Source organism: Pseudoxanthomonas putridarboris, assembly GCF_038321125.1.
GTDB classification, from domain to species: domain Bacteria; phylum Pseudomonadota; class Gammaproteobacteria; order Xanthomonadales; family Xanthomonadaceae; genus Pseudoxanthomonas_A; species Pseudoxanthomonas_A putridarboris.
In genome coordinates this window covers 54,567-111,434 of record NZ_JBBWWT010000006.1, presented here as the reverse complement: position 1 = coordinate 111,434, position 56,868 = coordinate 54,567, and the positions used below count along the sequence as shown (strand labels likewise).

Genomic DNA, 56,868 nt, shown 5'->3' with positions numbered 1-56,868 from the left:
CTCCGGTCTTGTCTTGGGAAGGCGCGGCTTACGGCTCCAGCACGCGGAAGGTCAGGGTGTAGCTGTTGCTGTATTCGTCCACCGGGGCGCCCGCTGGCGCCGGGGTGCGGTGGCGCGACAACGCCACCCAGGTGCCGGCGTGCCGCAGCTTGAACACGGCGCGGCCCTGCGCATCGGTCGACAGCGTCTCGACCTGCGGCTTGCGGTCGGACGTCCACACCGCTTCGGTGATCTCGACCTTCTGGTCGGCCAGCGGCTTGCCGTCGTACTGCACGGTGAACTCGAACGTCTCGCCCACGTACAGGTCGTTGGGATGGGTGGCCGGCACCAGTTCCAGCCCCTTGCCGCGGGCCCGCAGCGCGCCGCGGTCCGGCGCGCCGACGCTGACGTAGGTCTCGGCCAGGGTCAGCGACTGGAAGTTGGCCAGCATCTTCGCGCCGGCCGGGATTCTCGCGTCGGGGTCGCGCGAACTTTCCTGCTTGCCGTTCGCTTCCCAGGTGCGGAACAGCGCGCCCAGGCGCGGGCCGGTGCTGAAACGGTAGGTGCCCGGGGCCTCGGGCAGCGTGTGTTCGACCACCGCGCGGGTCTTGAGCAGTTGCACGGCATCCGGCGCCGCAACCGTGCCATCCGGACCGGTCACGCTGAACCGGCTGTCGTCGAAGACGGCCTCGGGCACGAAGAAGGTTTCGGCGAACGCCGCGTCCAGCGCCAGGGTCTCGCCGCCGCGCGGGGCGAAGTTGCTGGGAGCCAGGTAGGGCGTATGGGCCGAGGCGGCGGCCGCGGCGGCGCCGAGGACCGCGCAGGCCAGGAGAGTCAGCGGTTTCATGGGCGATTCCTGTCAGTTCAGTGACGAATCGCTGGCGGGACCGGTTTGTCCGAGGGCTGGCGGCTGGGGCGCATTCTAGCGCAAACGAGAATCGCTACCATCCAGTGAAGGCCGCGCCGCGATTGCCGCGCCGGCGGCCGGCGGCGGACAATGCGCGCATGGATATCTTCAAGGTCTTCACCCTGGAAGCCGCACACCGGCTGCCCAACGTGCCCGAGGGGCACAAGTGCGCGCGCCTGCACGGCCATTCCTTCCGCGTCGAGCTGCACCTGTCCGGCGAACTGGACCCGCACACCGGCTGGCTGATGGACTTTGCCGACGTGAAGTCGGCCTTCAAGCCGGTCTACGACCAGTTGGACCACCACTACCTCAACGACATCCCCGGCCTGGAGAACCCCACCAGCGAACGGCTGGCGATCTGGATCTGGGAACAGGTCAAGCCCCGCCTGCCGTTGCTCAGCGAAGTGGTGGTGCACGAGACCTGCACCGCCGGCAGCCGCTACCGGGGCTGAGCCGATTCCTGGGCAAGCCCCCTGTGGAAGCGGCCTCCGGCCGCGAACTCTCCATCTCCAGCGGAGTGAGGCTTGCCGCTGCGGGGCCTGCAGAGGAGCTCGCGCCGGGACGGCGCTCCCACACTGAGCCCTCATACAAGCGTTTGATTTTTAACGGGACCTGACCGTTCGTCGGGAATCCGTACGGCTTATATTGCACTGCAACATAAATCCTCCTATGCTGCACCGCAACAAACCGGTAATCCCCTATTTGGAGTACGCCATGACCACGCAACTCAACGAAAGCTTCAGCCAGTTCACGCACCAGTTCGCCGCGGCCGCCTCGCGCGCCAACCGCCTGGCCCTGGAAAGCGCCGAAACCGTGTTCGGCGTGCAGCTGAAGACCTTCGAGAAGAACATCGACGCCACCACCGCCTTCTTCGGCGAACTGGCCGAAGCCCAGGACCTGGAAGGCTACAAGAACCTGTGGCCGAAGGGCCTGCAGGTGGCCAAGGACAACGCCGAGCGCGTCGTCGCCGCCAGCCAGGAAGTGTTCGGCCTGAGCCTGAAGACCGGCGAAGCCCTCGGCCAGTTGGTGAAGACCCAGTTCGAGACCGCGACCGACAACGTCCAGGCCACCGTGGCCAAGGCGACCAAGGCCGCGAAGGGCAAGTAATCCGCCCTGCTCCAACGCTTATTGCGCGGCTCCCCCTCCCTCCGCGCAGACCGACCCGGCAGCATCCTCACGCTGCCGGGTTTTTTATTGGCATAGAGCGGCAAGGGGGGAAGAGTGAAGTCGGCGGCTTCGCCGCCTGTAAGTCGGAAGCAACAGCGCTTTTCCTTAGCCTTTCACAGGCGGCGCAGCCGCCGGCTTGCCAGTGCGCGCAGCGCACGACTTCCCGCCTCCTATCGCTTCAGCCCGGTGGCGATACGTGCGTGGCCAGTTCACGCACCGCCACCTGCGGCGAATACGGCAACCGCCCCCAGCACGGCACCGGCAGCCGCGCGCCAAGCAGTGCGAAGTTCTCGTCGCGGCGCTCCATCCGCGGGTCCACTTCATTGGCGATCCAGCCCACCAGCCGTGCGCCGTCGGCCTCGATGGCCCGGGCGGTCAGCCGGGCATGGTTGACGCAGCCCAGCCGCATGCCCACCACCAGCACGACCGGCAGGTGCAGCACCTCCACCAGGTGGCGCTGATCCAGCGTGGCGCTGAGCGGCGCGGCCCAGCCGCCCACGCCCTCCACCAGCACCACGTCGGCGCTGGTGCGCAGGCGCTCGAAGGCGGCGCTCATCGCGCCCAGGTGCAGGTCGACGCCCGCCTCGCGCGCCGCGATTTCCGGCGCCAGCGGCGCGGGCAACGCGAAAGGGTTGAGGTCCGCGTACGGCGGCATCGGGTCGCTGGCGGCCTGCAGCGCCAGCGCGTCGTCGTTGCGCCAGCCGTCCTCGGTCAGCACGCAGCCACTGGCCACCGGCTTCATGCCGACCGCCCGCAATCCGCGCGAGCGCCACGCATGCAGCAAGGCGCAACTGGCCACGGTCTTGCCCGCGCCGGTGTCGGTGCCGGTGATGAACACCTTATCCATGCGCCGGTTCCGCAAGGGCCCACGCGGCGACCCTGAGGGCGAAGACCGCATCCATGCCGCCATCCCGCCGCGCGTTCCCGCGCCCGCGCTGGCGACCCATGCGCTCGTTCGCCTTCGTCGTGTCGGCCATCGCCGTGCCTGCTGTTCTTGGATACGCCGCATCATATCGGCCCGGGTCGTTCCGGCCACGTTCCCGGCGAACCCACCGGCGCGGGAGTAGAATCAGGCGATGTCATTCACCGCACAGACCCTGTCCGGCGACAAGCCGGAACAATATGCGCAGCTGGCGGCCCAGGCCCGCGCCCTGCTCAGCGGCGAAACCGACCGCATCGCCAACGCCGCCAACCTCGCCGCGCTGCTCTACCACTCGCTGCCGGACTTCAACTGGGCGGGCTTCTACTTCTTCGATGGCCGGGAATTGGTGGTGGGCCCGTTTCAAGGGTTGCCTGCCTGCGTGCGCATTCCGCTGGACAAGGGGGTGTGCGGCGCCGCGGCGCGCACCCGCCAGACCCAGCGCGTGGAGGATGTGGAAGCCTTTCCCGGCCATATCGCCTGCGATGCCGCGTCGCGCTCCGAACTGGTGATCCCGCTGGTGAAGGGCGACGCGCTGGTCGGCGTGCTGGACCTGGACAGCCCGCGCGTGGCGCGTTTCGACGCGGACGACCAGCAGGGCATGGAAAACATCGCGCGCATCTTCGTGGAGTCGCTGGAATGAGTGCAGCCAAACTGCGCAACATCGGTCCCAAGTCCGCCGCCTGGCTGCGCCAGGTGGGCCTGCGCACGCAGGAGGACCTGGAGTCCGTCGGCGCGGTGGAGGCCTTCATCCGGGTCAAACGCGCCGGCTTCCGCCCCAGCCTGAACCTGCTGTACGCACTGGAAGGCGCGCTGCTGGACTGCCACTGGCAGCAACTGCCGGAAGACCGCCGCGGCGACCTGCTGACGGCCTACGAGGCCGCCGCCGCGCTGTTGCCGCCGCCGCGCGGCCGCCCCGCCGCCGGTCCGGTCACCACCACCCACACCGCGCGCGACGAGGACACCGGCCCCTCGCTCAACCTGTTCGACTCCACCGGCGGCGACGATTGACCCGTAGGAGCGCCCCATGGGCGCGATGCTTCTCGTTGGCGGAACGAAGAGCATCGCGCCCATGGGGCGCTCCTACGGCCGCATCCCGTATAATCGCCGCGCTTCAAGGTGACCTGCGGCCACGCGCCGCGGGTTGAAACGGGAAGCCGGTGACGTGCCCGCACAGCGGCACCATTCCGGCGCTGCCCCCGCAACGGTAAGCGAAGACAACCGCGGCATCGGCCACTGTGCGATCGCATGGGAAGGCGCCACGGCGGAGTGCATGGCACTCGCTCGCGAGCCCGGAGACCGGCCTGGAAGTCCACTGGTTGCGATGCGGAGGGCGTCGCGGCGTGCCGCGCCGTTCGCCTGCGCTGTCCGCAACGTTCCCCTTCTTGCCGCAACTCCACCCTGACGATGCGCGCGGGGCGCGCGATGGAGTTGTTCCCATGCACAAGCGTTTTCCTTCCTCCCACCGGCTGGCGCTCGCCGTCGCGCTGGGCCTGCCGTTCGCCGCACTGGCGCAGGACGCCACCACCGAACTGGACGAGATCGTGGTGTCCGGCACGCGCACCGAGGTGTCGGTGCGGGACAGCCTGGTGCCGGCGCAGGTGATCGGCCGCGAGGAGATCGAACGCAGCCAGGCGCGCAACCTGTTCGAGCTCCTGAAGGGCCGCGCGGGCCTGGGCTTCTCCAACCAGGGCGGTGCGGGCAAGCTGACGACCTTCAACATCCGCGGCACCGAGTCGGACCACGTGCTGGTGCTGGTGGACGGCATCCGCATCGGCTCGGCGACGGCGGGCCTGGCCTCCTTCCAGGACCTGCCGGTGGACCAGATCGAGCGCATCGAGATCGTCCGCGGTCCCCGCTCCAGCCTGTACGGCTCGGAGGCCATCGGCGGCGTCATCCAGATCTTCACCCGCCGTGGCGGCCAGGGCCTGTCGCGCCACCTGCGGATCGGCGGCGGCAGCCACAATCTGCGCGAAGCCAGCGGCGGCTTCGGCTACGGCGGCGAGCGCGGCTGGATCGGCGCCGATGCCGCCTACCAGAAGACCGACGGCATCGACGCCTGCCGTGGTTCCGGCACCCTGTTCCAGGGCTGCTTCACCGACGAGCCGGACCTGGACGGCTACCGCAACGTCTCGCTCAACGTGCGCGGCGGCGTGAAGCTGACCGACACGCTGACGCTGGAAGGCCATGCGCTGAACGCCGATGCCGAGAACGAGTTCGACGGCAGCATCTTCGGCGGCAACGAAGCCGACAACGCGCAGCAGGTGCTGGGCGGCAAGCTGACGTGGACGCCGTCGGGCCGCATCAATGTCACGACACAGGTGGGCCGCGCTTCCGACAAGTCGGACAACTACTTCGCCGATGCCGCGGCGGGCACCCGTGTGTTCGTCAGCACCTTCGATACGCGCCGCGACACCGCGTCGCTGCAGGGCGACTTCGGGATCGGCGAGCATCATCTGCTCAGCGCCGGCGCCGACTGGCAGCGCGACGAGATCACCAGCAGCACCAACTACGTCAACGACGTCACCGGCACCCCCGTCGACAGCCGCGACAACACCGGCGTGTTCGTCGAGTACCAGGGCCGCTACGGCGCGCAGCAGGTGCAGGCCAGCGTCCGCAACGACGACAACGACCAGTTCGGCAACCACGCCACCGGCAACCTCGGCTGGGGCATCGGCTTCGGCAGCGGGTTCAAGCTCACCGCCAACGCGGGCACCGGCTTCAAGGCGCCCACCTTCAACGACCTGTACTTCCCGTTCTCCGGCAACCCGGACCTCAAGCCGGAGAAGTCGGAAAGCCTCAACATCGGGCTGGCGCAGTATGCGGACACGTGGAACTGGACGTTCAACGTCTTCGAGACCCGCATCGACGACCTGATCGCGCTGGACGCCGACTGGCTGCCGGACAACATCGAGAAAGCGCGCATCCGCGGCGCGGAACTGACCGGCGCCGTGGCGCTGGCGGGCTTCGACATCGCCGCACAGGTCAGCCACGTCGATCCGCGCAACCGCACCGCCGGCGACAACCTCGACAACCTGCTGGCGCGCCGCTCGCGCAACACCGCGCGCATCGACGTGGACCGTGCGTTCGGCGCCTTCCGCGCCGGCGTCACCGCCAACGGCGCCAGCCACCGCTACGACAACGCGGCCAACAGCGTGCGGCTGGCCGGCTACGGCACACTGGACCTGCGGCTGGAATACGCGATCAACGCGGAATGGTCGGTGCAGGCCCGCGCCACCAACGTGTTCGACCGCGAGTACGAGACCATCGCCTGGTACAACCAGCCCGGCCGCGAATACGGCGTCAGCCTGCGCTACCAGGCGCGCGATTGAGCGCCCGGTACAGGAAGGAAAAAGCCCGGCGATGCCGGGCTTTTTTTCATGCGCCCTCGGCGGATGGGGCCACCATGCCCTGCTTGAGCGTTTTCATGAAATCGCGGAAGTGCGGCGCGAATCCGGCGAACAGCGGATGGCCGCGCTGCTCCAGCATGACTTCGCTGAACAGCTTGAGCCCCACCGCCAGCGCGGTGGCGGACTCGGGCGTGAGATCCGGGCGCTGGCGCATGCGTTCGACGATGGCGAACACGTCGTCGTGGTTGCCCACCTCGAAGCGCAGCGGCGCGTCGTAGGCGGACGGACCGCCTTTCGGGTCGGCCAGATGTTCGAGGGTGACGCGGTAGCGATGCTGCTTCATGGCGCGGCCTCCCCGGCGGCACGGGCGCTGCCGCCCGCCTCGCGCCCGATCTCCACCGCGGCGCGGTCGATGATCGCGGCGAGGCGCTGCAACGCCTCGGCATCCGGTGCTCCGCCGGTGAAGCGCAGGCGCAGCGCGGTCTTCAGGTTCTCCATCGCGCGTTCGATCTCCGGCGCGCGGCGCGCGAGCGCATGGCGCCGCCCTTCGCGCAGGCGCATGAGCAGCGCATCGAGGTGTTCCCGGCGCGACTGCAGCTGCACGCGTCCCTCCGGGGTGATGTGGTACTGGCGGCGACCGCCTTCCTCCGCCCCGGACTGGGCCAGGCCCATGTCTTCCAGCCAGGTCAGGGTCGGGTAGACCGTGCCGGGGCTGGGGCTGTAGTCGCCGCCGGCCAGTTCGGCGATCGCGCGGATCACCTCGTAACCGTGGCTGGGTTGTGCATCGAGCACGTGCAGGACCAGCAGCTTCAGCTGTCCTTGGTCGAACATGCGGCCGCGCCGTCCGCGGGCGGCCATATCGGCCTCGGGCCCGCCGTGGCGACCGCGGCCGCCATGCCGGCCGCCACGGCCGTGGGAATGGGAAAAGGGGGACATGGGTATTTCCTTGGTTGATCTAAGATAGCATCAAGATATATCTTGACTCTGTCTTTTCCAACCCCCGTCCACCTGCCTGTTCAACGAACAGCCAGCTCCGTCCCGTCGAACAGCCCCGGCTGCGCCGCCATCTCCTCGCGGTCGCGGAACCCCGACAAACCCACGCCGACGAGGCGGTAGCGCGTGCTGTCCGGCAGGTCCACGCGGTCGCGCAGGGCCAGCGCGATGTCGATGAACTCCGGCGCGGAGGCCGGCGGCGACTCCGGCGTGAAGCTGCGGGTAAGGATGCGGAACTGCGCGGTCTTCAGCTTCAGCACCACCGTGCGCCCCACGCGGTCGGTCCTGCGGGCCGCCTCCCACGCCTTCTCCGCGATGCGGCGGATGTGCGGTTCCAGCTCGGACAGCGGCAGGTCGGTGGCGAAGGTGTCTTCCGACGAGATCGACTGCACCGGCTGGTCCGGTTCCACCGGCCGTTCGTCGATGCCGCGCGCGCGGCGGTACAGGCTGCCGCCGAAGCTGCCGAAGCGGTGCTCCAGTTCCGGTTGCGCAAACGTGCGCAGGTCGCCCACGGTGTGGATGCCGGCGGCGTTGAGCTTGCCCCGCATCACCTTGCCCACGCCGGGGATGCGTTCCACCGGCAGCGGGGTCAGGAAGGCTTCCACCTGGTGCGGGCGCAGCACGAACAGGCCGTCGGGCTTGCGCCAGTCCGAGGCGATCTTGGCGAGGAACTTGTTCGGCGCCACGCCGGCCGAGGCGGTCAGCGCGGTTTCCTCGCGGATCTGCGCGCGGATCGTCTCGGCCACCGCGGTGGCCGTGGGCAGGCCGGTCTTCGGCGCGGTGACGTCCAGGTAGGCTTCGTCCAGCGACAGCGGTTCCACCAGGTCGGTGTGGCGCAGGAAGATCTCGCGTACCTGCCGCGACACCGCCTTGTAGCGCACGAAATCCGGCGGCACGAACACCGCCTGCGGGCACAGCCGCTCCGCGCGCACGGCGGGCATCGCCGAGCGCACGCCGAAGGTGCGCGCCTCGTACGACGCCGCGCACACCACCGAACGCTCGCCGCGCCACGCCACCACCACCGGCCGGCCGCGCAGCGACGGATCGTCGCGCTGCTCCACCGAGGCGTAGAACGCGTCCATGTCGATGTGGATGATCTTGCGCATGCCCTGCTTCCGCCGCGCCGGCGTCGCCGCGCATGCTACCGCTTGTGGAAACTCCATGTAGGAGCGGCTTCAGCCGCGACCGTATCGCACAAGCGCCCTTGGCCATGGATCGACGCGGATGAACGCGGATATGGACGGAACAGCAAGGAAATCATTCGTCCGCGCATACCCCTGTCAACGGCTTTCGGGCGATGCGGTCGCGGCTGAAGCCGCTCCTACAGGGTCATAGGGCGGCCAGGCGCCCCAGCATGGCGATGGCCTGTTCGACGCGGGCGTCCATGGGATGGCCGTAGTTGAGCCGGAGGCAGTGGGCGAAGCCGCGGTTGGCGGAAAAGATCGGGCCCGGCGCGATGCTGATGCCGTGCGCCAGCGCGCGCCGATGCAGGGCCAGCGCGTCGCTGCCGGCGGGCAGTTCCAGCCACAGGAAATAGCCGCCCGAAGGCCGGGTGACCCGCGTGCCGGCCGGGAAATGCCGGGCCACCGCTTCCATGTACTGCTGTTGCTGCACGGCCAGGGTGTTCCGCAACCGCCGCAGGTGGCGGTCGTAGCCGCCCGCTTCCAGATACGCGGCCAGCGCCATCTGCGCCGGCGCGGACGTGGCCAGCGAACCGGTGAGCTTGTGCCGCGCCACCGCCTGCGCGAAGCGGCCGGGGGCGGCCCAGCCGATGCGGTAGCCCGGCGCCAGGCATTTGGAGAACGACGCGCAGTGCAACACCAGCCCCTGCGTGTCGTAGGCCTTGGCCGGCATGGGCCGGCGTTCGCCGAAATACAGCTCGCCGTAGACATCGTCTTCGATCAGCGGCACCCGGTGCCGCGCCAGCAATGCCACCAGCGCCTGTTTCTTCGCGTCCGGCATGGCGCTGCCCAGCGGGTTCTGGAAGTTGGTCATCAACCAGCAGGCGCGCGGCCGCTGCCGTTGCAGGGCGGTTTCCAGCGCCTCCAGGTCGATGCCGTCGCGCGGATGGGTGGGGACCTCGATGGCGCGCAGGTGTTGCCGCTCCAGCGCCTGCAGCGCGGCATAGAAACAGGGCGATTCGACCACCACCGCATCGCCGGGCCGGGTCACCGCCTGCAGGCACAGATTCAACGCCTCCAGGGCGCCATTGGTGATGACGATGTCCTCCGGCGACACCGGCAGTCCGTCGATGCGATAGCGCAGCGCGATCTGCCGCCGCAGCGCCAGCTTGCCGGGCGTCAGGTCGTCCACCGTGCTCCAGGGGTCCAGGTGCTGCGCGGCGCTGGCCAGGTGGCGGCCCAGCCGGGCCAGCGGGAACAGCAGCGGGCTGGGGAAGGCCGAACCCAGCGGCACCAGTTGGCGGGCCATCGCCGATTCCAGTACTTCGAACACCAGTTCGCTGACGTCCACGGGGCGCGATTCGCCGTCGGGCCGCGAAGGCGCTTCCGGCTCCGGCGGCAGGCGCGGCGCATCGGCTGCCACGTAATACCCCGAGCGCGGCCGCGAACGGATCAACCCGCGCGCCTCCAGCAGGTAGTAGGCCTGGAACACGGTGGCCATGCTGAGCTTGCGGCGGGCGGCGGTCTGCCGCACCGAGGGCAGTTTTTCGCCCGGCCGCAGCAGCCCCTCGCGGATCGATCGCGCCACGTCCTCGGCCAGGGCCTGGTAACGCTTCACCGGCCTGCCTTGCCCGAAGGAACAGGAAGGCCGGGGTCGATGGCAGCGAGCTGAACGGGCATCTGATCTGGTTTTTTCCCGGGATTCTGATTATTGGACAACTGCACCGGCAGGACTAGCCTGACCGTCATGAACCCCACCGTCGAACTCAACCTTGCCCTGATCCTGTTCCTGCCCTGGTTTTCGATCCTGGCCGTGTTGTTCTGGCTCTATCCGCGCCAGCCACGCACGCCGGTGCGGCGCGCCTTCGACGGCATCAGCCTGGTGCTGGCGACATTGCTGTCGGGCTGGGGCATGCACTGGGGCTTCCTGCACGCCGACCCGCACGCCGGCGCGATCTGGAAACAGGTGCTGGCCACGTCGGTGGCGTATGGCCTGTTCCTGATGGCGATGCTGGCCGCGATCGCGCTGCGCGTCTGGTGGCTGTCGCGCCCGGCGCGCTGAATCCTTTCCCCCACACGCCTGCGAGGCGTTCCATGAAGACCCTGCTGATCGTCGCCTTCCTCGGCGTCATCCTCTACAACCTGGGCGCCGGCCTGTACTACATGCTGGTCGACAACGGCTCCAGCACCCGCACGGTATGGGCACTGACCCGCCGCATCGGTTTTTCGGTGGGACTCATCGTGCTGGTGATGGTCGGCATCGCCACCGGCTGGATCGAGCCGCACGGGGTCGGCTGAGCCGCCGCGCCTTCGACAGGCGCTAGCGCGATTCGTCCCCGTCCACCGCGCGCCGGCCGACGGCGGGATCGTCGGTGAAGAACCCGCCGATGCCGAGCGCCAGGTAGGCGCGGATCTCCGCGATCGAACCCGCCTCGTTGCGCTGGCGCGGATCGTCGCCTTCCCGCAACGCGCGCGGCAGGAAATGGTTCTCCGGCCGGAACGTGTAGGGCCACACCTGCAGGCCGGCGGCCAGCGCGTCGCGCATCAACGGCGCGGGTTCGCCCAGCGCGCCTTCCGCGGTTTCCGGCATCAGCGTGCGCGTCCACGGGCCGATGATCTCGGCGTACTCGGCGATCGCGCGCAGGCCCTCCGGCGCCATCAGGCCGGCGTAGCGGGTGGCGGCTCCGGCGGCCAGCGCATCGCCGGGCCGGGCCTCCGGCCCGTCCAGCAGCTGCAGCAGCCGGATGTTGGGATGGCGCGGCCCCAGGCGTTCGCGCAGTTGCCGCAGGTTGGCCTGCTCGAAGGACTGGATCACCACCGGCGCCGTGCGCGTGTACGCATGCGCCTGCAAGGCGTCGAGCAGCTTCTGCTCCATCGGCAACCCGATCGCCTGGAAATGCGTGCCGTGCTTGATCTCCGGGATCAGCCCGACGACGCGCCCACCGCGCTCCGCCTGTTGCGCCACCCACTCGATCACCTCGTCCAGCGTGGGCACTTCGTGCACGCCGTCGTGCGCGGTGCCGCGCAGCTGCGGCAGGCGTTCGCGCGCGCGCAGCGTCTTCAGTTCGGCGAGGGTGAAGTCCTCGGTGAACCAGCCTTCCACCGCCTGTCCGTCGATGTGTTGCGTGCGCCTGCGGTCCGCGAACTCCGCGCGCGAGGCGACATCGGTGGTGCCGCCGATCTCGTTCTCGTGCCGCGCCACCAGCACCCCGTCGCGCGTGGACACCAGGTCGGGCTCGATGAAGTCCGCGCCATCGGCGATGGCCCGCGCGTAGGCCGCCAGCGTGTGCTCCGGCAGCAGCGCGCTGGCGCCACGGTGGCCGATGACCATGACCGGCGGCGACGGCGACGGCGCATCCTGCGCGCGCAGCGGAGCGGTCATGGCGATCATGCCGATGGCGGCCACCAGGCCGGCCAGGACAACGCGGTGCGACAACATGCGGCGACCTCCGTGGACTTGGTCATGGGAAACGGTTCCGCATGCGGAACCCAGACAGCACAAAGCCCGGTAGACAACCGGGCTTTGGGTACAACGTGGGAGGAGAGAGGACCGCGTTGCCGCCATTATTCTCCACCCGGATCATGACAGCCGGACGACAGCGGTCACTCCACCGTCACCGACTTGGCCAGGTTGCGCGGCTTGTCGACGTCGGTGCCGCGGGCCAGGGCGGTGTGGTAGGCCAGCAACTGCACCGGGATGGTGTGCACGATGGGACTGAGCACGCCGACGTGGCGCGGCGTGCGGATCACGTGCACGCCTTCGGATTCGCTGAAGTGGCTGTCCTGGTCGGCGAATACGAACAGCTCGCCGCCGCGCGCGCGCACTTCCTGCATGTTCGACTTCACCTTCTCCAGCAACTTGTCGTTGGGGGCGATGACCACCACCGGCATGTCGGCGTCCACCAGCGCCAGCGGGCCGTGCTTGAGCTCGCCGGCGGGATAGGCTTCGGCGTGGATGTAGGAGATTTCCTTCAGCTTCAACGCGCCTTCCAGCGCGATGGGATAGTGCAGGCCGCGCCCAAGGAACAGCGCGTCGGACTTGGGCGCGAAGCGCTCGGCCCATAGCGCGATCTGCGGCTCCAGGTTCAGCGCGTGCTGCACGCTGCCGGGCAGGAAGCGCAGCTCTTCCAGATAGCCGGCTTCTTCTTCCGCACCGACCTTGCCGTGCAGCTTGCCCAGCACCACGGTCAGCTGGAACAGCGCGGCGAGCTGGGTGGTGAAGGCCTTCGTGGACGCCACGCCGATCTCGGCGCCGGCGCGGGTGTAGCAGACCAGTTCGCTGGCGCGCGGGATGGCGCTTTCTGGCACGTTGCAGATCGACAACGTGTGCCGGTGGCCCAGCGACTTGGCGTACTTCAGCGCCTCCATCGTGTCCAGGGTTTCGCCGGACTGCGAAATGGTCACCACCAGGTGCTTCGGGTTCGCGTAGGCGGCGCGGTAGCGGTACTCGCTGGCGATCTCCACGCTGCACGGCAGGCCGGCGATGGCTTCGATCCAGTAGCGCGCGGTCAGGCCGGCGTAGTAGCTGGTGCCGCAGGCGAGGATCTGCACGCCCTCGATGTCTTTCAGCACCGTCTCGGCGTTGTCGCCGAACAACTGCGGAGTGAAGCCGTTCTCGATGGCCGCCTCGATGGTGTCGGCCAGCGCGCGCGGCTGCTCGTGGATTTCCTTCTGCATGAAGTGGCGATACGGGCCCAGTTCCAGCGAGGCCAGCGACACGTCGGAGACGTGCACCTCGCGCTCGATCGGCTGGTCGTTACCGTCGAACACGCGCACGGCTTCGCGCGTCACCTCGGCGGTGTCGCCCTCTTCCAGGAAGATCACCCGGCGCGTGGCCTGGATGATCGCCGACACGTCCGAGGCGACGAAGTTCTCGCCTTCGCCCAGGCCCACCAGCAACGGGCAGCCCATGCGCGCGCAGACCAGGCGGCCAGGTTCCTTGCGGCTGACCACGGCCAGCGCGTAGGCGCCGGTGAGTTCCTTGACCGTGCGCTGCAACGCGGCCAGCAGGTCGTCGCCGCCCTTCAGGTGGTGGTGCATCAGGTGGGCGATGACCTCGGTATCGGTCTGCGACTCGAACGCGTAGCCCAGCGCGCGGAGTTTCTCGCGCTGTTCCTCGTGGTTCTCGATGATGCCGTTGTGCACCAGCGCCACGCCGTGGCTGATGTGCGGATGGGCGTTGGATTCGGTGACGCCGCCGTGCGTGGCCCAGCGGGTGTGGCCGATGCCCAGGGTGGCGTGGAAGCCCTCGGCGGCGGCGGCGTTCTCCATTTCCGCCACGCGGCCGGTGCGGCGCACGCGGCGCACGTCCTGCCGGTCGACCACGGCGATGCCGGCGGAATCGTAGCCGCGGTATTCCAGTCGCTTCAGTCCTTCGATCAATACCGGCACCACGTCGCGATCGGCGATCGCCCCCACAATTCCGCACATAAGCCTGCGTCATCCCTTGGATAGAAAACGAACCCGCATTGTACGTGTCCGCGACTGGACAACCGCTGTCCGCGCGGTGTCCGCGGACACCCGGACAGCCATCATTCCCCGGAAAACCCTTTTTTATTCAATCGCTTGCGTTTGGCACGCATCCTGCTTTGTGGTGCAGGTCATTCCACAGAACGCATGCCATCGATGATTCGGGACACCTCCGCGCAAGATCGCCCGCTGAACGCCTCGCAGACCCGCCCGCAGTGGCGCCGCTGGCTATGGCCCGCCGTGGGCGGCGCAGTGCTGCTGGCCGGCATCGTGTTCGCCGCGCGCGGCTGGCTGGGCGGCACTTCCTCGATCGACGGCGGGCGCCTGCGCATCGCCGAGGTCAAGCGCGGCGACCTGGTGCGCGATATCGCCGCCGACGGCCGCGTCATCGCCGCCAACAGCCCCACGCTCTACGCCGTCGCCGGCGGCGTGGTCACGCTGAAGGTGGTGGCGGGCGACCAGGTGAAGCAGGGACAGCCGCTGGCCGAGATCGACAGCCCCGAACTGCGCAGCAAGCTGGCGCAGGAGCAGACCACGCTGGCCGGCCTGGAAGCCGAGGCCAGCCGCGCCACGCTGGATGCCAGCGTGACCCGCGCCAACGCGCAGAAGGCGCTGGACCAGGCCGAGATAGATCGCCAAGCCGCCGAGCGCAACCTGCAGCGCTACCAGCGCGGCTTCGAGGGCGGCGCAGTACCGCAGGTGGACGTGCTGGAAGCGCAGGACAACCTGCGGAAGACCGAGATCGCGGTGACTCATGCGCGCAAGGACCTGGGCCTGCAGGGCCAGGGCGCCAGCCTGGACGCCCGCAACAAGCACCTGCTGGCCGACCGCCAGCGCGCCGTGGTGATCGAGGTGAAGCGCCAGGTGGACGCGCTGACGCTGCGCGCGCCGTTCGACGGCCAGGTGGGCCAGATCCAGGCGGTGCAACGCTCCAACGTGGCGATCAACGCGCCCGTGCTGAGCGTGGTGGACCTGTCGGTGTTCGAGGTGGAGATCAAGGTGCCGGAAAGCTTCGCCCGCGACCTGGCCATCGGCATGCCGGCCACGCTGACCAGCAACGGCGCGCCGTTCCCCGGCGAGATCTCCGCGGTCTCGCCGGAAGTGGTGAACGGCGAAGTGGTCACCCGCCTGCGCTTCTCCGACAAGCAGCCACCCGGCCTGCGGCAGAACCAGCGGCTGTCCGCGCGCATCACGATGGACACGCGCCGCAACGTGCTGATGGTCGAACGCGGGCCGTTCGTCGAACAGGGCGGCGGTCGCTACGCCTATGTCATGGACGGCAGCTCGGCCATACGCCGTCCGGTGCAGTTGGGCGTCAGCAGCCTGAGCAACGTCGAAGTACTGGGCGGGCTGCAGCCCGGCGACAAGGTCGTCGTCTCCGGCAGCGACCTGTTCGGCGAGGCTGAACGCGTCTCGGTCAATTGAAAGCCGGGATTCTGGATTGGAGATTGGGGATTCGCAAAAGCAAGCGATCACCCTCCGGTCTTCGAGTCCCACCACGAATCCCGAATCCCCAATCTCCAATCCCCGCCACAAAGGAATCCGACATGCTAGAAATGCGCCAGGTGTCCAAGGTCTACCGCACCGAACAGGTGGAAACGCACGCGCTGCGTTCGCTGGACCTGCATGTCCGCGAAGGCGAGTTCGTCGCCGTCACCGGTCCCTCGGGTTCGGGCAAGACCACCTTCCTCAACATCGCCGGCCTGCTGGAAACCTTCACCGGCGGACAGTTCCTGCTCGACGGGCAGGACGTCAGCGGCCTGAACGACGATGCGCGCTCGCGCCTGCGCAACCAGAAGATCGGTTTCATCTTCCAGGGCTTCAACCTGATCCCGGACCTGAACCTGTTCGACAACGTCGACGTGCCGCTGCGCTACCGCGGCATGCCCGCGGCCGAGCGCAAGCAGCGCATCGAGGAAGCGCTGGCGCGCGTGGGCCTGGGCTCGCGCATGAAGCACTTCCCGGCCGAACTCTCCGGCGGCCAGCAGCAGCGCACCGCGATCGCCCGCGCGCTGGCCGGCAGCCCGCGCCTGCTGCTGGCGGACGAACCCACCGGCAACCTGGACTCGCAGATGGCGCGCGGGGTGATGGAACTGATGGAGGAGATCAACCGCCAGGGCACCACCATCATCATGGTCACCCACGACCCGGAACTGGCCGCACGCGCGCAGCGCAACGTGCACATCGTGGACGGCGCGGCCACCGACCTGTCGGTGGAGCCGGCGCTTATCCGCGCGGCGCAGGCCTCCGCAGCCGATCCCGCTTCCACCAACGCGTAAGGGGAACGCCATGTTCGGCTATTACTTCAACCTCGCCCTGCGCAGCTTCGGGCGCAACAAGGCGCTGACCACGCTGATGGTGCTGGCGATCGCGCTGGGCATCGGCGCCAGCATGACCACGCTGACCGTGTTCTACGTGCTGTCCGGCGATCCGATCCCGCAGAAGAGCGGCAAGCTGTTCTACCCGCGCATCGATCCTCGTCCGATGAACGGCTTCACGCCCGGCGAGGATCCGGAAGCGCAGATGACCCGCTTCGATGCCGAGGCCCTGCTGCGCGACGGGAAGGGCGACCGGCAGGCGCTGATGAGCGGCGGTTCGGTGGCGGTGGAGGCCGAGGACGGCAAGGTCGAGCCTTTCGCCGTGGACGCGCGCTACACCTCGGCGGACTTCTTCCCGATGTTCGAGACACCATTCCGCTACGGCGGCGGCTGGAGCGCAACGGACGACGAATCGCGCGCCCGTGTCGTGGTGATCTCCAAGGCGCTCAACGACAAGCTGTTCGACGGCGCCAACAGCGTCGGCCGCAACCTGCAATCCTCCGGCCATACCTTCCGCATCGTCGGCGTGCTGGACGAGTGGCGGCCCACGCCCAAGTTCTACGACATGACCAACGACCGCTTCAGCGAGGTCGAGCAGGTGTTCCTGCCGTTCCTGACCTCGCGCGCGCTGGACCTGGGCAGGCAGGGCAACATGAACTGCTGGGGCGATTCGAGCAAGGAAGAGGAAGGCTCCGCCGGCCCCAACGCACCCTGCGCCTGGCTGCAATACTGGGTGGAACTGGGCACATCGGAAAAGGTCCAGGCCTACAAGCAATACCTGATGAACTATTCCGACCAGCAGCGCGCCGCCGGCCGCTTCGAACGCCCCACCAACGTGCGGCTGGACGACGTGATGGGCTGGCTGGACGAGAACAACGCCGTGCCTGGCGACGTGCGCCTGCAATTGTGGCTGGCGCTCGGCTTCCTGGCGGTGTGCCTGCTCAATACCGTGGGCCTGCTGCTGGCCAAGTTCCTGGGCCGCTCCTCGCAGATCGGCGTGCGTCGCGCGCTGGGCGCCACGCGCCGCGCCATCTTCACCCAGTGCCTGGTGGAAGCCGGCACCGTGGGCCTGGTCGGAGGCGTGCTGGGACTGGTGCTGGCGTGGCTGGGCCTGTGGGCCGTGCGCCAGCAACCGGCCGGCTACGCCGAACTGGCCCACATGGACGTACAGATGCTGCTGACCACATTCGCACTGGCGATCTTCGCCAGCCTGCTGGCAGGGCTGCTGCCGGCGTGGCGGGCGATGCAGGTGACGCCGGCCATCCAGCTCAAATCCCAATGACCTACCTACCCCTTCCCCCGCAAACGGGGAAGGGGGCCGAAACCAGAGGCTCACCATGGACATCCGCCCCATCCTTTCCACCCTGGCCCGCCACAAGACCGCCGCCGCGCTGATCGTGCTGGAAGTGGCGCTGTCGTGCGCGATCATCTGCAACGCGGTGTTCCTGATCAACAACCGGCTGGAACGCATGAATCGCCCCACCGGCCTGGCCGACAACGAGGTCGTGCGCGTCAACATCGGCGGCATCGGCAAGGCCGATGACGCCGACGCACTGGTCAAGCAGGACGTCGCCAGCCTGCGCGCCATCCCCGGCGTGGTGGCGGCCAACAGCATCAACAACGTGCCGTTCGACAGTTCCTCCTGGAACAGCTCGGTCAGCCTGCAGCCCAACCAGCCGATGCCCAACATGAACGTCAACGTCTTCCTGGGCGAAGGCATCATCGACACGTTCGGACTGAGGCTGGTGGAAGGCCGCGATTTCACGCCGGACGAGTATCAGAACTGGACAGAGCTGAACGAACCCAGCGCCCAAAGAACCATCCCCTCCGCGATCCTGAGCCGCGATGCGGCCAACAAGCTGTTCCCGGGCGAGAGCGCCATCGGCAAGAACATCTATGCCTGGAACAGCGACGACGTGCCGCACCGCGTCGTCGGCGTGGTGGAACGGTTGATCCGCTCCAACGACTACGGCGGGCAGGCCCAGCATGGCTACACGATGATCCTGCCGATCCGCGACATGACCGTGGGTCGCTTCGCGCTGCGCACCTCGCCGGAGCGGCGCGACGAAGTGCTGAAGGCGGCCGTGGCGCAGTTGCAGAAGAACAGCGCGCGCCGGCTGATCCTGCGCGAAGGCACCTTCACCGACGTCCTCCGGGACTACTACCGCGAGGACCGCGCGATGGCGTGGCTGCTGGTGGCGGTGATCGTGGCGTTGCTGGTGGTGACGGCGCTGGGCATCGTGGGCCTGGCCAGCTTCTGGGTACAGCAGCGTACCAAGCAGATCGGCATCCGCCGCGCGCTGGGCGCGACCAAGGGCCAGATCCTGCGCTACTTCCAGACCGAGAACTTCCTGCTGGCCAGCATCGGCATCGTCATCGGCATGGTGCTGGCCTACGGCATCAACCAGATGCTGATGGGCAAGTACGAACTGCCGCGCCTGCCGCTGCTGTACCTGCCGATCGGCGCCGTGCTGCTGTGGCTGCTGGGCCAGGTGGCCGTGTACGGCCCGGCGCGCAAGGCGGCCTCGGTACCGCCGGCGGTGGCGACGCGTTCGGCGTGAACCTGGCATGGCGCACTTCCTCGCGGGGGAGTGCGCCATCGAGCGCGAGGAGATGAGCATGCATCCGCGCCTGCTTATGCTGGGCCGCCACCCTGGATTGATGGCGCTACTGGTCGTCCAGTCGGCCATCGGCTTCGTGCTGGCCTGCAGTGCCTGGTCCGGACTGCGCTCGCTGCAGATTGCGCAGGACGCTCCCAGTGGCATCGCGCATGACGAACTGCTGCTGGTGAGGCCGTTGCGCCTTGCGGATGGCCGCGCTCCTTCTTCGTCCGCGGTCCTCGACGTGCTTCGCCGCATCCGGGGAGTCGAGCGGGCGAGCGCCAGCAATCAGTCGCCGTTCGGATACACGTCTTCCTGGAACTTCGATGTATCGGCGGAACACCGACATCGAAGAATGGTGGCGTCAGCCTACCTGGGCGATGCCGACCTGCTGGAGACGCTGGGTGCCACGATGCGTACCGGTCGCGGCTTCGTTCCCGGCGAGCACCGGGACTACGGTGGCGATCCATCGCGGCCGCATGAAACGCCCCTCGCCGTGGTGGTGAGCGCCACGCTGGCGCAGCAGCTCTACCCTGGCCAGGACGCGCTGGGCCGGCCGGTGTACCTGCACAAGCGCATTCCGCTGCATATCGTCGGCATCGTCGAGGATCTCCCGCTCCCCGTGAACGGCCGGCGCCTCAACGACGGCACACGGGCGTTGTTCCTGCCACTGCGTATGGTGGATGCCACCGCGGCCCATTTCCTCATCCGCACGGACGCATCGGAACGCGACCGCATCGCCCGGGATGTGGAACAGGCGCTTCGTGCCGCCTATCCATCGTGGGTCGCCGAAACACCGGCTACACTCTCGTCGCTTCGCACGAATTCCTTCGCCCCGGAACGAAGGCGCTCCGCGCTGATCGCACTGGCGTGCGCGGGTGGGATATTGCTGGCGATGTTCGGTTCTTTCTCCACCGGGCAATGGTGGCTGCAACGCCACGTACAGGAGCTGAGCCTGCGACGCGCGCTCGGCGCCAGCCAACGCCAGCTTGCCATTGAACTCAGGCTGGAGTATTTCGTGCTGACCTGCCCCGGTATCGCGCTGGGCCTGGCGCTGTCGCGTGGCGTGCCGGCGAACATTCCGCCGTCGTGGATCGACACTTCGCCGGCAGCGGTCGCATCGGTGTCGGCGCTGCTCATCGTACTGGTCCAGTTGGCGGTGGCATGGCCCATCCGCAAAGCAACCGGCATCCCCCCGCATCACGTCGCCCGCTGTCCTTCGGTTAGGCTATAGCGCATGCCTACGATCCTCATCATCGACGACAACCTGGCCGTCAGCACCGCGCTGAACGTGCTGTTCTCGCTGCACGACATCGACACGCTGCACGCCGAGTCGCCCGAGGCCGGGCTGGCGCTGTTGCAGGAGCAGTCCGTGGACCTGGTGATCCAGGACATGAACTTCACCGCCGACACCACCTCCGGGCAGGAAGGCGAAGCGCTGTTCGCCGCGATCCGCGCACAATGGCCGGACATGCCGGTGATCCTGCTGACTGCCTGGACCCATCTGGAAAGCGCGGTGGGCCTGATCAAGGCCGGCGCCGCCGACTACGTGGCCAAGCCCTGGGACGATCGCAAGCTGCTGGCCACGGTCAACACGCTGCTGGAACTGTCGGAAGCGCGCAGCGAACTGGACCGCCGCCGCGGCCGCGAGCGGCGCAGCCGCGACCAGCTTTCGCAACGCTACGACCTGCGCGACGTGGTGTTCGAGGACCCCGCCAGCGAGCGCGTCATCGCGCTGGCCTGCCAGGTGGCGCGCTCCGACCTGCCGGTGTTGATCACCGGCCCCAACGGCGCCGGCAAGGAGAAGATCGCGGAGATCATCCAGGCCAATTCCAGCGTCAGGCAGGGCCCGTTCGTGACCCTCAACTGCGGCGCGCTGCCGTCGGAACTGATCGAGGCCGAACTGTTCGGCGCCGATGCGGGCGCCTACACCGGCGCCAACAAGGCGCGCGAGGGCAAGTTCGAAGCGGCCGACGGCGGCACGCTGTTCCTGGACGAGATCGGCAACCTGCCGTTGACCGGGCAGATGAAGCTGCTGCGCGTGCTGGAAACCGGCCGCTTCGAACGGCTGGGCTCCAACCGCGAGCGCAAGGTCTCCGTGCGGGTGATCAGTGCGACCAATGCAGACCTGCCCACGATGATCCGGGAAGGTACGTTCCGCGAGGACCTGTACTACCGCCTCAACGCCATCGAACTGACGCTGCCGCCGCTGGCCGAGCGCCCCGGCGACATCCTGCCGCTGGCCGAGCGCTTCCGCCCCGACGACAAGCCGCTGGGCGAAAGCGCCCGTGCCGCGCTGTTGCGCCATGGCTGGCCGGGCAACGTGCGCGAATTGCGCAACGTGATCCAGCGCGCCGGCCTGCTGGCCACGGGCGAGCGCATCGAGGCGGTGGATCTCAACCTGCCCCGGCCCGCGCCCGCGAAAAGCGCGCACGTGGTGGAACCGGAACGCGCCGACATCGAAGCGGCCATCGCCAAGGCCGGTGGCGTCATCGCGCAGGCCGCGGCCGAGCTGGGCATGAGCCGGCAGGCGTTCTACCGCCGCATGGAACGTTTCGGCATCAAGCCCTCATGAGCGACCGACGATGATCCGACGCTCGCTCCCCGGCCGCATACTGGCGTGGCTGCTGCCGCTGCTGGCGCTGGCCATCGCGTTGCCCGTCCTGTTGTCGCACTGGCTGCAGGACGACGTGCTGGCGATGACGCTGTCGGCATTGGTCGTCCTGCCGCTGGCGATGTGGGCCATCCGCCGTGGCCTCCGCTCCACGCGTTCCCTGTTCCGCGCCCTGGCCGGCAGCGTCAACAGCTATCGCGACGGCGAGTACAACTTCGGCATCCACTGGAGCGGCAACGACGAGCTGGCCGAACTGGTCAGGGCGCATTCCGACCTGGGCGACGTGCTGCGCGAACAGCGCCAGAGCCTGGTGCAGCGGGAACTGCTGCTGGACACGATGGTGCAGAACACGCCGGTGGCCATGCTGCTGGTCTCCCCCGGCGGCGATGGCATCCGCCGCGTGGTGTTCGCCAATGTGGCCGCGCGCAAGCTGCTGCACAGCGGCTGGAAGCTGGAAGGCCAGGACTACGAGGCCCTGTTGGCGGCCGCGCCCGTCGAGATGCGCGAGGCGCTGTCGCGCGGCGGCGACAGCCTGTTCGCCATCGGCAGCGAGGAGGAGGATGGCGAAGAGCAGGTCTACCACCTGGCGCGCCGCAACTTCCGCCTCAACGGCCGCCCGCACGAACTGCTGCTGCTGCGCCTGCTGACCAACGAGCTGCGCCGGCAGGAAGTGATGACCTGGAAGAAGGTCATCCGCGTGATCAGCCACGAGTTGAACAACTCGCTGGCGCCGGTGGCCTCGCTGGCGCATTCCGGCGCGGAACTGGTGCGGCGCGGGCGCTACGAACGGTTGGAGGAGGTGTTCGGCACCATCGAGGACCGCGCGCGGCACCTGGAAGGCTTCATCCGCGGCTACGCGCGTTTCGCCAAGCTGCCGCAGCCGCAGTTGCAGACCGTCAACTGGCGGACTTTCCTGGAGGGCCTGCAACGGCAGATCGCGTTCGAGTTGGTGATGCCGGACGCGGACGTGAGCGGACGCATCGATCTTGCGCAGGTCGAACAGGCGCTGTTGAACCTGCTGAAGAATGCCCACGAATCCGGGACGACCGCCGACGGCGTGTCGGTCCAGCTCACCCGCCTGCCCGAGTGGTTGCGCATCGAAGTGATGGACCGCGGCAGCGGCATGAACGATGCGGTGCTGCAGAACGCGCTGGTGCCGTTCTATTCCACCAAGCGCAACGGCACCGGCCTGGGCCTGGCGCTGACCCGCGAGATCGTCGAGGCCCACGGCGGCCGGCTGTCGCTGCACAACCGCGAGGGCGGCGGGCTGTGCGTGGCGATCCAGTTGCCCGAGAATCCCTGATTCAACCGGGGTCGCCATCCAGACCTCACCTTATTGGTACCGGAGCCGATCCCGCATGGCACCTACTCCCCCTCTCCCTCAGGGAGAGGGCAAGGGGTGAGGGCGAACCGCCGCGATGCTGCTTTTCATGGTTCGGGGTCATGTATGCCCCGACACGCTACTTCTTCACCGGCCGCCGCCAACCTTCGATGGTCGCCTGGCGCGCGCGCGCCACGGTCAGTTCACCGGCGGGCGCGGGCTTGGTGATCACCGAACCGGCCCCGATGGTGGCGCCGTCGCCCAGCGTCACCGGCGCCACCAGCGAGGAATTGGAACCGACGAATACGTTGTCGCCGATCGTGGTGACCGACTTGTTCACGCCGTCGTAGTTGCAGGTGATGGTGCCGGCGCCGATGTTGGTGCCGCTGCCGACCACCGCATCGCCCAGGTAGGTCAGGTGGTTGGCCTTGCTGCCCTTGCCCAGCACGGCTTTCTTGGTCTCGACGAAGTTGCCGATATGCACGCCATCGGCCAGCACGGTGCCCGGGCGCAGGCGCGCGTAGGGACCGATCTGCGCGGCGCCTTCGCTGACCACGCCTTCCAGGTCGCAGTGCGCGCGCACCAGCGTGCCGGCCGCCAGTTTCACGTCCTTCAGGCGGGTGAACGGACCGACGACCACGCCATCGCCCAGCTCGACTTCGCCTTCCAGCACCACGTCCACGTCGATCTGCACGTCGCGGCCCACGCGCACGCTGCCGCGCTGGTCGAAGCGCGCCGGGTCCAGCACCCGCGCGCCCTGCACGCACAGCGCGCGCGCGGCGCGCAGTTGGTAGGCGCGTTCCAGTTGCGCGAGCTGCCAGGGATCGTTGGCGCCCTCGGCTTCGATGGGGTCGGCCACCAGCACCATTTCCGCCGCGTTGAATTCCTCGGCCGCCATCGCGAACACGTCGGTCAGGTAGTACTCGCCCTGCGCGTTGTCGTTGGACAGGCGGGCCAGCCAGCCTTTCAGCGCGCTGGCATCGGCGGCGATGATGCCGGTGTTGACGATGCGGATGCGGCGCTGGTCCTCGTCCGCATCCTTGTGCTCGACGATGGCGGCCACGCGGCCTTCCGGATCGCGGACGATGCGGCCGTAGCCGCCGGGATCCGTGGGTTCGGCCACCAGCACGGCCAGCCGCCCCGGCGCGTCCAGCAGGCGCCGCAACGTCTCCGCGCGGGTCAGCGGCACGTCGCCGTACAGCACCAGCACACTGGCCCCGTCCGGCACATCCGGGATCGCCTGCGCCACCGCGTGGCCGGTGCCCAGCTGTTGCGCCTGGTGCGCCCAGTGGAGGTCCGGCTGGTCCGCGAGCGCGGCCTGCACCTGGTCGCCACCATGGCCATGCACCACGTGGATGCCGGCCGGCGACAGCGCGCGCGCCGCGTCGATCACGTGCGCCAGCATCGGTCTGCCCGCCACCGGCTGCAGCACCTTCGGCAGTGCGGACTTCATCCGCTTGCCCTCGCCCGCGGCCAGGATGACGACGTGTAGTTCCTTCATGAGCTTTCCCATACGATTATGTCGGCGTTGCGCCGTGCCGCGATGTTATCAATTCCCCGGCTATACCCGGCACCGGCATGCCAAAGGTGGCGCCTACGGATCATCCCGGGCTCCGGATAAGATACCGCCATGCTCCGCCGCCTTTCCCACCATGCTTTTTTTCGCCAGAGCGGAAGTTACGTCATCGTGGGCCTGTTGCAGTTGCTGCTCGACTGGCTGGTATTCGTGCTGCTCACCGCACTGGGCGTGCCCGCGGCACCAGGCAACGTGGCCGGACGCGTGAGCGGCGCGCTACTGGGATTCTGGCTGAATGGGCGCGTGACCTTCGCTCATGGCGGCCAGGCGCGGTTGGGCTGGTCGCGCTTTGGCAGATTCATGCTGGTTTGGCTGCCACTGACGGCCGTCAGCACGGTGCTGGTGAGCTGGGCAGCATCGGCGCTGAGCCTGCATCTGGCCTGGCTAGCCAAGCCCTTGGTGGAAGGCATGCTGGCGATGGCCACATTCTTCTTGTTGCGCCACGTGGTTTATCGCTGACACTCCCGCGCAGGGTGGCGCCCTGGCGCATCAGTGCACCCCTCCGTCCGTCGAGATAGCGACCCAGGAAGAGGCTCCTAGCCATGGCTCACGGCAGATCGTGAAACGCCTCTTCCACGTTCACCCGTGCCGATCCGTGGCCGGTTGACGAATCCGTTTCTGCCGTCGCGACTCACGTCGCTCCCACAAGGGCGACAGATGACGATCGCACAAAAAAACGCCGGCACGGGGCCGGCGTCTGCGAAGCAAGACCGCGATGGGTATCAGTGCTTCAGGTTCTTGCGCAGGCGCTCCAGCGCGCTGAGCTGGGCGATGCTCATGGCCAGCTGGGCCTGGGCTTCCTCCACGCTCATCTTCGGGTCCTGCTTGGCCAGGATGCGCTCGGCTTCTTCCTTGGCCTTGCGGACCGAGGCTTCGTCGATGTCCTGCGCGCGGATGGCGGTGTCGGCCAGCACGGTGACGACCTGCGGCTGCACTTCCAGAATGCCGCCGGAGATGGCGAAGTCCAGGTGCTCGCCGCTGGGCAGCGTTACCACCACCTTGCCCGGCTTCAGGCGGGTGATCAGCGGCGCGTGCTTGGGCGCGATGCCCAGTTCGCCCAGCTCGCCGGTGGCGACGACCAAGGTGGCTTCACCGTGGAAGATCTCCTGCTCGGCGCTGACGATGTCGCAACGGATGGTGCTACTCATGACTCGCTTCTCTTCCGTTTCCCCCTCTCCCGCGTGCGGGAGAGGGCAGGGGTGAGGGCGCGGGCCAATGCCCCCACCCTAACCCTCTCCCGCACGCGGGAGAGGGGACAGAATTACGCCTTCTCGGCGATCTTCTTGGCCTTCTCGACCGCTTCCTCGATGCCGCCCACCATGTAGAACGCCTGTTCCGGCAGGTGGTCGTACTCGCCATCGACGATCGCCTTGAAGCCGCGGATGGTGTCCTTCAGCGACACGTACTTGCCCGGCGAACCGGTGAACACTTCGGCGACGTGGAACGGCTGGCTGAAGAAGCGCTCGATCTTGCGCGCGCGCGACACGGCCTGCTTGTCCTCTTCGGACAGTTCGTCCATGCCCAGGATGGCGATGATGTCCTTCAGTTCCTTGTACTTCTGCAGCGTGGCCTGCACGCGGCGGGCGGTGTCGTAGTGCTCGTGCCCGATCACGTTCGGGTCCAGCTGGCGGCTGGTCGAGTCCAGCGGGTCCACGGCCGGGTAGATGCCCAGCGAGGCGATGTTTCGAGACAGCACGACAGTGGCGTCCAGGTGGGCGAAGGTGGTGGCCGGCGACGGGTCGGTCAGGTCGTCCGCGGGCACGTACACGGCCTGGATCGAGGTGATCGAACCAGTCTTGGTCGAGGTGATGCGCTCCTGCAGCACGCCCATTTCCTCGGCCAGCGTCGGCTGGTAGCCCACCGCCGACGGCATGCGGCCCAGCAGCGCCGACACTTCGGTGCCGGCCAGGGTGTAGCGGTAGATGTTGTCGACGAACAGCAGCACGTCCTTGCCCTTGCCGCTGGCGTCCTTCTCGTCGCGGAAGTACTCGGCCATGGTCAGGCCGGTCAACGCGACGCGCAGGCGGTTGCCCGGCGGCTCGTTCATCTGGCCGTACACCATCGCCACCTTGTCGAGGACGTTGGAGTCCTTCATCTCGTGATAGAAGTCGTTGCCCTCGCGGGTACGCTCGCCCACGCCGGCGAACACGGACAGGCCGCTGTGCGCCTTGGCGATGTTGTTGATCAGCTCCATCATGTTGACGGTCTTGCCGACGCCGGCGCCGCCGAACAGGCCGACCTTGCCGCCCTTGGCGAACGGGCACATCAGGTCGATCACCTTGATGCCGGTTTCCAGCAGGTCGTTGGCCGAGGACTGGTCCTCGTACGACGGGGCCGCGCGGTGGATTTCCCAATGGTCGGTCGCCTGCACCGGGCCGGCTTCGTCGATCGGGTTGCCCAGCACGTCCATGATGCGACCCAGCGTGCCGGCGCCGACCGGCACCGAGATCGCCTTGCCGGTGTTGACGGCCACCAGGTTGCGCTTCAGGCCGTCGGTGGAACCCAGCGCGATGGTGCGCACGATGCCGTCGCCCAGCTGCTGCTGCACTTCCAGCGTGATGGCGGTGTTGTCCACCTTCAGTGCGTCGTAAATCTTCGGCACGTCGTTGCGCGCGAATTCGACGTCGACCACTGCGCCGATGATCTGAACGATCTTGCCCTGACTCATGTTTGCTGCTCCGATTTAACTTGTTTTGTTCATGGGATTCGCGATTGGAGATTCGGGATTCGTGAGCGCGGTCCGCTGCTTTACCGAATCTCCAATCCCTAATCCCGAATCCCGGTTACACGGCGGCCGCGCCGCCGACGATTTCCGAGATCTCTTGCGTGATCGCCGCCTGGCGGGCCTTGTTGTAGACCAGTTGCAGCGTGCCGATCAGCTTGTTGGCGTTGTCGCTGGCGGCCTTCATGGCCACCATGCGCGCCGCGTGCTCGGACGCGATGTTCTCCAGCACGGCCTGGTACACCAGCGACTCGATGTAGCGCGTGATCACGTGGTCCAGCACGCTGGCGGCATCGGGTTCGTAGATGTAGTCCCAGTCGTGGTGCGCGACCTGGGTATCGGCGGCCGGCAGCGGCAGCAACTGATCGAAGGTCGCCTTCTGCGTCATCGTGTTGACGAAGCCGTTGTAGACCAGGTACACGCGGTCCAGCTTGCCCTCGGTGTAGGCGTCCAGCATCACCTTGATCACGCCGATCAGCTGGTCCAGCTTGGGGCTGTCGCCCAGGTGGGACACGCTGGCCAGCATGCCGACCTGGACGCGGCGGAAGTACACCGAGGCCTTCTGGCCGATGGTGACCACGTCGATGTCGACGCCCTTGTCGTTCCACTGGCGCACTTCGCCCAGCATCTTGCGGAACAGGTTGTTGTTCAGGCCACCGGCCAGGCCGCGGTCGGAGGAGACCACGATGAAGCCGACGCGCTTGACGTCCTTGCGCTCGACCATGAAGGGATGCTGGTAGTCGGTGTTGGCCTGGGCCAGGTGGCCGATCACCTGCTTCATCGCGCGCGCGTACGGGCGCGAGGTCTTCATCCGCTCCTGCGCCTTGCGGATCTTGGAGGCCGAGACCATCTCGAGCGCGCGCGTCACCTTGCGGGTGTTCTGCACGCTCTTGATCTTGGTTTTGATTTCTCTTCCGCCTGCCATGTGTCGCTCGCTGTGCTCGCTCGGGATTCGGGATTGGAGATTCGGGATTCGGAAGAGCGGGTTTCGCTTCTGCGAATCCCCAATCCCGAATCCCTGATCCCGGCTCTTACCAGGTACCCGTCTGCTTGAACTCGCTGATGCCCTGCTTGAAGGCGCCTTCGATGTCGTCGTTCCAGTTGCCGGTCTTGTTGATGGTGTCGACCAGTTCGCCCTGGGTGTTGGTGAAGTGCGCGTGCAGCGCTTCCTCGAACGCCAGGATCTTGTTGACCGGCACGTCGTCGATGTAGCCCTCGTTGACGGCGTAGATCGACAGCGCCTGCAGCGCGATCGGCATCGGCGCGTACTGCTTCTGCTTCATCAGCTCGGTGACGCGCTGGCCGCGCTCCAGCTGCTTGCGGGTGGCTTCGTCCAGGTCCGAGGCGAACTGCGCGAACGCCGCCAGCTCGCGGTACTGGGCCAGCGCGATGCGGATGCCGCCGGACAGCTTCTTGATGATCTTGGTCTGGGCGGCGCCGCCGACGCGCGACACCGAGATGCCGGCGTTCACGGCCGGGCGGATGCCGGCGTTGAACAGGTCGGTTTCCAGGAAGATCTGGCCGTCGGTGATCGAGATGACGTTGGTCGGCACGAACGCGGACACGTCGCCGGCCTGCGTCTCGATGATCGGCAGCGCGGTCAGCGAACCGGTCTTGCCCTTCACCTCGCCGTTGGTGAACTTCTCCACGTACTCCTCGGACACGCGCGCGGCGCGCTCCAGCAGGCGGGAGTGCAGGTAGAACACGTCGCCCGGATAGGCTTCGCGGCCCGGCGGACGCTTCAGCAGCAGCGAGATCTGGCGGTAGGCCACGGCCTGCTTGGACAGGTCGTCGTAGACGATCAGCGCGTCTTCGCCGCGGTCCAGGAAGTACTCGCCCATGGTGCAGCCGGAGTAGGCGCTGATGTACTGCATCGCGGCCGACTCGGACGCGGTGGCGGCCACCACGATGGTGTGGGCCAGGGCGCCGTTCTCTTCCAGCTTGCGCACGACGTTGGCGACGGACGAGGCCTTCTGGCCGATCGCCACGTACACGCACTTAATGCCGGTGCCCTTCTGGTTGATGATGGCGTCGATGGCCATCGCGGTCTTGCCGGTCTGGCGGTCGCCGATGATCAGCTCGCGCTGGCCGCGGCCGATCGGGATCATGGCGTCGACCGACTTGTAGCCGGTCTGCACGGGCTGGTCGACCGACTTGCGCCAGATCACGCCCGGGGCCACGCGCTCCACCGGCGCGGTCTGCGCAGCGCCGATCGGACCTTTGCCGTCGATGGGTTCGCCCAGCGCGTTGACCACGCGGCCCAGCAGTTCGCGGCCGACCGGCACTTCCAGGATGCGGCCGGTGGTCTTGGCCACGTCGCCTTCGCGCAGGTGCTCGTAATCGCCCAGCACCACGGCGCCGACGGAGTCGCGTTCCAGGTTCAGCGCTAGCGCGTAGGTGTCGTTCGGCAGTTCGATCATTTCGCCCTGCATGACGTCGGCCAGGCCGAAGATGCGCACGATGCCGTCGGACACGCTGGTGACGGTGCCTTCGTTGCGCGACTCCGCGGCCAGCTTGACCTTCTCGATGCGGGTCTTGATCAGGTCGCTGATTTCAGAGGGGTTGAGCGTGGTAGCCATTTCAGTGGTTTCCTGTTTCGTGCGTCGCAACCTGCGGCGCCCGGATTTCTTTATATGTTTTCGGGATTGGGTACTCGAGATTCGGGATTCGAAAGGCAAGCAACCGCTTTTACGAATCCCTAATCCCTACTCCCGTATCCCTGCGTCAATGCGTCAGTGCCGACTGCAGGCGCGCCAGCTTGCCCTTGAGCGAGCCGTCGATCACCACGCTGCCGGCATCGATCACGGCGCCGCCGATCAGCGACTCGTCGATGGCCGTTTCCACGTCCACCTCGCGGCCGAAGCGCTTCTTCAGCGCCGCCTTGAGGGCGTCCAGCTCGCCGGCCGGCAGGGCCGCGGCGGAAGTCACCCTGGCCTTGACGATGTGCTCGGCTTCGGCGCGCAGCTCCTCGAACAGGCCGGCGATTTCCGGCAGCTGCGGCAGGCGGCGGGCATCGGCCAGCACGGCCAGGAAGCGGGTGAACGCCTCGCTGGCGCCTTCCGGAGCGAGCAGCGCGACGGCTTCCGCCTGCAGCAGGCGCGGGTTGGGCAGCAGCGCGGCCACGCGCGGATCGGCCGCCACGCGCGCGGCAACGCCGAGCGCCTGCGACCAGGCGGCGAGAGCGCCCTCGTCGCGCGCCGTCGCGAAGGCGGCGCGGGCATAGGGACGGGCGACGGTAAGTGCCTGGCTCATTCCAACACCTCGGCAGCGACCGGGGCACGAAGCTTCGGGGACACTTCGCGCCTTGCTGCGCAAGGTGCGCCGGCAGCGCGCATCCACAACCCCGCATCGGCGCCGTGCGCCGATGCCGCCCCTTGACTCAAGGGGCTGCTCGTCGCGGACTTGGCGTGCATGACGGTCATGTTCAGATCTCGGCGGCGAGTTCGTCGAGCAGCGCCTTGTGGGCGTTGGCGTCGATCTCGCGCTTGAGCAGCTTTTCGGCACCGCTGACAGCCAGCGACGACACCTGCTTGCGCAGGTCCTCGCGGGCACGCGTGGCGGCGGCTTCGATTTCGGCTTCGGCCAGCGCCTTCTGGCGGTTGGCTTCGGCGATGGCCTCGTTCTTGGCCGCATCGACGATCTGGTTGGCGCGGGCGTGCGCCTGGTCGATGATTTCGTTGGCCTTGACGCGGGCTTCCTTCAGCGCCTCGTTGACCTTTTCCTGCGCCTGCGCCAGGTCCTTCTGGCTGCGGTCGGCAGCGGCCAGGCCTTCGGCGATTTTCTGCTGGCGCTCTTCGATGGCGCTCAGCAGCGGCGGCCAGATCTTGGTCGCGATGATCCAGATCAGACCGGCAAACGCCAGCGCCTGGGCAATAAGAGTCAGACCAATGTTCATGCGATTCGCTCTGCGTAGGGTGCCGGGGGAAGGACGCCCGCGGCGTCCTGACCTTCGTCTCCGGGAAGGGCCGCCGCGCGGCGACCCCTTCCACGAGGCTCGATCAGCCGCCCAGCTGCGCGAGGAACGGAGCGACGAACGGGCTGGCGAAGGCGAACAGCAGGCCCACGGCGACGCTGATGATGAACGCGGCGTCGATCAGGCCGGCGGTGATGAACATGCGGACCTGCAGCACCGGGATCAGTTCCGGCTGGCGGGCAGCGGACTCCAGGAACTTGCCGGCCATGATGGCCAGGCCCAGACCGGCGCCCAGCGCGGCCAGACCGATCATGATGCCGATGGCCAGAACGGTGGAAGCCTGGACTTGAGCGAGGGTGGTCAGTGCGATTTCCATGGTTTTCTCCGGAACGGATTGCTTGAAAGGTTGAACGGTTGGACGAAAGGTGAAACGGAAACGTTTAGTGGCTGTCTTCCGACAAGCTCAGGTACACGATGGACAGCATCATGAAGATGAAGGCTTGCAGCGGGATGACCAGCAGGTGGAACAGCATCCAGCCCAGGCCGAACGCCGCGCCGCCGATCATGCCGACGATGCCCGCGCCGCCCAGCACCCAGATCAGCAGGAACACGATCTCGCCGCCGAACATGTTGCCGAACAGTCGCATCGCCAGCGAAATGGGCTTGCTGAGCCATTCCACGATGTTGAGGATCAGGTTGAACGGCACCATCCACTTGCCGAACGGCGCGGTCAGGAATTCCTTGGTGAAGCCGCCCAGGCCCTTGGAACGCAGGGCGAAGAACAGCATCAGGAAGAACACGCTGATCGACATGCCCAGGGTGGCGTTGACGTCGGCGGTGGGGACCGGCTTCCAGTAATGCACGCCCAGCAGTTCGAGCGGCTTGGCGATGAAGTCCGCCGGGATCATCTTCAGCAGGTTCATCAACAGGATCCAGAAGAACAGGGTGATCGCGATGGGCGTCACCAGCTTGCTGGTCCCGTGGTAGGTGTCGCGGGCCTGCTTGTCGACGAATTCCAGCAGGATCTCGACGAACGCCTGCCACTTGCCCGGCACGCCGGCCGTGGCCTTGCGGGTGGCCAGCCAGAAGGCGAACACCATCAGCAGGCCCATCAGCACCGAGGTGACGATGGTGTCGACGTGGATCGTCCAGAAACCGCCTTCCTGCACCTGGAACGTCAGGTTCTGGAGGTGGTGCTGGATGTACCCGGTGGGTGTCAGTTCTGCCTCGCCCGCCATTTGTCCTGGACCCTGCTTGGTTATCTGTTATCGACGGCTGGCCGCGGCCAGCACCTGTGCAACCAGTCCGGTGAGCACGCCGGCCATCAGCGGCAGCGGCGGCAGTTTCCATACCCCCACGCCCAACAGCAGCACCGCGAACACCACGACCCACTTCACCATCACGCCGGCCATCAGCCGCAACATGGCGGTCCCGGCGCCGAGCACGCCGCCACCGAGGGCCAGCCGCATCGCCACAAGACCACCGGCGACCATCGCCAGCCCCCCGACTGCCGCCGCCAGCGCCTGAGGCACGCCCCGGAGCAGGAAGACCGCCGCGACCAGCAGCACGGCCATCAGTTGCCAGACGGCGGCGCGCAATACCAGCCGCCGGCCCGCAGCGACGGAATTCAGCACACGAAAGCCCTACGGAATTGGCGGGGTACAAGGCAGTTAAGCGCCTCGCCGAGCCGCAAAAGTATAGCAGGGCGCGCTTTTCAGGGACAACCGCCAAAGGTCAAAACCTCGGGATGCGCACAGCCGCGTGCGCCCGCGCCCGTCCGCCGGGACTGTAACCGTTTTCCCTGTTCATAATTTTTCCGGATTTTTTCCGGAACTTTGACGAAACCCTTCGGTCAGTACCCACAAGGCCTGCTGCACAACTTCCTCGTCCGATGCTCCGTTGCAGGCCTACCAGAAGCCCCGGCTGCTCCCGGGGCTTCTTTTTGTCCGTTTTCCGGATATCCGTTCTAGATACCCGCCCCGCCCGCCTCCAGCAGCCGGCGCAATCCGCCCAGATGCGCCTCGTAGTGCTTCCAGCGATCCAGTGCGGAACGATAGAGGGGCTGGCGGACCTGAACAGCGCTGGCGGTCGCCACCGGCGACGGGTTGCGCTGGAAGTCCAGGCAGGCGTCGTCCCAGGGCAACCCGCAAAAATCCAGCACGGCCCGCGCCTGGGCCTGCGGATCGTCGACGATGTCCTCGTACCGCACTTCCAGCACCCTGCCCGGCAACACATCGCGCCAGTGCGCCATCAGACGGTCGAACAGCAGGAAGTGGCGCCCGGTATCCAGCAGGTCGTTGGCATAGTCGAAATACGGGGTGTTCAAGGCGAACAACTGGCGGAAATTGGACAGGCACGTGTCCAGCGGATTGCGACGCAGGCAGACTAGCCGGGCGTGCGGCAACGCGCGCGCGATGTAACCCGCGTACAGGAAATTGTGCGGGAGCTTGTCGACGAAGCGCGGGGTGTGGCCGGTGCCGGGCCGGGTGCTGGCGATGTAGTCCTGGCCCAGCCGCTCCCAATCCAGTTCCGCGGCGCGCGCGATGGTGTCCGGATCGAGCAGATGGCGTGTCCGGCTGCCGGTCGCGCGCTTGAGGGCGACGCCGAAGTTCTGCAACTCGCCCGCCGAATGCACCTGGGGATGGAGGGACAGCATCCGCTCCACCAGCGTGGTGCCCGTGCGCGGCATGCCGATCACGAACAAGGGCTCCTGGCTTGCGTACCCCTCCGTTCGCGCGACGGGCGCTATCAGCTTTACCTAGTATGCAGATCCATGGAAATAGCACAAATCGATCCGCGCCATTGTCCAAGATGGCCTTTAGAAGACGCCGAGAATGTGCCTTCCACATCCACTCGCCCATTTGAGAACTTGTCGAACGGCAGCCTTCCAGAGATCCATACCCCCTCTGAATACAGGGTGGTGCGCGGATCACGCCGAGTCTGATAGATCGCGCTATGCTCGAAGTCGTGATAGTAATAACCAGTCACCGTAATAACATCCCCATCGAATGCTTCGGGTGTAGCTATAACTTCAGCAAGTTCAACCGTTTTACTTACGCCTGAAACTTTCGGACAGTCCAGGCCGGGGATAGTACGATCACCTTGAGCAGAATCCACTACCACGGCGCGTTGATCATCCCGGCATCCGGAGAGTGAAGTTCCGAGGCACATTGCAAGAATTGATGGCGTAAATTTAGTAAAATTCCGCATAGTCAATCCTCCATCTAGCAGCGCGTAGAGTTCCTGCAATCCTCAAAACCCTTGTGATCCTCGTAATTCTTTCTCGTAGGCTCATTCAGATCCTTGCCAATCTCCTTTTCAACCTTCTGTGCTCTTACTTCCTCACGACTTGGCTTATTCCCTTGCTTCTGGAGTGCACGCGCATATGCCTCATCGCCAATTCTGTCGTGCTCAGCCGCATGACTAATCTCATGACCACCGTTGACTTCAGGCGACTGGATACTCCTTCGCCCCTTTCCCCGAGTTACTGATGCAATCCTAAGCCCCTTGTGCGGATTCAAATAGATGATGTGATTGTTGCCATCGTACCAAGGGTCCACTTCACTATCGACAATTGCTGTATATAAGCGACTAGATTCATCGATTTGCTCCCATTCACCTCGAGCAATTGGAGACCACATGACTCTCCTTATATAGTCATTCGCCTCTTTGTCCGTAACCCCCCTACCAGCAATAACCTCGGTAACTCGGCCATCAGGGTCATAAAACTTATACGGATTATTTTCGGCATAGCGATACCGATGAAATTGCCTTGCCGGATTCCCGTATGCCGTGACCGGATCGACGCTAAGGAACACGCCTGATTGCGGATCATAATAGCGCTGCTGCATGTACGTCAGCCCCGTGGCCGCGTCCTGCACGTGGCCCGTGAAGCCCGGGCCGTCGGTCAATGCACGGTTGACCAGTTGCCCGTACGGCTCGTACTCGCTGGTCTCCACCAGCGCCTTGTTGGCGTCCGTCACCGCGGTCGGCGTGCCCAGTGCATCGGTGTGCTGGTACTTCACACTCGTGGTGGTGGTTCCATGCGGCGTCTCCCGGGTCGCCACCAGGCTGCCACCCAGGTACACATGCTCGAATCGCTTGGCTTGGCGGTAGTCCTGCTGGTACAGCAACTGGCCCGACTGGCTGTAATGGGAAACGATCGACGTACCCCCAGCAGCCAAGCCGTATACCCGACGGCCATGACCGTCGTACAGGTAGGACTCCTTGCCGCTCACCAAACGCAGCCGGTTGCCGTAGTCGAAGCTGTAGGTCTGCCCGTTCTTGTTGGCCAGGTTGCCCTGCGCGTCATAGCCCAGCCCCACCACCGTGGCCCCGCCCACCGTGTGCTTGATGTTGCTCAGCCGGTTATTGGTGTCGTAGGTATAGGTGTGGTCCCGCGCGTTGCTGCCCCCGGTCACCTTCACCGTGGTCAGGTTGTCCAGCACGTTGTACCCGTAGCTGGCCGTGCCGAACATGGGCGAGACCGTCTGGGTCAGCCGGTCCAGCCCGTCGTAGCTCATGCTGCGGGTCTGGCGGCCGTTGCGGTTGTCGGTGACACCGCTCACGTTGCCCACAACGTCGTAGGCATAGCTCAGGTCCAGCCGCTTGTTGGCGCTTACGCAGCCCGTACCGGCTGCCGCGCAGTCGTAACTGCGCTCGGGCAACTGCCGGGCATTCTGGACCAGGTTGTGCACGATGCCGTTGCCATAGGTGAACTGCTTCATCGCCCCGTTGGGGTAATAGCTCACCCCGGTGGCGTAGGTGCCCGCCTGGGTCGGCTGACCCAAGGCATTGGGCACATAGTTCACCACGACCCCTGACGGGTACTTCGTACTGGCCAGGTTGCCCATGGCATCGTAGGCGTAGTCGATGTTCCACGGAGCTGTGCTATTGCGCTGCATATTCTCGTGCACCAGCATCCGCCGCCGGTTGTAGGCATAGGTCGAAGTGACGGTATTCCCTCCCCCGTTAACTGCCATGATCGACGCCGGCAAGCCATCGGGGGTATACGTGTACATGGTATCGCCCAGTCCGTCAGGGAAGCTCAGCGTCTTGACCCGGTTGCGGGCGTCGTAGGTGCGCGCCACCCGGCGCGCCTGGATGGGACTGACCAGTCCGGTCGTGTGGCAGGCCGTGCCGACCGGCAGGCCGGCCGCCGACCAGGTCAGGTTGCCGGCCCCGTCGTAGCCCATCAGCGTGGCGTCGGTCTCCGGCTCCACCGTGCGGCACAATTCTTGGTTGGCGTTGTAGGTGTAGCTGCGCGTCAACGACACCGTGTTCGCGCTGTTCCGCTTCCGGATGGACAGGGGCTTGCCGAATACATCGCGCGTGATGTCGATCCCGACCCGTTCCGGCAGGTTCTGAGCCTGGTCGATCAGCACCGGGAAGTCGTAGGTGGGCTGGTCGAACATCTGGTAGCGGGTGACCGTCCGGACGCCGCGGGGATCCGTAACCCGGGTATAGGGGCCGGTGGCATCGCTCGCATAGGTGGTCAGCGTGGTCAGCGGTCCCAGTTCACTGTCCTGTGAGACCGAGGTAGTGCGGCCCAAGGCGTCGTACTCGGTCCAAATGCCCGTGCTCAGAGCATCGCTCGTGCCCGAGTATGAGGCGAAGGTCACCCGCCCTTCGTGATCGTAGGTGAAGCGCTGGAAGCGCTTGGTCCCGGCTTCATTGGCCGTGTCGTATTCCCGCGTGACGCGCGGCCGCCACAGCGCATCGAAGTAGGTGATCTTGCGGGCATTACCGGTGCTGACCGTCTGCCGCCAATGGCCGGCCGGAATGCCGTACTCGGCGGCGGCGACCGGCTCGAACACCTGGGTGGTGGTGTTCCAGGCGGTACTGTCCCCGGTGGGATAGACCACGCTGGCCACGCGCCCCATGGCGTCGTAGGTGTAGTTCGTGGCGTAGCCGTTCTCGTCGGTGATGCGGGTGATCCAGCCGCTGTCGTTGACCACCGCTGACTGCGTGGCGCCGGAGGGCGACTCGGGCGTGGCCGGATACTTGATCGTCTGCGGGATGCCGCGCTTCCAACTGCTCAATGTCGTGACGTTGTTGTTGCCGTCCCTGACGGTCGCCACGGTACCGTCGGCGTTGTAGGTCAAGGTCTGCTGTAACTTGCCAAAGGCTCTGATGGTCAGCGGCTGGGCATTGGTGCTGTAGGTCGTTTCCTCCACGGTAATGCCCTCAACGACCCGCTTGGCCACCTGCCCCAGCACCCACTTGCTGGTATTGTCGTAGTAAGTGATCGTCTCGGTGCGGGTATAGGTCTGTGCTTGCACAGTCGCAGACAAAGCCAATGCAGCAACTAGAACGACCAGTGTCGCCCACATGGTTCTCTCTTGTTGCATCATAGCTTCCCCTAGCTGCTTGCCTGAATAGGAAGGGCTTCTTCCTTCAGTGGGCCATATATTTACTTGTCAACGTCTTTATTGGACGTGAGCACTGGAACGGATGCTACTTAGCAGTCATACAAATAAATCAAGACTAGTGGATTATTTATGGCTGGATTGAGCTGTATTTTTTCACCTGCGTTGGGTTTCCATACTGATCATGAACCTCGTTCACAAAATGGAATGATGCTCCATTCTGATTGATTACCCTACTGCGCATCGGCGATAGGTATTCGTAGGCTTTCTTGCCTACGTGCTGATAATTAACAAGTCCAAAAGGAGACGGCCATGGATTTGGCTGATCAATAGGTACCCAGGATGTGATTTCCTCGCGAAACGCTGAATAGCTATTCCCGGCACAAGTGGCACCCAACAATTTCTTCTTTATCTGTCCAGTGTGCGGGCCGCGCCATGTGTTGTCTACGAAATGAACATCGATACTGCCGTCCGGGTTTGTTACATCAAATGAAACCGTATTGGCTGGACGACTGGCTCCAGGGCAGAACTGGTTGTACGAATACCTCCACTCGCTTATGGAGCCAAGATTATCGACCATCTTGGATCTAACAGAGTAGGTTGTTGGGTATACAGGCTCATAGAACTCTGATTCCACGTAATCGTATGGCTCAATTGCTGGATCAACCGTATATGCCATTGGCCAGCCTTGAACGACGTATGTGGCAACCGCTCCGGATGGAGCCTTCACAGTCCCTTGCCTCTCGAAGAACACGCCACCCGATGCATCCTGACATATCTTGATAGGATCCCAACTCGGGGCTTGCCAAATGCGCGCATCGCACATTCTGGTAAAATGACCAAGGCTGAACTGCCAGTACGTCCCGTCAGGCCTAACAACTCGCAAGAGTCCCGAACTTACCGTGCCTGGAATATGACCCGTGTAATACCTCCAGACACGCCTTGCTGCTGGGTTATCGGATGTCACAGTTATAGCACGATGATCTGTTTCTGTAGTTATAGATATGCTTCTTCCATCGCTAGAACTAATTGCTTGTAGCCTGTTGTTAGAGTAAGTGAAGGAAATCTCATTCCCGAACCTGTCCCTTATCCTGCTCGGCATCAATGCCAATTGGACACGACGGGCACCGTCCGGCCAGTACTGTGCGCTGGTATATCCTTGAGGGTACGGATAGTTCTGCGGGGAATATGGTGGCGAATATTTCTCTGAGTAAACCTTTACCATATAGTTGAACCAATATATGGTTCCTGATGGCGAGACCGCAAGAAATCCTTCACCTGGACCATTGGTTATTGATGGAAGACAAGCAACCATCCAGAGTGACGTAGTAACCATGGGGAACGTCATAGCCACCCCATCTATTGTCATGCTGGGAGAGATCGGATTCCCCCCTCTCTTAAGTAGCGGAAGCCTTTCAGTACCGAAAGTCCCCTCCGATGAAACCCCACGGATCTCGACCCCATTCCACCAGCGCCCAAGTGGGTCCTCGGGAGGCAGATCATAGTTGCTGCATCTTGCATGCGGGTTGGTTCCACTTACTTGCCATTGTGCCTCCTGAACTTGATTCGGAGGAGCAGTTATTTCTCGCGCATGCGTTACAACTCTTGGCACTTCAAGATTCCAATCACCGAAGAAGTAGCTACCGTGCCAATTCCTCTGTCGCCCTTCATTCGAGCTGAAGGTTCTTATAATAGAGATGTCCGGCCCCACTCCTTTTAACTCAAGGTCGACCTGGGTGAAACGGAGATCACCAGTAAGTGGATTGACCTCATCCCCAAACCCGTCACTTCCAAATGCCTGAACTTGATAGCCATTTGCGACGGCAGTAAGGCGATCTTCATAGGGTGACGTTTCGGTTGGCAACGATGCATTGGCGCTTGCGCAGGAAAGCATGCAAGCCAATAGCGCGAGCGAAAGCCCACGTGCTCTTTTCATGAATCTCCCATCCATTGCCTGCCCTCGAGAGTGAGCTCCGTTGCACCGCGAGTTCAAGGCACCGACTCAACAGACCTTGACCAGCCCTACTCGCACGTTAACGCCACAAATGGATTCTGTGAAGAGGATTTCCTTGGTAAATGCGTGAATCAGCATTAGCCGTTTATCGATGTCATTGGACATACTTCTCACGAGGACTGATTCACGGACGTTGCCTCAACGTCCACTGCGCAACAGTGAAACTCACGGCGTGTGCGACAGCATCAACAGCACCACATGCTTTTGCTTCACCTGCGCACTTGCACTCGGCATGTGCGCAGATGCACCAGCGTAAGGCGACCGCGTTGAATTCGAGGGCATTGCGCAACGCTAAGCGTTACGAGACCTATACGTGGCTGCTCAAAGTCGGACTCCATTCATGCAATTCACCCGCTGTCGACTCGGCGGACACCATGGTGAGGTTTCATTTTTCTGCATGGAGCACACCATGAAACCCCGCAATCCCGGCCGCTTCGGCGCGCTTTCTTTCTGTCTCGCCCTCACCCTGCCCCTCGCTCTGCCCGCGCAGGCGGCCGAAGGCGACGACCGCTTCACCCTGCGGCTGGGCGCGATGAACGTGGATGCGAGCGGCGAGCTGCGCGGTTCCACCGTGTTCGCCGGCAACGACGTGAGCTTCTCCGAGGATTTCGACTTCGGCAGCAAGGAACTGGTGCCGCGCATCGACGGCGTGTTCCGCCTCGGCCAGCGCAACCGGCTGATCTTCGACTATTTCCAGTACGACAAGTCGCGCGACGCGACGCTGAGCGAGGACTTGTCCTACGACGACGTGACCCTACCCGCGGGCAGCTTCGCCCGTGGCGAGGTGGAGTTCCGGCTGGCCAGCCTGGTCTACGACTTCGCGGTGATCGACGGCGAACGCACCAGCGTGGGCCTGCAGATCGGTGCGGAATGGGCCAAGCTCAAGGGTACCGTCCATGCCGAGGCCGGTGAGGACAGTTACCGCGACAGCACCAGCGAAACCGGCTATGCCCCGGTGGTCGGGCTGCGCTTCACCACGCGCCCCGGCGACCGCTGGCTGATCAACGTGCAGGGCCAGTACCTGGATGCCGACTGGGGCGACTTCGGCGAATACGACGGCAGCATCACGCGCGCCAACGCCCTGCTGGAGTACCGGTTCACGCCGCGGCTCGGCGCGTTCGTGGGCTATGACTGGTTCAAGCTGGACGTGGAGCGGTCCGGTTCGAACGGCCTGCTGGGGCTGGACCAGCGATTCAAGGGGCCGATCGCGGGCGTGACCCTGGCCTTCTGATAGCCATCATCAATAGATAGGCTCTATCGATTCCAATGGGTCATTCCATTGGACTATTCGATGGGTATCCCCATAATGAGATCAGTTCTCATCTGGAGCCCGTCGTGAACAAGACCCTGAGCTTCGCGATCCTGCACTTCACAGTGGCCTTCACCCTGGGCTACCTGTTCACCGGCAGCCTGCTGGTCGGCGGCATGCTGGCGCTGGTCGAGCCGGCCACGAACACTGTCGTGTTCCATTTCCACGAAAAGGTCTGGAAGCGCATCGAAGCCCGCCGCGCGGCGCGTGCGCAACCGTTGGCGGCGTGACGTCCCGCTGTAGGAGGGGCTTCAGCCCCGACAGAGGAACCTGAAAAATCAAGAGACGCGAATCAGAGCGAATAAACACGGACGAGGCGCTTGCCTTCGATCCGTTTTCTTCGCTCTGATCCGCGTCCATTGCTTTCCGATCTTCTCTGTCGGGGCTGAACCCCCTCCTACAGGGGTCACTTCTTCTTGGGGATGTACAGGTCGGTGATCGTGCCTTCGTACACCTCGGCCGCCATGCCCACCGACTCGCTGAGCGTGGGGTGCGGATGGATGGTGGCGCCGATGTCGGCCGCTTCCGCGCCCATCTCGATGGCCAACACCACTTCGGTGATCAGGTCGCCGGCGTGCACGCCGACGATGGCGCCGCCGATGATGCGGTGCGTGGCCTCGTCGAAGATCAGCTTGGTGAAGCCTTCGCCACGGCCGATGCCCACCGCGCGCGCCGAGGCGACCCACGGGAACTTGCCCACGCCGACCTTCAGGCCCTTGGCCTTGGCTTCGGTCTCGGTCACGCCGACCCATGCCACTTCCGGGTCGGTATAGGCGACCGACGGGATCACCCGCGCCACCCACTCCTTCTTCTCGCCGGCGGCCACTTCGGCGGCCAGCTTGCCTTCGTGCGTGGCCTTGTGCGCCAGCATCGGCTGTCCGACCAGGTCGCCGATGGCGAAGATGTGCGGCGCGCTGGTGCGCATCTGCGCATCCACCGGGATGAAGCCGCGCTCGGTGACGGTGACGCCCGCCTTGTCGGCATCGAGCTTGCCGCCGTTGGGCGAACGGCCCACGGCGACCAGCACGCGATCCCATGTGCCGGATTCCAGTTCGGGCTTCTGGCCTTCGGTGGCGCTTTCGAAGGACACGGTGACGCCCTTCTTCGACGCCTCCACCTTGGCTGCCTTGGTCTTCAGGTGCACGGCCACGCCCTGCTTCTTCAGGCGATCGGCCAGCGGCTTGACCAGGTCCTTGTCGGCGCCCGGCATCAGCTGGTCCATGAACTCCACCACGGTCACTTCGCTGCCCAGCGCGCGGTACACCGTCGCCATCTCCAGGCCGATGATGCCGCCGCCGACCACCAGCAGCTTCTTCGGCACTTCCTGCAGCTGCAGCGCGTCGGTGGAATCCATCACGCGCGGATCGTCCCACGGGAAGTTGGGCAGTTTCACCGCCTGCGAACCGGCGGCGATGATGCACTGCTCGAAGCGCAGCAGTTGGGTCTTGCCGTCGGCGCCGGCGATCTCCAGTTCGTTGGGCGAGACGAACTTCGCCACGCCCTGCACGGTGCGCACCTTGCGCTGCTTCGCCATGCCGGCCAGGCCCTTGGTGAACTGGCCGACCACCTTGTTCTGCTTGAAGTCGCGCAGCTTGTCGATGTCGATCTTCGGCTTGCCGAAGCTGATGCCGATCTCGTCCGAGTGCGCGGCTTCCTCGATCAGCGCCGCCGCGTGCAGCAGCGCCTTGGACGGGATGCAGCCGACGTTGAGGCAGACGCCGCCCAGGGTGTCGTAACGCTCGATCAACGCCGTATCCAGGCCCAGGTCGGCGGCGCGGAACGCGGCGGTGTAGCCGCCCGGGCCGGAACCGATCACGACGATGCGGCATTCGATGTCGGCCGGCCTGCCGGTGCCCAGCGCGGGCTTCGGCACGGAGGTCGCGGGCGCGGCCGGCGCGGCGGGCGACGCCGCCACCGGGGCGGCCTTGGCGGGAGCTGCGGCTGCCGCCGCACCCTCGGCTTCGATGATCGCCACCACGCTGCCTTCGGACAGCGTGTCGCCCAGCTTGACCTTGAGTTCCTTCACCACGCCGGCGGCCGAGGACGGCACTTCCAGCGTGGCCTTGTCCGATTCCAGCGTGACCAGGCCCTGGTCCTTCTTCACCGTGTCGCCCACGGCGACCAGGATCTCGATGACGGGCACATCGGTGTAATCGCCGATGTCGGGGACCTTGGTCTCGACGAGCCCGCCGCTGGCGGCGGGTGCCGCGGCGGCAGGCGCGGGGGCTTCGTCCCCTCTCCCGCCTGCGGGAGAGGGCTGGGGTGAGGGCGCGGGCGTCGGCTTATTACCCTCACCCGCCGCGCCCTGCGCGGCGACCCCGGATCCTGTCCGGGGCAGGCTCTCTCCCGCAGGCGGGAGAGGTGACGACGCAACCCCGGCGCCTTCGGTTTCCAGCACCGCCACCACGCTGCCCTCGGACAGCGTGTCGCCCAGCTTGACCTTGAGCTCCTTCACCACGCCGGCGGCCGAGGACGGCACTTCCAGCGTGGCCTTGTCCGATTCCAGCGTGACCAGGCCCTGGTCCTTCTTCACCGTGTCGCCCACGGCGACCAGGATTTCGATGACGGGCACATCGGTGTAATCGCCGATGTCGGGGACCTTGATTTCAATGGTGGCCATTCGGTTCTCCTGAGATCCTGTCAGCCGCCGGACAACGCCAGGCCGGCGAGCGACTGCTGCAATTCGTCCAGCGCGGCGTCCAGTTGTCGCCAGCGCTTTTCCTGTTTCGATTCTCTCTCGTTGCTGGCTTCGATCAGCAGGCCGGCCTGCTTCAGCAACTGCCGGGCCGGGCCACACTCGGGGGCGGCGCCGCTGAAGCGTTCGCCATCGACCACGAACGAGACCAGCCCGCGCTCCTGCACCGGCGCAGCGACGCTTTCCGGGGCCGCCTGCCGCAGGGCCTGTCGCCACAACGTGGCGATGCGTTGCGCAAGGGGCGCGGGAACCCGCGCTTCGTCGCGATCCGGCGTCTGCTCCGTGCGGAACTGCACGCCGCCACGGGCACTGCTGCCATTCCAGCTGTGCACGCGCGTGTCGGCCCGGCTGGCGCGCAGCGTCCACGCCGCGCCTTCCGCACCCGGGATCAACGCGATGCCGCTTTCCTTGCCGCTGGCCGGCAGCCAGACCAGCGACAGCGTCGGCTGCGCGTCGCCGTTGAACAACTGTTCGACCGCGGCACCATGGTTGCCCGTGGCCGGCGGCCAGCCACGACCGAAACTGAGCGCGCAGTCCTGCGCATGTGCTGCCGGCATGGCGGCCAGCAGCAGCACGCCCAGGCAGGCCGCGCGGACGGCGCCTGGAATCACAGCAACACGCGGCGCATATCGGCCAGCAACTGCGCCAGATAGGCCGTGAAGCGGGCGGCGGAAGCGCCGTCGATGACACGGTGGTCGTAGCTCAGCGACAACGGCAGTTGCAGGCGCGGCTGGAATTGCTTGCCGTCCCACACCGGCTGGATGGACGACTTGGACACGCCCAGGATGGCCACTTCCGGCGCATTGACGATCGGCGTGAACGCAGTGCCGCCGATGCCGCCCAGCGAGGAGATCGAGAAACAGCCCCCGGACATGTCCGCCGGGCCCAGCTTGCCTTCGCGCGCTTTCTTGGCCAGTTCGCCGGTTTCCTGCGCCAGTTCGATCACGCCCTTCTTGTCGACGTCGCGGATCACCGGCACCACCAGTCCGTTGGGCGTATCGGCGGCGAAGCCGATGTGGAAGTACTTCTTCAGCGTGAGGTTCTCGCCGCTGGCGTCCAGCGAGGCGTTGAAGTCGGGGAATTTCTTCAGCGCGGACACGCTGGCCTTCATCAGGAAGGCGAGCATGGTCAGCTTGATGCCGGCCTTCTCGTTTTCCTTGTTCAGCGCCACGCGCAACGCTTCCAGGTCAGTGACGTCGGCGTTGTCGTGCTGGGTGACGTGCGGGATCATCGCCCAGTTGCGCGCCAGGTTGGCACCGGAAATCTTCTTGATGCGCGACAGCGGCTGGACTTCGATCTCGCCGAACTTGCCGAAGTCGACCTTCGGCCACGGCAACAGGTTGAGGCCGGTACCGCCACCGGCTGCGGCCGTTGTCGGGGCTGAAGCGCCTCCTGCAACACCACCGGCCAGCGCGCCCTTGACGTACTTCTGCACGTCCTCCTTGCTGATGCGGCCACCGCGTTCGCTGCCCTGCACCTGGTTGAGGTCCACGCCCAGTTCGCGCGCGAACAGGCGCACGGCGGGGCTGGCGTAGGCCACCTTGTCCGGCAGCACGCGGTCGGCGTTGAATTCCACCGGCGGCGAGCGCGGCGGCGAGGCTTCCGGGTCGATGCCCGGCTTGTCGTCCAGCACGCGCGAGGCGGCGGGGGCGGCCGACGTTGGCGCTGCGTGCTCCTGCGCGATCTCGCGCTGGGCGATCTTGTCGGGCGTGCCGGCGACGGCGACCGGCTCGACCTTCTCGCCGGTCTCGGCGGCTACCGGTTGCGCCGCGGGCGCGGGTGCGGCGGCGGCCGGGGCAGGCTTGGTTTCGGCGGCGCCTTCGCCGACTTCGATCAGCGCGACCACCGCGCCTTCGGCCAGTTCGTCGCCCAGCTTGACCTTGAGTTCCTTGACCACGCCGGCGAAGGGGGATGGCACTTCCATCGTGGCCTTGTCCGACTCCAGCGTGACCAGGCCCTGGTCCTTCTTCACCGTGTCGCCCACGGCCGCCAGCACTTCGATCACCGGTACGTCGCTGTAGTCACCGATGTCGGGAACCCGTGCTTCCTTGATTTCGGCCATTGCGTGACTCCAGCGGTCTGACTTCAAAAGGGGAACCCCTATTGTGTCCGCCTGGGCGCGATGCGCCAACCTCTGGGGGGATTTATTTTTGTCTCCGCCGGGACATCGCGCCCCGCCGGATGCGCATGCCCGAAAGGACGGACGCTCCGCGCGCAGTGGTATCGCTTTGGTCCTTCATCGGTCGCATCGCCCGTCGTGCGCAGCGAACCCAAGACGATACGCCGGCGCACTGTCGGCCGGAACCGCCTCTAACCGTGCGGGGATGCGCGAAGGTGGGCGCCCAGCACCGACCATGCCTGCGCCAAGCGATCCAGGCTGGCGGCCGCGTTCGCCGGACTGGTGGAAGGCATGGGCAGGATGGCCAGGCGCTCGCGATGCACGGGGTCGATCCGTGGCAGCACATGGCGACGGAAGGCTTCCGCCGCCTTGGCGCCGTTCAGTGCGATGGCATGCAGCGCCCGCGAGTCCCGTATCTGCTCCGCGACCGGGTTGGGCACTTCGCTGCCGCGCAGGATGGCCGTGTCCAGGCTGCCTGCCCGCTGGCATCGGCCAATGACGTCCCATATGCCCACACCCGCCTGCTGCAACGCGTGCATGCGCGCTTCATAGGGCAACGCCGCCTCGAAGCCGCACAGCCGCGCCATCAACGGCCAGAACCGGTTGCGCGGATGCGCGTAGTACTCGCCCGCCCGCAGCGACGCGCCGCCCGGCATCGAGCCGAGCACCAGCACGCGGCAGTCCGTGGCGATGCGCGGCGGCAACCCGACCAGCAACTCGGACATGGCTCAGCCGGCCGGCGACTGCCAGGGACGCACCACCAGCAGCGCGCCGGCCACGACCAGCAACAGGCCCGCGATGCGCGTCGCGTCCACCGGCTGGCGCGCGTGCAGCACGCCGAAATGGTCCAGCATCACCGAACCGATCAGTTGCCCGGCCACCACCAGGCAGATCAGCGCCGCCGCGCCCAATCGCGGCACCAGCAGCGTGGCCGATGCGACGAACAACGCGCCGATCACGCCGCCCGTCCAGGCCCACCACGGCACTTTCGCCAGCGCCGCGGGCACGAAGACCGGTCGCGCCGCCAGCCACCAGACCAGCAGCACCAGCGTGCCCACCGTGAAGGAGGCCAGCGACGCGAACAGCGGACCGAAGGTTTGCCGTCCCAGCGACGCATTGATCAGCGCCTGCAGCGGCAACAGGATGCCGATGAAGAAAGCCAGTCCCAGTCCCATCGCCTTCACGCGCGTCTCCCGATGCCATCGTGCCGAAAACGCAACGATAAGCGATGCGCGGCGCTGGCACCTTGCCCGGGGCCCCAGTACCGGGTGCTCGATGCGGCCGCGGCCGTCCGTTCAGCGGCCGAGGTGGCGGTCGAAGAACGCCGCCATCACCGCGTAGGCTTCCTGCGATTCGGGCAGTTCCGGATCGGAGAAGAACGAGTGCCACATGCCGTCCCAGACGTGCAGGTCGGCCTGCACGCCGGCCCGGGTCAGCAACCGGTGGCTCTGCAGCACCGAACTCATGGCGAAGTCGCGGGTGCCGGAGATCAGCAGCGTCGGCGGGAAGCGCGCGAGCATCGCGGGATCGTTCGCGGGGATCACCAGCGGATCGTCGGCGCTGGCGCCCTTGAAATAGGGCAGGCGTTCGACGATCGAGACCGGACCGCTGCCGATCGGATCGCCGCTGAGCGGCGGGCCGACATAGGCGGAGTCGCCGCCCAGCGGTACGATCGAACCGCAGAAGGTACCGATCGCGCCGGGCAGCGCGGTCCCGTCGCGGATCAGCCGCGCCACCACCTGGCCGGTCAGCATGCCGCCGGCGGAACAGCCGTAGATGCCGATGTTGGCGGCGGGATACTGCTCCGTCAGCGCCTTGTAGACCGCCACCACGTCCTCGGTGGCGGCGGGGAAGACGTGTTCCGGGCCCTGCCGGTAGTCCACGCCGATCGCGCGCATGCCGCTCAGGGCGGCCACCGGAATCGCCTCGACCAGCGCGCCGCTGTGCTCGCCCCACAGGAACGCGCCGCCGTGCAGCACGATCAACGCACGGTTGCGGTTGGCCGGCGCGACGCCGGCGGCGGGCTCCACGATGTCGACGTCCACGCCGGCGATGGTCCCGGTGGACAGCTTCACCGGATAGCGCGCTTGCATCCGCTCGGCGCGGCTGCGGTTGATCCGGTCGTAGAACGCGCGCGCGGCGTCGATGCCGCCGGCGAACCCGGGCGCCTGCTTGCCCTCGGCCAGCACTTCGCGGAACCGCGCCAGCGATTCGGGCGATGCGTACGCGGAGAACGGCACGGTGAACGCGGGCAGGGCCATCGCGCCGTCGAAGTCTCCGGAGGCGCCGCCGGGCGAGTGCCGCTCTCCGGTGGACGTGTCGGCGGGCGCCTGCAGCAGTTCCCGCAGCTTGAGATAGACGCCGTTACTCCAGCCGAACCCGACCACGTTGTCGGAATAACCCACGGTCACCTGCACGTCGGCATCGCCGGTTTCCATGTTGTACTTCTCGCGGATGGTGCCGTCGTGCGCCAGCGCGCGGTCGATGGTGGCGGTGAAGGCGCGGGCGATGCGCTGCGCGTCGTCGCGGAAGCCGTAGCGATCCAGCCCGGAGACGACCAGCCAGTTGACCGGCGCCCAGCCGAAGGGCGCATCCCATTGCGCGCCGCTGCGGTCGCGGCTCATCGCCAGGCCGCCCGGGTGCTCGAACAGCGCCAGCTTGCCGCGCAGCGCGGCGGCCTGCTCCGGCGACGCCGCGCCCGCCCACAGCGGGTAGAGCGCGGTCACGTAGGGATCGTCGGCGTGCTTGCCGGCGACGAAATCGTAGTCGGCGTACGTTCCCGACTGCGGTTGCCACAGGTAGCGGTCGATCGCCGTCTTGCGCGCCGCGGCCTCGCGCTCGAAGCGTGCCGCGTCGTCCGCCTTGCCCAGGCGTTGCGCGAACCCGGCCAGGTCGTGTTCGTACGCGTACAGCAGGCTGTTGAGGCAGACCGGCGCGTAATGGTGGGTGGCGCCGGCGAACGGGCCGAAGTGGAAGTTCACGTCGAACCCGGATTCGCGCATCGCGCGGTCGCCGAGATAGAAATCCGCGCGCAGGCGATGGCCGTCGGCCCAGGCGTCCCTGCACACCGGCGAGGCGACGACGTCGCAGCTTTCGTCCTTCAACCGCGCGGCTTCGGCCGCGTCGGGACGTTCGGATGCCGCAACCAGCCAGCCCGGGTCGCGGTCCGGGTGCGCGCGCAGCCATTCGATCACTTTGCGCAGGTAGCCGGCGTCGCGCATCTCCAGCACCGGGCCGCTGCCGTAGTCGAAGTAGCGGGCCAGGCCGGTGTCGCCGGCGCGATGCTCGGGGCGGGTCCAGGTGGCGTGGTCGCGCAGGGCCAGCGGATAGGCGTGCGCCAGCCAGGCGTCGGCTTCACCCTTGTCCTTGAAGGCCGAACCGTCGTCCAGCACCGCCCGGATCATCGCGCCGAGGAACGGCGGCTGCGAACGCGTCAGGTAGTAGCTGCGGTTGGCGTTGAGCACGCCGCCGTAGTGTTCGACCTGGTACAGGAAGTTGTCGACCATGTCGCGCGCCAGCGCCGCGCGCCCGTCGGCGACCAGCCCCAGCACGATGAAAAAGCTGTCCCAGCCGTACATCTCGTTGAAGAAGCCGCCCGGCACCACGTACGGCTTGGGCAGGTACAGCAGGCCCTGCTGCGGCAGCGTGTGCGGATCGAGGTCGCCGATCCGGGCGATGGTCCGCGGCAGCGGGCGCAGTTCCACGCCACAGCGACGGGCGATGGCCGCGAGCGCGGCGTCGGCCGGCGCGTCCGCGGGCACGTAGACCACCGGATGGGTCGTCACCTTGGGGTCGGCGAGCGCCGAACAGTCCTCGACCCGGCGCGTCAGCGTGTCCCACGCCTGGTCGATGTAGGCGCGCGTGCGCGCCGGATCCGGCTCGGCGGCAACGGCGAGGGCGGAAGCGAAGGACAGCGCCAGCAGCAGCCAGCGCCAGGCGAAGGTGCGGGGATTCTTCATGGTTCGTCCACGGCCAGGTAGACCGTGCTCCATAGTTGTGCGGCATTCGATTCGTCCTCGTGCGCGCCCTGCGCACCGAACGGCTCCAGGCGATAGCGGCCGTCGGCATACGACCACGACCACAATTCCGAGGTGCGTACTTCGTCGGTGGCACGGATCGCCTGCCATAGCCGCGCCTGCGCCTGCCGCAGCCGGTCGCGGGTGGCCGCGGGCAGGTCGTCGCGCGCCAGTTGCCGTTGCAGGCCGGCCGCCAGCACCGCCTGCTGCCAGGCCCAGACCACGGTGCCGTGGTAGGCGCTGTTGCCGAAGCGCGGCCACGCGTCCTGGCCGGCGTACGCCGGGTTGGCCACCAGCAGGCCGACATCGGTCATCAGGCCGGCGGGGAACGGCCGCATCATCGCGGCGACATCGCGGTCCAGCGAGGCGGCGTCGGGCCGCCCGAACAGCAGGCGGAAGCCTTCGTCCGAATGCAGCACCGGCACCGGCCGGCCCTGGGCATCCAGCGCGATCGCCGGGAACGCCAGCGGCGCGGCGCCGAGCGAGGCCAGCGCCGGCGCAGTGTCCACGCCCGCGTGCGCGGCATAGGCGCGCACCTGCGCGGCGGCCTGTGCCGGCGGCAGGCTCACGGCGAACAACGCAGCGGCTTCCCGCTCCCATACGCCGGCGCGCGCGGCCGCCGCGCGCAGCTGCGCGCGTTGCTCCGGCGTGGCGTAGTCGTCCAGCAGGCCGTTGTCGAGGAAGGCGCCGATGGCGCGCAGCGCGGCGGGCATCCACACGGCGTTGACGTCGTAGGGATAGCGGCCACGGCCCAGGCCTTCGTTGCTGTCGCGCCACTGGCCGACCTGGCGGCCGGGCTGCAATGCGAGCAGGTGCGTGTAGACCGGTTCGCGCGCGAAGGCTTCGCTGCTGGCGGCGACGAACAGCAGGTTGCGCACCAGCGCGTCGCCATGGCGCTGGCCCGGCTCGCCGGCCGCCAGGAAAGCCGCCGCGCCAGCCCGCCCGCGCGGATCGTCGAGCAGCCAGGCGGCGGCCACCGGCGGCAGCATGTAGTCGTCGTCGATCATCGCGTAGTCGTAGATCGGTGCGGCCGACGACGTGCCCTGCTCCTTGCGGTGGCGCAGCACCGCGAACTCGCCGATGTCCTCCTCGTGCGCCACTTCGCCGCCGGGCGACAGCCGCGCCAGCACCGAGGCGATGCCCGCGTCCACCGCCGCCGGTTGCAGCACCGGCATCAGCAAGCGCAGCGACATCAGCGTGTCGCGGCCGAAATAGGTGTCGAAGCGCCAGGAGCCGGCCAGGAACTTCTCGCGGTAGCTCAGGAATTGCAGCGCCTGCCGGCTGCGCGGGTCCGGGCGCGTGCGCTCGTTGAGCAGATCGGCGAACGGGGTCAGCGGCGTCTCGCCCGTCGTCGCCTCGATGCGCAGGCGCAGCGGCTCGCCGGCGCGGTCCGGCCGCAGCACGAGCTTGCCGCTCTCGCGCCGGAAGCGCCCGTTGTCGGCGTGCAGCGCGATCGCGTAGCCGGGTGCGCCGTCCAGGCGGTCGCGCCGCCAGCGGACCGCGTGCGCCGACACTTGCGGCCGCGCGGCGGTTTCCGGCGGATAACCCTCGCCCAGCTGGTAGTCGCGCAATACGCGCACGCTGCCCAGTACCGCGTCCCTCACCACCAGCCGCGCGGCGTCGACGCTGGCCGTGGCTTCGATGCCGTTCCATGGCCGTCCGCGCACGTCCTCGCGTTTGCCGGCGACTTCGCCCAGCGTCCAGCGCACCGGCGCGGGCACGTCTTCGAACCACACGCCCACGCCGCTGTTGCCGGCCGGGAACGCCACCAGCACGCGCGGCCGCTCGCCGGAACTGAGCAGCAAGTGCGCGGCGATGTCGCCCTCCTGGTGGAAGGCGTTCTCGATGCGGCCTTCGGTGATGCGGAACTGCAGCGGTGCGACCGCCGTCGCGCCGGTGTTCTCGTAGGCATACGCCGGGCGCGCCGACGGCGCGAACAGCAGCGCGGCGGCCAGCAGCCCGCCGAGGAAAGCGCGGACGCGCGGGGACGGGACGGGACGTGCTGCGATCATGGGTTCAGTGGCCTCCCGCCGGTACCGCCAGCGTGTCGGAAGGAACGCGCGCGGCGCGGTTCAACAGGGTCAGGGAAACCAGCAGCATCGCCATCGGCAGCAGCAGCAGGTAGAACGCCAGCGACCCGTCGAAACGCGCGAACACCTGTCCGGTGATCAACGAACCGGTGGTGCCGCCCAGCGCGGAGAACACCACGATCAGCCCGGTCATCGCCGCGTGCCGCGCCTTCGGCAGCGCGCTCAGCACCACCGAATTGATGGTCGGGTAGATCGGCGCCATGAACAGCCCGATCAGCGGGAACACGTAGGCGGCCAGCGGCGCGTTCCACCAGGTCTGGTCGGCACGCGGGCCGGTGTTCGCCGCCAGCGGCAACGCCACCAGCACCAGCACGGCCATCGCCAGCACGCAGGTGGCCAGCAGCGGGAACCAGCGCACGCGGCGCAGCAGGAAGCCTCCGCCGAGCCGTCCGAGCGCCAGCGAGCCGGCGAAGATGCTGGCCGCCTGCACGCTGAGCGCGGTGGGCAGGTGCAGGATCTCGCGATTGAAGGTGGGCAGCCAGGTATTGATGGCCTGCTCCACCAGCACGTACAGGAAAGCCGAGACCAGGAACACGCAGACCAGCGGCCTGGTGAGCAGGCGGAACATGTCGGCGAAGGATTCGCCGACCGCGTGGCCGTCGCGCGCCTGTGTCTCGTCCATCGACGCGCCGGCCAGCAGGACCACCACGCCCACGCACAACGCGGCGATCACCCAATAGACGTTGAGCCAGACCGGGTCGCCCGGCGCCCCGGGGTTGATGAAGGCGGCGAACAGCCAGGCGCTGCCGAGGATGCCGACCATGAACCAGCCTTCCACCGTGCTGGTCAGCGCGGCGTGCGCGCGGTCGCCGTCGGTGAGCAGGCCGATGCTGGAGTACACCGACACCTTCACCAGCGCGAACGACACGCCCACGGTGACGAACAGCAGCTTGGTGGCCCAGAACGACTGCAGCAGCGGCATGCCGACGCAGGCCGCCGCGACCAGCAGCAGGCCGAGCATCATCGCGCGCCTGTAGCCCAGCCGCGGCAGCGTCGAGGCGACCAGGAACGAGGCCACCGCGATCGGCAGATCCTTGAACGCTTCCAGCGTGCTCGCCGACGCCTTGCCGACGCCGAACCCCTGGATCACCTGCAGGATCACCGCGCCGACCGAATTCAGCAGCATGGCGAAGATCATGTAGGTCAGGGTCAATCCCAGGATCATGCGTGTTCGGCTCATCGTCGGCTCCGGCCGCGCGCGGGGGCGGCTGCATTGTCATGGCGGGCGCGATGCGCGACCGCAGGGTGGTGAAGGTCTGCCCTGCGGGGGCGGATCAGGTCGCGATGCCGCCAGGGAGAGTGGGCGGCATCGCGGTGTCCGGGCCGAAGATGCGGCGCGGACACGTGAAGGTACCGGCGGGCCGTCGATGGCCAGCGTGCGCCTGCGCGCGCGTTCATGGCGACGGCTCCCGGTAAGGCGGGCGATCGGTGTCCGGCCGGTAGCCCTCGGGCGCGGCGCAACAGGGCGGCGGCAGACCGATGGAACTGCGCCCCAGGCTGCGCGCCGCCGCTTCGCCGGGCGGCGCCAGTGCGGCCACGTCCCCGCCGCCCTGTGGCGCCAGCGTCACCGTGTCGCCCTTGGCGACGGACACGCGCACCCTGTCGCCGGAAGGCAGCAGGGTCGTGCGCCCGGCATCGGTACGCTCGATGCGCTGGCCCGGCCATGGATTGACCAAGGTCAGCACGGTGTCGGAGCCGCCGGCGATCACGACGCGCCGCGGCTGGCCCGCGCGCACGGCGACGGCGATGCGCGCGTCGCCGCGCACGTACACGGTGCCGTCGACGGACCAGCCGGCGGGAATCGCCGGCGCGATGCGGATGTCGCCATTGTCCTGCACCAGCGCCTCGGAAAGCGCGGCGGCGACGACGCCGGCCTGCTCCAGGTAGAACTCGCCGCCGGTACCGGAGAAGCTGGCCAGGCCGTTCGGGAACGCCTGGTAGACCTGCACCAGTGCGTGGATGCTGCGTTCGACCTCATCGCCCCATCCCAGCCGGGCCGCATGGATGGGGTCGTTGCTCCACGTGGCCAGGTGGCGGAACGGACGATAAGCGTAGGTGCGCCGCGCCACGTCGAACGCCGGATGGCCGGGCCCGACGATACCGTAGGGCCAGACCGCCTCCAGGCCGATGTTCTCCGAATTGCGCGCGTGCGCTGTCGCGTCGTGGCTGGGCGCGAATACCGGGCCCGAAGTCCGCGCCGCCACAGGCAGCAGGGGATCGGGTTCGCCGGTGGCCGGAGCAAGCGGCAATTCCGGCGTCAGCGGCAGCGCGCGCGCCAGATCGTCGGCGAGCGCGGTTTCCCGGTCCAGCAGGCGCGACGCCGCGATGACCGCGGGGTACAGCGCGCGGATCGCGGAGATGTCGGTCGCCGGATCGAACACGTCGTGCTGGGTTTCGTGCGCATTGGAGGGGCGGGTGTGCAGTAGTCCGTCGTCGCCGGGCTGCTGGTAGGCGCGCAGGAACCGCGCCGCCTCGGCCATCAGCGGGAAGTGCTCCGACAGGAATTCCCGATCCCCCGTCTTCAGGTAGGTTTCCCATATCCACAATCCCACCTCGGCGCCGGTCGTCAGCGTGCGCGCATTGGACGTGGACGACCAGCCCAGGTCGCAGCTGTGGGTGACGATGGGGAATGGCCTGAAACGGGTGCCTTCGTATTCCACGCCGACGCCGTTGAAGCGCATCGTCTCGGGAATGCAGATGCCGGGGCGGCCGCCCATCTTGGCCAGGGTCCAGTCGCGGACCGCTTCCAGGTTGTCGCGGTACAGCGAAAAGAACGGCCGGTTGAGTTCGGGCAGGCCCGCGCTGAGGTTCGCGGCCACCTGCATGCGCAGGTTCCATCCCCAGAACGCCGCCGGATCCCACATGTGATCGTCGCGCAGCGACGAGAACAGATCCGCCACGCCGGCCTGCGAACCGGGTATCCGCACCTGCCCGGTAGCGTCGTTGTGCGCTGCGGAGGCGTAGAGGAACAGCGTCCTGATCTGCTCGGCGTATTGCGCGGCGCCGTTGTCGGATTGCGCCGTGATCAGGGCCGCGCGCTGCCAGAAGTCGTGCCAGTCCCGGCGCGACGCCGCGGCGTCCAGTGGCGGCGAGAGCGCGTCGGCAGCCACGTCGAACGCATCGCGGCCGCCATCGTAGGCCGGCGCCGCGACCACCAGGCGGAAGCGACCGTCGGCCAGCGGCCGGAAACGCAGGGCCACGGTCCGGTCGTCGATGCGCTCGGCGCGCACGTCGCCGGCTTCGGCCGAGAGCGCCGCCAGCGTTCCGAAGGGACGGCCCGAGGCGCCCGGGCGCTGGTCGTCGCGCCAGTGTTCCGCCAGCAATGCCACCGCGCCCCGCGCGGCGGCGCTGGGTGCGCGCGGCGACCAGAGTTTCAGGAACGCCGTCTGCTCCTGCCCCGGCTCCGCGCCGGCGACGTCCACGACAAGGCGATCGCTCCGCTGATCGACGTAGACGCGCGCGGTCATTCCGCCGCCGGCCTGGTGCCATTCGCCGTCATGGAGATCCAGATGCGCGCGGAACCCGCGGTCGCGCGTCATCCGCTGCAGGCCGGGCACCACCAGCCAGCCCGGCGAAAGACGGTCCGGCAGCCCATCCGCGCGATTCAACTGCACCGTCAGGCCGTCGGCGGCCCAGACGGCGGCCCCGAGCCTGCCGTTGCCGAGCGGCATGGCCTGCGATTCCAGGATGTTGGGTTGCCCGACGAAAATGTTGGAGCGCGCCACGCGTGCGGCCACATCGTCCCCGGCCGCGCTGGCCGCCAGCGCCGGCATGCCCGGCAGCGCCAGGACGGCGGACAGCAGCAAGGCGCGCAACCCGTGTCGATTCATTGAGGCTCCGTTGGCTTTGCGATCGCGCGGCGCCATGTTGGCGGCGCCTTGCATGGACAGGGCGGGCATTCGCCCGCCATGTACCGGCGCTCGCGCACGACGAACGCCGGTACGGTACGGTCCGAATGGCGGCGATCGTCCCGGGAGCGCCCGCTTTTCGCGGAACGCTCCAGGGACGGATCGACCCGGGCCATCACCAGCTGTACTTGGCCTGGAAGTTGACCTCGCGCCCTTCCATCGGACGCGCCAGCAACACGCCGCCGGCGGTGGTCGCCGAACCGAAGATGCGCGAGTTGCTCTCGGTCAGGCCCAGTTCGTTGGTCATGTTGGTGCCCCGCAGGTTGAACTGCCAGTTCTCGCCGACGTTGGTGGTGATGCCGAAGTCGATGGTGTGGTAGGAACCCAACTGCTGCAACGCGGACTGGTCCTGGGTGTGGTCGCCCACGTAGGTGTAGGTGACGTACGGCGTGATGTCGCCCCACGCCAGTTCGAACCGGTAGCTGGGCGTGAACATGGCGCGGAACTTCGGCTGGCGCTGCAACTGCCTGCCTTCGATCGGCGCGCAGGCGGCGTTGCCGTTGATGTCCGTGTACGGGAAGCAGGCATCGTAATCGGTGTACTCGCCGTCCAGGTAGTTGCCGACCAGTTGCAGGCGCAGGTTGTCGATCGGCGTCAGCACGCCGATGAAGTTCACGCCCCAGGATTCGGAACCATAGATCTGACGCTCGCCGGTCGGCGAGCCCAGTCCGTCGGTGGGCTGGTACTGCAGACCGCTGAACACGCGGCGGTAGGCGCTGATGTCGGCGTAGAGCAACGGCGACTGGTACTTGAAGCCGGCCTCGTAGTTGCGGATCTTGTGCATCGGCGGGAAGTCGCCGTTGGTGGTGCCGCGGATGCCGTTGTCGAAGTCGAGGAAATGGGCGCCGGTGTTGACGCGGCCGTAGGCGGACATGCGGTCGGTGAAGGCGTAGTTGGCGCCGGCGGTCCAGGTGGGATGCGTCTTGTCGTAGTGGATGCGCGAGAACGTGCCGTCGCACACCGGCACGCTGTTGTTGTAGAGCGTCAGCGGGTCGTTGTCCAGGTCGATGTTGACCAGGTTGCAGACGTTGTTCTTCGCATCCTGGTTCTCCAGGCGCCCGGACAGGTCCAGCAGCCACTTGCCGATGCGCCAGGAGTCCGACAGGTACAGCGCGGTATTGGTAGCGCTGCCGAACTGGGCGATATGGAAGCCGCCGAAGTCGGCGAAGCCCTGGCCGTCGGTGCGCTGGTAGACCTGTCCGCCGTCCGCGTAGCTGACCGTGATCGGCGTGGCGTTGGGCTCGTTGGTCATCAGCATCTGGTTGCCCAGCGACCACTTGTCGCTCATCGAGTAGTGGTTGACGTACAGGCCGACGGTAAGCGTGTTGCCTTCGAACAGGTCCTTGCTCAGGCGGAAGTCGTTGTTGAAGGCCTTCAGGT

49 protein-coding genes and 1 riboswitch (1 of these 50 cut by a window edge) are annotated in these 56,868 nt (G+C 66.9%); of the genes, 17 read left to right on the top strand and 32 right to left on the bottom strand.

Annotated elements, in window-relative coordinates; all coding sequences use genetic code 11:
- Nucleotides 1-28: 28 nt before the first annotated feature.
- On the bottom strand, nt 29-826 hold the full coding sequence (locus AAD027_RS13735; RefSeq protein ID WP_341726589.1) for a DUF4198 domain-containing protein: 798 nt from the start codon (nt 824-826) through the stop codon (nt 29-31).
- A gap of 158 nt (nt 827-984) precedes the next feature.
- Between AAD027_RS13735 and queD the strand changes: the two genes are divergently transcribed.
- Nucleotides 985-1,338: a 6-carboxytetrahydropterin synthase QueD gene (gene queD, locus AAD027_RS13730; protein ID WP_341726588.1), complete on the top strand. Its 354-nt coding sequence runs from the start codon at nt 985-987 to the stop codon at nt 1,336-1,338.
- 262 nt (nt 1,339-1,600) lie between these two features.
- On the top strand, nt 1,601-1,993 hold the full coding sequence (phaP, locus tag AAD027_RS13725) for a TIGR01841 family phasin (RefSeq protein WP_341726587.1): 393 nt from the start codon (nt 1,601-1,603) through the stop codon (nt 1,991-1,993).
- 238 nt (nt 1,994-2,231) lie between these two features.
- Here the strand turns inward: phaP and bioD are convergent, their stop codons facing one another.
- Nucleotides 2,232-2,900, bottom strand: a complete 669-nt coding sequence (gene bioD, locus AAD027_RS13720; protein WP_341726586.1) for a dethiobiotin synthase — start codon at nt 2,898-2,900, stop codon at nt 2,232-2,234.
- A 229-nt stretch (nt 2,901-3,129) separates the two neighbouring features.
- On the opposite strand from bioD, the gene AAD027_RS13715 reads away from it, so the two are divergent.
- The 3 genes from AAD027_RS13715 (at nt 3,130) to AAD027_RS13705 (ending at nt 6,304) form a co-directional block, all read left to right on the top strand.
- Entirely contained in the window at nt 3,130-3,615 is a 486-nt protein-coding gene (locus AAD027_RS13715) for a GAF domain-containing protein (RefSeq protein ID WP_341726585.1), read from the top strand.
- Nucleotides 3,612-3,983: a TfoX/Sxy family protein gene (locus AAD027_RS13710; protein ID WP_341726584.1), complete on the top strand. Its 372-nt coding sequence runs from the start codon at nt 3,612-3,614 to the stop codon at nt 3,981-3,983. The genes AAD027_RS13715 and AAD027_RS13710 overlap by 4 nt, the downstream gene beginning before the upstream one ends.
- Before the next feature lie 89 nt (nt 3,984-4,072).
- Nucleotides 4,073-4,294: riboswitch (cobalamin riboswitch) on the top strand.
- Between the two features lie 117 nt (nt 4,295-4,411).
- Entirely contained in the window at nt 4,412-6,304 is a 1,893-nt protein-coding gene (locus tag AAD027_RS13705; RefSeq protein ID WP_341726583.1) for a TonB-dependent receptor domain-containing protein, read from the top strand.
- Between the two features lie 46 nt (nt 6,305-6,350).
- On the opposite strand, the gene AAD027_RS13700 is transcribed toward AAD027_RS13705, so the two are convergent.
- The 4 genes from AAD027_RS13700 to AAD027_RS13685 all read right to left on the bottom strand — a co-directional run bounded on the left by AAD027_RS13700 (nt 6,351) and on the right by AAD027_RS13685 (nt 10,054).
- The gene (locus tag AAD027_RS13700; protein WP_341726582.1) at nt 6,351-6,665 is read right to left on the bottom strand and encodes a DUF3861 domain-containing protein; all 315 of its coding nucleotides are present in this window, start codon (nt 6,663-6,665) and stop codon (nt 6,351-6,353) included.
- Nucleotides 6,662-7,258 carry a PadR family transcriptional regulator gene (locus AAD027_RS13695; protein WP_341726581.1) on the bottom strand — a complete coding sequence of 199 codons (597 nt, stop codon included), beginning with the start codon at nt 7,256-7,258 and terminating at the stop codon, nt 6,662-6,664. Before AAD027_RS13695 ends, AAD027_RS13700 begins: the two co-directional genes overlap by 4 nt.
- Nucleotides 7,259-7,338: 80 nt before the next feature.
- A complete protein-coding gene (dinB, locus tag AAD027_RS13690) occupies nt 7,339-8,421 on the bottom strand; it encodes a DNA polymerase IV (protein ID WP_341726580.1) in 1,083 nt (360 codons plus the stop codon).
- A 223-nt stretch (nt 8,422-8,644) separates the two neighbouring features.
- A complete protein-coding gene (locus AAD027_RS13685; protein ID WP_341726579.1) occupies nt 8,645-10,054 on the bottom strand; it encodes an aminotransferase-like domain-containing protein in 1,410 nt (469 codons plus the stop codon).
- 129 nt (nt 10,055-10,183) lie between these two features.
- Here AAD027_RS13685 and AAD027_RS13680 point away from each other — a divergent pair, with 129 nt between their 5' ends.
- Both AAD027_RS13680 and AAD027_RS13675 read left to right on the top strand, forming a co-directional pair.
- Nucleotides 10,184-10,498, top strand: coding sequence for a hypothetical protein (locus AAD027_RS13680; RefSeq protein ID WP_341726578.1), 315 nt, complete (start codon nt 10,184-10,186; stop codon nt 10,496-10,498).
- 32 nt (nt 10,499-10,530) lie between these two features.
- A complete protein-coding gene (locus AAD027_RS13675; RefSeq protein WP_341726577.1) occupies nt 10,531-10,734 on the top strand; it encodes a twin transmembrane helix small protein in 204 nt (67 codons plus the stop codon).
- Nucleotides 10,735-10,756: 22 nt separating this feature from the next.
- Here the strand turns inward: AAD027_RS13675 and AAD027_RS13670 are convergent, their stop codons facing one another.
- Together AAD027_RS13670 and glmS are read right to left on the bottom strand one after the other, a co-directional pair.
- Entirely contained in the window at nt 10,757-11,875 is a 1,119-nt protein-coding gene (locus tag AAD027_RS13670; RefSeq protein ID WP_425605462.1) for a glycerophosphodiester phosphodiesterase, read from the bottom strand.
- 164 nt (nt 11,876-12,039) lie between these two features.
- Entirely contained in the window at nt 12,040-13,866 is a 1,827-nt protein-coding gene (gene glmS / locus AAD027_RS13665; RefSeq protein ID WP_341726576.1) for a glutamine--fructose-6-phosphate transaminase (isomerizing), read from the bottom strand.
- A gap of 195 nt (nt 13,867-14,061) precedes the next feature.
- Between glmS and AAD027_RS13660 the strand changes: the two genes are divergently transcribed.
- The 7 genes from AAD027_RS13660 to AAD027_RS13630 all read left to right on the top strand — a co-directional run bounded on the left by AAD027_RS13660 (nt 14,062) and on the right by AAD027_RS13630 (nt 22,740).
- Nucleotides 14,062-15,330, top strand: coding sequence for an efflux RND transporter periplasmic adaptor subunit (locus AAD027_RS13660; RefSeq protein WP_341726575.1), 1,269 nt, complete (start codon nt 14,062-14,064; stop codon nt 15,328-15,330).
- A 122-nt stretch (nt 15,331-15,452) separates the two neighbouring features.
- Entirely contained in the window at nt 15,453-16,184 is a 732-nt protein-coding gene (locus tag AAD027_RS13655) for an ABC transporter ATP-binding protein (RefSeq protein WP_341726574.1), read from the top strand.
- Nucleotides 16,185-16,194: 10 nt separating this feature from the next.
- Nucleotides 16,195-17,505, top strand: a complete 1,311-nt coding sequence (locus AAD027_RS13650) for an ABC transporter permease (protein WP_341726573.1) — start codon at nt 16,195-16,197, stop codon at nt 17,503-17,505.
- A 55-nt stretch (nt 17,506-17,560) separates the two neighbouring features.
- Nucleotides 17,561-18,784 carry an ABC transporter permease gene (locus AAD027_RS13645; RefSeq protein ID WP_341726572.1) on the top strand — a complete coding sequence of 408 codons (1,224 nt, stop codon included), beginning with the start codon at nt 17,561-17,563 and terminating at the stop codon, nt 18,782-18,784.
- 7 nt (nt 18,785-18,791) lie between these two features.
- Complete coding sequence (locus AAD027_RS13640; protein ID WP_341726571.1) at nt 18,792-20,057, top strand: ABC transporter permease; 1,266 nt, start codon at nt 18,792-18,794, stop codon at nt 20,055-20,057.
- A 3-nt stretch (nt 20,058-20,060) separates the two neighbouring features.
- The gene (locus tag AAD027_RS13635) at nt 20,061-21,398 is read left to right on the top strand and encodes a sigma-54-dependent transcriptional regulator (protein WP_341726570.1); all 1,338 of its coding nucleotides are present in this window, start codon (nt 20,061-20,063) and stop codon (nt 21,396-21,398) included.
- Nucleotides 21,399-21,408: 10 nt separating this feature from the next.
- Nucleotides 21,409-22,740, top strand: coding sequence for a sensor histidine kinase (locus AAD027_RS13630; RefSeq protein ID WP_341726569.1), 1,332 nt, complete (start codon nt 21,409-21,411; stop codon nt 22,738-22,740).
- Nucleotides 22,741-22,897: 157 nt separating this feature from the next.
- On the opposite strand, the gene glmU is transcribed toward AAD027_RS13630, so the two are convergent.
- The gene (gene glmU / locus AAD027_RS13625; protein ID WP_425605461.1) at nt 22,898-24,259 is read right to left on the bottom strand and encodes a bifunctional UDP-N-acetylglucosamine diphosphorylase/glucosamine-1-phosphate N-acetyltransferase GlmU; all 1,362 of its coding nucleotides are present in this window, start codon (nt 24,257-24,259) and stop codon (nt 22,898-22,900) included.
- Between the two features lie 129 nt (nt 24,260-24,388).
- Here glmU and AAD027_RS13620 point away from each other — a divergent pair, with 129 nt between their 5' ends.
- A complete protein-coding gene (locus tag AAD027_RS13620; protein ID WP_341726567.1) occupies nt 24,389-24,793 on the top strand; it encodes a GtrA family protein in 405 nt (134 codons plus the stop codon).
- A 263-nt stretch (nt 24,794-25,056) separates the two neighbouring features.
- Here AAD027_RS13620 and AAD027_RS13615 read toward each other — a convergent pair whose 3' ends face one another.
- The 13 genes from AAD027_RS13615 to AAD027_RS13555 all read right to left on the bottom strand — a co-directional run bounded on the left by AAD027_RS13615 (nt 25,057) and on the right by AAD027_RS13555 (nt 39,201).
- Nucleotides 25,057-25,482 carry a F0F1 ATP synthase subunit epsilon gene (locus AAD027_RS13615; protein WP_341726566.1) on the bottom strand — a complete coding sequence of 142 codons (426 nt, stop codon included), beginning with the start codon at nt 25,480-25,482 and terminating at the stop codon, nt 25,057-25,059.
- 113 nt (nt 25,483-25,595) lie between these two features.
- The gene (gene atpD, locus AAD027_RS13610) at nt 25,596-27,002 is read right to left on the bottom strand and encodes a F0F1 ATP synthase subunit beta (protein WP_341726565.1); all 1,407 of its coding nucleotides are present in this window, start codon (nt 27,000-27,002) and stop codon (nt 25,596-25,598) included.
- A 115-nt stretch (nt 27,003-27,117) separates the two neighbouring features.
- On the bottom strand, nt 27,118-27,981 hold the full coding sequence (atpG, locus tag AAD027_RS13605) for a F0F1 ATP synthase subunit gamma (protein WP_341726564.1): 864 nt from the start codon (nt 27,979-27,981) through the stop codon (nt 27,118-27,120).
- A gap of 106 nt (nt 27,982-28,087) precedes the next feature.
- Complete coding sequence (atpA, locus tag AAD027_RS13600; RefSeq protein ID WP_341726563.1) at nt 28,088-29,635, bottom strand: F0F1 ATP synthase subunit alpha; 1,548 nt, start codon at nt 29,633-29,635, stop codon at nt 28,088-28,090.
- Between the two features lie 145 nt (nt 29,636-29,780).
- The gene (locus AAD027_RS13595) at nt 29,781-30,308 is read right to left on the bottom strand and encodes a F0F1 ATP synthase subunit delta (RefSeq protein ID WP_341726562.1); all 528 of its coding nucleotides are present in this window, start codon (nt 30,306-30,308) and stop codon (nt 29,781-29,783) included.
- Between the two features lie 172 nt (nt 30,309-30,480).
- Nucleotides 30,481-30,951, bottom strand: a complete 471-nt coding sequence (locus AAD027_RS13590; RefSeq protein ID WP_341726561.1) for a F0F1 ATP synthase subunit B — start codon at nt 30,949-30,951, stop codon at nt 30,481-30,483.
- 103 nt (nt 30,952-31,054) lie between these two features.
- On the bottom strand, nt 31,055-31,345 hold the full coding sequence (gene atpE / locus AAD027_RS13585) for a F0F1 ATP synthase subunit C (RefSeq protein ID WP_097122861.1): 291 nt from the start codon (nt 31,343-31,345) through the stop codon (nt 31,055-31,057).
- A gap of 64 nt (nt 31,346-31,409) precedes the next feature.
- Nucleotides 31,410-32,207, bottom strand: a complete 798-nt coding sequence (gene atpB, locus AAD027_RS13580; RefSeq protein WP_341726560.1) for a F0F1 ATP synthase subunit A — start codon at nt 32,205-32,207, stop codon at nt 31,410-31,412.
- Nucleotides 32,208-32,234: 27 nt separating this feature from the next.
- On the bottom strand, nt 32,235-32,603 hold the full coding sequence (locus tag AAD027_RS13575; protein WP_341726559.1) for a hypothetical protein: 369 nt from the start codon (nt 32,601-32,603) through the stop codon (nt 32,235-32,237).
- 332 nt (nt 32,604-32,935) lie between these two features.
- Nucleotides 32,936-33,667 (bottom strand): sulfotransferase family protein, encoded by a 732-nt coding sequence (locus AAD027_RS13570; protein WP_341726558.1) that lies wholly within the window; start codon nt 33,665-33,667, stop codon nt 32,936-32,938.
- A 56-nt stretch (nt 33,668-33,723) separates the two neighbouring features.
- On the bottom strand, nt 33,724-34,218 hold the full coding sequence (locus AAD027_RS13565; protein WP_341726557.1) for a hypothetical protein: 495 nt from the start codon (nt 34,216-34,218) through the stop codon (nt 33,724-33,726).
- Nucleotides 34,194-37,301, bottom strand: coding sequence for an RHS repeat-associated core domain-containing protein (locus AAD027_RS13560; RefSeq protein WP_341726556.1), 3,108 nt, complete (start codon nt 37,299-37,301; stop codon nt 34,194-34,196). The genes AAD027_RS13565 and AAD027_RS13560 overlap by 25 nt, the downstream gene beginning before the upstream one ends.
- Nucleotides 37,302-37,467: 166 nt before the next feature.
- On the bottom strand, nt 37,468-39,201 hold the full coding sequence (locus AAD027_RS13555) for a hypothetical protein (protein WP_341726555.1): 1,734 nt from the start codon (nt 39,199-39,201) through the stop codon (nt 37,468-37,470).
- Nucleotides 39,202-39,760: 559 nt separating this feature from the next.
- On the opposite strand from AAD027_RS13555, the gene AAD027_RS13550 reads away from it, so the two are divergent.
- Nucleotides 39,761-40,582, top strand: coding sequence for a hypothetical protein (locus AAD027_RS13550; protein WP_425605460.1), 822 nt, complete (start codon nt 39,761-39,763; stop codon nt 40,580-40,582).
- 104 nt (nt 40,583-40,686) lie between these two features.
- Nucleotides 40,687-40,890: a DUF2061 domain-containing protein gene (locus AAD027_RS13545; protein ID WP_341726554.1), complete on the top strand. Its 204-nt coding sequence runs from the start codon at nt 40,687-40,689 to the stop codon at nt 40,888-40,890.
- Nucleotides 40,891-41,066: 176 nt separating this feature from the next.
- On the opposite strand, the gene lpdA is transcribed toward AAD027_RS13545, so the two are convergent.
- From lpdA to AAD027_RS13495, 10 genes are all read right to left on the bottom strand, one after another.
- Nucleotides 41,067-43,280, bottom strand: a complete 2,214-nt coding sequence (gene lpdA / locus AAD027_RS13540) for a dihydrolipoyl dehydrogenase (RefSeq protein ID WP_341726553.1) — start codon at nt 43,278-43,280, stop codon at nt 41,067-41,069.
- A 20-nt stretch (nt 43,281-43,300) separates the two neighbouring features.
- Nucleotides 43,301-43,912: a hypothetical protein gene (locus tag AAD027_RS13535; RefSeq protein WP_341726686.1), complete on the bottom strand. Its 612-nt coding sequence runs from the start codon at nt 43,910-43,912 to the stop codon at nt 43,301-43,303.
- Between the two features lie 50 nt (nt 43,913-43,962).
- A complete protein-coding gene (locus AAD027_RS13530; protein WP_341726552.1) occupies nt 43,963-45,417 on the bottom strand; it encodes a dihydrolipoyllysine-residue acetyltransferase in 1,455 nt (484 codons plus the stop codon).
- 248 nt (nt 45,418-45,665) lie between these two features.
- Entirely contained in the window at nt 45,666-46,199 is a 534-nt protein-coding gene (locus AAD027_RS13525; RefSeq protein WP_341726551.1) for a DNA-deoxyinosine glycosylase, read from the bottom strand.
- Nucleotides 46,200-46,202: 3 nt separating this feature from the next.
- A complete protein-coding gene (locus tag AAD027_RS13520; RefSeq protein ID WP_341726685.1) occupies nt 46,203-46,649 on the bottom strand; it encodes a DMT family transporter in 447 nt (148 codons plus the stop codon).
- A gap of 120 nt (nt 46,650-46,769) precedes the next feature.
- On the bottom strand, nt 46,770-49,433 hold the full coding sequence (locus AAD027_RS13515) for a trehalase family glycosidase (RefSeq protein ID WP_341726550.1): 2,664 nt from the start codon (nt 49,431-49,433) through the stop codon (nt 46,770-46,772).
- Nucleotides 49,430-51,502 (bottom strand): hypothetical protein, encoded by a 2,073-nt coding sequence (locus AAD027_RS13510; protein WP_341726549.1) that lies wholly within the window; start codon nt 51,500-51,502, stop codon nt 49,430-49,432. Before AAD027_RS13510 ends, AAD027_RS13515 begins: the two co-directional genes overlap by 4 nt.
- 4 nt (nt 51,503-51,506) lie before the next feature.
- The gene (locus tag AAD027_RS13505; protein WP_341726548.1) at nt 51,507-52,760 is read right to left on the bottom strand and encodes an MFS transporter; all 1,254 of its coding nucleotides are present in this window, start codon (nt 52,758-52,760) and stop codon (nt 51,507-51,509) included.
- A gap of 214 nt (nt 52,761-52,974) precedes the next feature.
- Nucleotides 52,975-55,410: a glycosyl hydrolase family 95 catalytic domain-containing protein gene (locus AAD027_RS13500; RefSeq protein WP_341726547.1), complete on the bottom strand. Its 2,436-nt coding sequence runs from the start codon at nt 55,408-55,410 to the stop codon at nt 52,975-52,977.
- Between the two features lie 193 nt (nt 55,411-55,603).
- Nucleotides 55,604-56,868, bottom strand: partial view of a TonB-dependent receptor gene (locus AAD027_RS13495; RefSeq protein ID WP_341726546.1) — the 3' portion only. 1,249 nt of this gene lie beyond the right edge of the window; the window shows 1,265 of its 2,514 coding nt (coding positions 1,250-2,514); the start codon falls outside the window, past its right edge; its stop codon occupies nt 55,604-55,606.

Excerpts from the sequence above, each read along its gene's own strand:
- AAD027_RS13735 (WP_341726589.1), bottom strand. The coding sequence starts at position 826 with ATGAAACCGCTGACTCTCCTGGCCTGCGCGGTCCTCGGCGCCGCCGCG.
- queD (WP_341726588.1), top strand. The coding sequence starts at position 985 with ATGGATATCTTCAAGGTCTTCACCCTGGAAGCCGCACACCGGCTGCCC.
- phaP (WP_341726587.1), top strand. The coding sequence starts at position 1,601 with ATGACCACGCAACTCAACGAAAGCTTCAGCCAGTTCACGCACCAGTTC.
- bioD (WP_341726586.1), bottom strand. The coding sequence starts at position 2,900 with ATGGATAAGGTGTTCATCACCGGCACCGACACCGGCGCGGGCAAGACC.
- AAD027_RS13715 (WP_341726585.1), top strand. The coding sequence starts at position 3,130 with ATGTCATTCACCGCACAGACCCTGTCCGGCGACAAGCCGGAACAATAT.
- AAD027_RS13710 (WP_341726584.1), top strand. The coding sequence starts at position 3,612 with ATGAGTGCAGCCAAACTGCGCAACATCGGTCCCAAGTCCGCCGCCTGG.
- AAD027_RS13705 (WP_341726583.1), top strand. The coding sequence starts at position 4,412 with ATGCACAAGCGTTTTCCTTCCTCCCACCGGCTGGCGCTCGCCGTCGCG.
- AAD027_RS13700 (WP_341726582.1), bottom strand. The coding sequence starts at position 6,665 with ATGAAGCAGCATCGCTACCGCGTCACCCTCGAACATCTGGCCGACCCG.
- AAD027_RS13695 (WP_341726581.1), bottom strand. The coding sequence starts at position 7,258 with ATGTCCCCCTTTTCCCATTCCCACGGCCGTGGCGGCCGGCATGGCGGC.
- dinB (WP_341726580.1), bottom strand. The coding sequence starts at position 8,421 with ATGCGCAAGATCATCCACATCGACATGGACGCGTTCTACGCCTCGGTG.
- AAD027_RS13680 (WP_341726578.1), top strand. The coding sequence starts at position 10,184 with ATGAACCCCACCGTCGAACTCAACCTTGCCCTGATCCTGTTCCTGCCC.
- AAD027_RS13675 (WP_341726577.1), top strand. The coding sequence starts at position 10,531 with ATGAAGACCCTGCTGATCGTCGCCTTCCTCGGCGTCATCCTCTACAAC.
- AAD027_RS13670 (WP_425605462.1), bottom strand. The coding sequence starts at position 11,875 with ATGTTGTCGCACCGCGTTGTCCTGGCCGGCCTGGTGGCCGCCATCGGC.
- glmS (WP_341726576.1), bottom strand. The coding sequence starts at position 13,866 with ATGTGCGGAATTGTGGGGGCGATCGCCGATCGCGACGTGGTGCCGGTA.
- AAD027_RS13660 (WP_341726575.1), top strand. The coding sequence starts at position 14,062 with ATGATTCGGGACACCTCCGCGCAAGATCGCCCGCTGAACGCCTCGCAG.
- AAD027_RS13655 (WP_341726574.1), top strand. The coding sequence starts at position 15,453 with ATGCTAGAAATGCGCCAGGTGTCCAAGGTCTACCGCACCGAACAGGTG.
- AAD027_RS13650 (WP_341726573.1), top strand. The coding sequence starts at position 16,195 with ATGTTCGGCTATTACTTCAACCTCGCCCTGCGCAGCTTCGGGCGCAAC.
- AAD027_RS13645 (WP_341726572.1), top strand. The coding sequence starts at position 17,561 with ATGGACATCCGCCCCATCCTTTCCACCCTGGCCCGCCACAAGACCGCC.
- AAD027_RS13640 (WP_341726571.1), top strand. The coding sequence starts at position 18,792 with ATGGCGCACTTCCTCGCGGGGGAGTGCGCCATCGAGCGCGAGGAGATG.
- AAD027_RS13635 (WP_341726570.1), top strand. The coding sequence starts at position 20,061 with ATGCCTACGATCCTCATCATCGACGACAACCTGGCCGTCAGCACCGCG.
- AAD027_RS13630 (WP_341726569.1), top strand. The coding sequence starts at position 21,409 with ATGATCCGACGCTCGCTCCCCGGCCGCATACTGGCGTGGCTGCTGCCG.
- glmU (WP_425605461.1), bottom strand. The coding sequence starts at position 24,259 with ATGAAGGAACTACACGTCGTCATCCTGGCCGCGGGCGAGGGCAAGCGG.
- AAD027_RS13620 (WP_341726567.1), top strand. The coding sequence starts at position 24,389 with ATGCTCCGCCGCCTTTCCCACCATGCTTTTTTTCGCCAGAGCGGAAGT.
- AAD027_RS13615 (WP_341726566.1), bottom strand. The coding sequence starts at position 25,482 with ATGAGTAGCACCATCCGTTGCGACATCGTCAGCGCCGAGCAGGAGATC.
- atpD (WP_341726565.1), bottom strand. The coding sequence starts at position 27,002 with ATGAGTCAGGGCAAGATCGTTCAGATCATCGGCGCAGTGGTCGACGTC.
- atpG (WP_341726564.1), bottom strand. The coding sequence starts at position 27,981 with ATGGCAGGCGGAAGAGAAATCAAAACCAAGATCAAGAGCGTGCAGAAC.
- atpA (WP_341726563.1), bottom strand. The coding sequence starts at position 29,635 with ATGGCTACCACGCTCAACCCCTCTGAAATCAGCGACCTGATCAAGACC.
- AAD027_RS13595 (WP_341726562.1), bottom strand. The coding sequence starts at position 30,308 with ATGAGCCAGGCACTTACCGTCGCCCGTCCCTATGCCCGCGCCGCCTTC.
- AAD027_RS13590 (WP_341726561.1), bottom strand. The coding sequence starts at position 30,951 with ATGAACATTGGTCTGACTCTTATTGCCCAGGCGCTGGCGTTTGCCGGT.
- atpE (WP_097122861.1), bottom strand. The coding sequence starts at position 31,345 with ATGGAAATCGCACTGACCACCCTCGCTCAAGTCCAGGCTTCCACCGTT.
- atpB (WP_341726560.1), bottom strand. The coding sequence starts at position 32,207 with ATGGCGGGCGAGGCAGAACTGACACCCACCGGGTACATCCAGCACCAC.
- AAD027_RS13560 (WP_341726556.1), bottom strand. The coding sequence starts at position 37,301 with ATGTGGGCGACACTGGTCGTTCTAGTTGCTGCATTGGCTTTGTCTGCG.
- AAD027_RS13550 (WP_425605460.1), top strand. The coding sequence starts at position 39,761 with ATGAAACCCCGCAATCCCGGCCGCTTCGGCGCGCTTTCTTTCTGTCTC.
- lpdA (WP_341726553.1), bottom strand. The coding sequence starts at position 43,280 with ATGGCCACCATTGAAATCAAGGTCCCCGACATCGGCGATTACACCGAT.
- AAD027_RS13535 (WP_341726686.1), bottom strand. The coding sequence starts at position 43,912 with ATGCCGGCAGCACATGCGCAGGACTGCGCGCTCAGTTTCGGTCGTGGC.
- AAD027_RS13530 (WP_341726552.1), bottom strand. The coding sequence starts at position 45,417 with ATGGCCGAAATCAAGGAAGCACGGGTTCCCGACATCGGTGACTACAGC.
- AAD027_RS13525 (WP_341726551.1), bottom strand. The coding sequence starts at position 46,199 with ATGTCCGAGTTGCTGGTCGGGTTGCCGCCGCGCATCGCCACGGACTGC.
- AAD027_RS13520 (WP_341726685.1), bottom strand. The coding sequence starts at position 46,649 with ATGGGACTGGGACTGGCTTTCTTCATCGGCATCCTGTTGCCGCTGCAG.
- AAD027_RS13515 (WP_341726550.1), bottom strand. The coding sequence starts at position 49,433 with ATGAAGAATCCCCGCACCTTCGCCTGGCGCTGGCTGCTGCTGGCGCTG.
- AAD027_RS13510 (WP_341726549.1), bottom strand. The coding sequence starts at position 51,502 with ATGATCGCAGCACGTCCCGTCCCGTCCCCGCGCGTCCGCGCTTTCCTC.
- AAD027_RS13505 (WP_341726548.1), bottom strand. The coding sequence starts at position 52,760 with ATGAGCCGAACACGCATGATCCTGGGATTGACCCTGACCTACATGATC.
- AAD027_RS13500 (WP_341726547.1), bottom strand. The coding sequence starts at position 55,410 with ATGAATCGACACGGGTTGCGCGCCTTGCTGCTGTCCGCCGTCCTGGCG.